The sequence below is a fragment of the Nocardioides albus genome (assembly GCF_014648255.1).
GTDB lineage: Bacteria > Actinomycetota > Actinomycetes > Propionibacteriales > Nocardioidaceae > Nocardioides > Nocardioides albus.
The window spans coordinates 400,682-457,830 of record NZ_BMQT01000004.1 but is presented as its reverse complement, the minus strand read 5'-3'; the positions used below and the strand labels follow the sequence as shown (position 1 = coordinate 457,830).

Below are 57,149 nucleotides of genomic sequence, written 5' to 3'. Positions count from 1 at the left end.
GGTCCCCATAGGTCAGGTTCAGGGTCACGTCGATCCTCTCCGAGTCGTTCGAACCCATCAAGGCTAGTGAGCCTGAACTACGCGTGGTCAGTGCCAGAGGTCCCGGCGTGCCGGTGAAATGCTGTCGCTACGCGATGGTTGCGTACGCAGCGGCCACCCGCTCCACGGCCCGCCGGTCGCCCTCGATACCGATCGTGCCGACCGGCGCACCGGCGAAGACCACGCCGGCCCAGGCCGACGAGTCGGCGGCGACGGTGGTGGTCGCGGGCGCGTCGTCAGCACCCTCGGCCAGCTCGAAAAGGTCCTCGTCCCAGTGCAGCGCGTAGCGGCGTACGCCTGCGGCGGGACGCCGCTCGTCGTGCAGCTCGATCGCCATCCGGACCGGGCCGTCGCCCCACTCGGACATCGTGGCGTAGGGCGCCATGGTGCGCATCGCGACGATCACCCCGTCGGGGGTCATGCTCCCGTCCACCGGGAAGCCGGGCGAGTGCTGCGCCCAGTGGCCGAGCGACCGCATCACGTCTTCCAGCCCCTGCCCCCACTCGGTGAGCCGGTAGACGCGGGTCTGTCCGAGGTCGTCGAGCCGGGCCTGCTCGACGACACCGCTGTTCCGCAGCGCCTTCAGCCTGGAGGTGAGCACGGCAGGCGTGATCCCGACGACGGCCGACGCCAGGTCCGCGAACCGGCGCGGACCGAGCAACAGCTCGCGCGCGATCACCATGCTCCACCGATCCCCGATGACGTCCATGGCGTGCGCGGTCGCGCAGGCGTCACCTAGATCGGCGTAGGTCTGCTTCTTCGGCATCGATCCTCCAAACTCTCTTCACAAGAGTATCAACTATGTTTAACGTAGTCTGTATGACCACCATCTCACTTCCTCCGGTCGTCGACCGGACGACCTATCTGCACGAGCGCGACGCGCTCCTCGACCGCGAGAAGGAGCACACCCGCGCCGGCGACGCTCTCGCCTCGGCGCGTCGACGGCTTCCGATGACCGAGGTCGACGCGGCCGCACCCCTCGTCGGCTCCGCTGGACGGGTCAGCCTGCTGGACGCCTTCGAGGGGCGTACGCAGCTCTTCGCGAGCTACCACATGTGGCACACCGGCCATGCCGCCGCCGACCAGTGCGAGGGGTGCACGTTCTTCAGCGGCGGCGTGAGCGAGCTCGGCTACCTGCACTCGCGCGGGGTGACGTACGCCGTCTTCTGCCAGGGGCCCTATCCGGAGAGCTCGCGCTACCGAGACTTCATGGGATGGGAGATGCCGTGGTACTCCGTGCCCGAGGAGTCGTGGGACGTCCTCGACGTCCGCGGGTTCTTCGGCGGCAAGGTCTGCTACCTGCGCGACGGCGAGCGGGTCTTCGAGACCTACCGCACGACCGGTCGCGGCGTGGAGCCGATGTCGGCGTCGTACGGGATCCTGGACATGACCGTCTACGGACGGCAGGAGACCTGGGAGGACTCACCGGAGGGCTGGCCGCGGCGCACAGGCATCGACGGCAGCCAGTTCCGTAGCGAGGAAGGGGTGACGACCAACCATCGCGCCGGCGTGAGCGGCCGCCCGACAGCGCAGTGGTCGCGGCTCGCCGCCGGGCGCGACGACGATCTCGGATCGACTACCGCCCCGACCGCCGACCACTGCTGTCACTGAGGAGATCCAGATGCGTACGACGATCGCCCTGCCCACCCGGGACCGCGCCCGGTCTCGCGCCTTCCTCCGCGACGGCCTCGGCCTCGAGACTCCCGGCGACCCCGCCGAGGACGGGGTGCCCGAGCCGTTGCGGGCGACGCTGTCGGACTCCTGCGAGGTGATGATGATCCCGACCGGCGGGTTCAAGTGGGTCACCGGCCAGCTCGACGACGAGCCGATGGACGCGGCCGCGCTGCCCCCGGAGGGCCCGAAGCAGTGCCTGGTCACCATCGAGCTCGGCTCGCGCGACGATGTCGAGGCGCGCTATGCGGCCGCTGTGGCTCTCGGCCGCGGCATGATCGAGCCGGAGTCGGCGCCGTGGGGTGAATACCGCGCGGTCGTCGCCGACCCCGACGGACACCTGTGGCAGCTGACGGCGCACTGAGGGCCGGCCCGTGTCGCCCTTAGAATCTCCGTATGGCCGGAGACGACACGCGGATGCTGCTGCTGGGGGCAGTGGCGCTGTTCGAACCCGTCAACGGCTACCAGATCCGGCGTGAGCTGATGTCGTGGCAGGTCGACCAGTGGGCCAACATCAACCCGGGCTCGATCTATCACGCGCTGACGTCGCTGACCGAGAAGGGCCATCTGACCAGGCACGATCTGGTCGACAACGGACGGACGGTCGCGGTCTACGAGATCAGCGCCGGCGGCCGCGCCGAGCTGGAGCGCCTGGTCACCCGCTCGCTGGAGGCGGTCGACGTCTACAACGGGGTCTCCTTCTACGCCGCGTTCTCGCTGGTGCCGCTGCTGGAGCGGGCGGCCGTGGCCGAGCGCCTGAGCATCCGGCTGAAGGCCCTGGAGCGCACGATCAAGGAGCTCGACGCCGCGGTCCGGGTGAACGTCCGCATGGTGCCGCCCCACACCGTCGCCGCGCTGCACCTGCAGATCGACAAGCTCCGCTCGGAGCGCGCCTGGCTGGCGGAGGTCTTGGACGACGTACGCAGCGGCAAGCTGTTCTTCGCCGGCGACGCACCCGACTGGGCCCCTGCCGACGACGACCCGGGATGGCAGATGGACGCCGACCGGAAGCGCTATCGAGAGATGTTGCGCGGCTGAGCCGACCCGGATCGGGCGGTGATGGTTTGACAACTCGGGATCAAAATTGAACACTCACGATATTCAAGTTTGAATATCCAGGTAAATCGGGTGATGTTGTCGGTGGTCCGTGCTTGTCTGGGACTTGCACGCACAAGGGAGTGAAACATGATTCATGCACGCGGCCTGAGGCACACTTTCGCCTCCGGCCATGGCAAGCAGAAGAAAGAAGTCGTCGCGGTCGACGGAGTCGACCTCGACGTCGAAGAGGGCGAGGTGGTCGGCTTCCTGGGCCCGAACGGCGCAGGCAAGACAACCACGCTTCGCATCCTCACCACGCTCCTCAAACCCACAGCCGGCGCGGCCAGCGTTGCCGGCTTCGACGTGGCCACGCAGTCCGTCGAGGTCCGCAGAAGCATCGGCTACTGCTCCCAGGTCGGATCGACCTTCTCAGGGGCCTACGCCGGCGACGAGGTCGTCGACCACGGCATGCTCTACGGGATGTCCAAGAAGGACGCCGTCGCCCACGGGCAGGCGCTCTTCGAGAGGCTTCAGCTCGACGGGTTGTGGCGTCGCAAGCCGCGCAACATGTCGGGCGGGCAGAAGCGCCGCCTCGACATCGCGATGGCGCTGATCCACGCCCCCAAGCTGGTCTTCCTCGACGAGCCCACCACCGGGCTCGACCCGCAGGCACGGGCCAACCTGTGGGAGCACATCGCTTCGCTGCGTACGGACCACGGGGCGACGGTCTTCCTGACCACCCACTACCTCGACGAGGCCGACACGCTCGCCGACCGGCTCGTGGTCATCGACCAGGGCCGGATCGTCGCCAACGACACCCCAGAGAACCTCAAGGCCGCCATCTCCGGCGACCTGGTCTCCTTGGAGGTCGCGACCGACGAGCAGGTCGCGATCGCGCGCGACAAGCTCGGCTCGATCTCGGAGGGCGTCGAGGTCGACGACCGCCTGATCAGCGGCCGGGTGCCCCGGGCCGGCAAGGCCGTCCCCGGGCTGCTGCGCGACCTGGAGTCCAACGGGGTCTCGCTGGAGTCGATCGAGATCGCCCGGCCGACCCTGGACGACGTCTTCCTGACGCTGACCGGACGCAGCCTGCGTGACGCCGAGGCAGGGGCACCCGAGCCCGACGTGGCCGACGACCAGGCACAGGAGGCCACCCGATGAGCGAGCGCAAGCGAGCGACAATGGGCGTCAGGCCGCGTACGTATTCTTCGAACTGCCCTACGGAGGTGGCGGCATGACCGAGTTCCAGCAGCCCGTCCTCAAGTCCGGTTTCTTCCGGGAGTCGATGGTCGTCTTCAACCGGCAGCTGCGGATGAACCTCCGCAACCCGGCGTGGGTGCTCATCGGCGTGATGCAGCCGATCCTCTACCTGGTGCTCTTCGGCCCGCTGCTCGAGCCGCTCATCGAGGAGCTCGGCGGCAACGCCTACAACTGGTTCGTCCCCGGCATGCTCGTCCAGCTCGGCATCTTCGGTGCGATGTTCGCCGGCTTCTCGCTCATCGGCGAGTGGCGCGAGGGCGTCATCGAGGCCGAACGGGTCACCCCGGCCTCGCGCGGCGCACTGCTGTTCGGTCGCCTCTACCGCGACCTGCTGCAGATCCTTGTGCAGGCGATCATCCTGGTCGCCCTGGGCCTGCTGATGGGCATGGACTTCAAGCCCGTCGGGATCGTCGTCGGCATCGCGATCACCGTGATGATCGGTGGAGCCGGAGCCGCCGCGTCCAACGCGTTCGCGCTGCTCGTGAAGAGCGAGGACGTGATGGCGCCGGTGACCAACATGCTGCTGATGCCGATCCTGCTGCTCTCGGGCATCTTCCTGCCGATGAGCTTCGGGGCCCAGTGGCTCCAGGCGCTGGCCGATGTCATCCCGACCAAGCACATCGTCGACGCGGTGCGAGCCTCGTTCTTCGGTGACCTCGGGGTGGGCGACATCGGCTGGGGCGTCGGGTGGACCGCCGCCCTGTTCGCGCTCGCGGTCTGGTGGGGCATCTCCACGTTCCGCAAGGAGAATGCTTAGCGGTCGTGCGGGTCGTTCTCAGTAGCGACTCAGCGAGGGGTGGCAAGGTAGGAAGTGTGAACAGCCCTGCCACCCCCCGTGATGGGTCCAGCGACGGCCCGGGCGACAAGCCGCACGTGCTGGTCGTCGACGACGACAAAGCCGTGCGTGAGTCGCTGCGCCGGTCGCTGGAGTTCAACGGCTACGTGGTCGCCCTCGCCGGTGACGGCGCCGAGGCGCTCGCCGGCATCGCCAACCACGGGCCCGACGTGGTCGTGATGGACGTGATGATGCCCCGGCTCGACGGCATCGAGGCCACCAAGGCGCTGCGGGCAGCGGGCAACGACGTACCCATCCTGGTGCTGACCGCCCGCGACGCCGTCGGTGACCGCGTCGAGGGCCTGGACGCCGGGGCCGACGACTACCTCACCAAGCCGTTCGCGCTCGAGGAGCTGCTGGCTCGGCTGCGCGCGCTGCTGCGCCGTGCCGCCCCGATCGGCGAGGACGACGAGGAGACGCTGACCTTCGCCGATCTCTCCATGAACACCACCACCCGCGAGGTGACCCGGGGCGATCGGGCCATCGAGCTCACCCGCACCGAGTTCACGCTCCTGGAGATGTTCCTGCGCCGGCCCCGCCGCGTACTCGACCGGTCCTTCATCCTCGAAGAGGTCTGGGGCTACGACTTCCCGACGACCGCCAACTCGCTGGAGGTCTACGTCGGCTATCTGCGGCGCAAGACCGAGGCCGAGGGCGAGGCCCGGCTGATCCACACCGTACGCGGCATCGGCTACGTCTTGAAGGAGCCGTGAGCAGCGCCGTGACCACGACGGCCACCAGCTCGCGCTACCGCGGCTCCCTGGCGGGCCGGGTCACACTGCTGACGACCCTCGCCGTCGCCGGCTCGATCGCGCTGATCGCGATCGGGCTCTACTTCGCCGTTCGTGTCCAGCTGCAGGCCAACATGGACGAGTCGCTACTGAAGCGGGCGACGGCGGCGGCGGAGAACCCGTTGCTGATCCGCAACACCCGCACCGGGGAGACTGTCCCGACCTGGGTCCTCAACGCCAGTGACATCCAGGTCGCGGAGGTGAGCGACCACGACTCCTGGTCGCCGACGCAGAAGAGCTTTCCGCGTCCGGGCCCGCCCGAGGTGAAGGTCGCCACGAGGGAGGTGCCGATGATGGCGCGCACCATCGCGACCGGGGACGGCGACTTCCGGGTTGTGACGGTGCCGATCTCCGGCAGCGATACGGCGCTGATGCTGGCGCAGTCCCTGGAGCCGCAGAAGGCGATGTACAAACGGCTCGGCTTCGTCGTGCTCTTCTTCGGCGCGGCCGGGGTCGTCGCGGCGGCGCTCGCCGGGTGGGTCGTGGCTGCGGGCGGGCTGCGTCCGGTCCGACGGCTGACCGCCTCGGTCGACCGGATCGCAACCACCGAGGACCTCACCCCGCTCCCGGTCGAGGGCGACGACGAGATCGCCCGGCTGGCGACCTCGTTCAACCGGATGCTCTCCACCGTCGCCGCGTCCCGCGACCGCCAGCGGCAGCTGGTCGCGGACGCGTCACACGAGCTGCGTACGCCGCTGACCTCGCTGCGCACCAACGTCGAGCTCCTCACTCAGGCCGATGCCTCGATCTCGGGCGAGCAGCGAGCCGACCTGCTCGGCGACATCCGCGCCCAGATCGAGGAGCTCACCAACCTGATCGGCGACCTCGTCGAGCTCGCCCGCGACGCGCCCGCCGAGCCGACGCTCGAGACGGTCGACCTCTCCGAGGTGGTCGACCGGGCACTCTCCCGCGTACGTCTGCGGGCGCCATCGGTCACGTTCACCGAGGAGCTGACGCCGTGGTGGGTCATGGCCGACGCCGGCTCGCTGGAGCGGGCGGTCACCAACCTCCTCGACAACGCCGCCAAGTGGTCGCCCGAGTCGGGGACCGTGCACATCGGCCTGCACGAAGGCGAGCTCACCGTCGACGACGAGGGACCCGGCATCGCCGAGGACGACATCCCCTACATCTTCGACCGGTTCTACCGCTCGACCGAGGCCCGCTCGATGCCCGGGTCCGGGCTCGGGCTCGCGATCGTCCGGCAGATCGCCGAACGCACCGGCGGGTCGGTCTCCGCGGCCCGCTCCCCCCACGGCGGCGCGCGGATGACGCTGCGCCTGCCCGGCTCGGCCTCTCCCCGGCCGGTCGAACCGCACACGGAAGTTCTGAACCGATGAGATACGCCATCCTGGCGCCCGGTCTGCTGGCGCTGCTCTCTCTCACCGCCTGTGGAGCCGAGGAGCCTGCCACACCGTCAGCATCTGCCTCCGCGTCCGCCTCGGGGGATGCTGCCGAGGAGACGTTCAACCCGTGCGACGGGCTCGACATCGCCCCCGTCGAGAAGGCCCTCGGCGCCCAGCTCCGCGTCGAGAAGGGCACCTCGGCGGCACCACGCTGCGCGCTCCTCCCCGTGGATTCGGGCGGCACTGCGTACGAGCTGAACTACCTGCCCTTCAACGGCACGCTCGCGGAAGCGTGGAAGACGATGGACGTGCAGTCCGGGGACGTCAGCGGGCCGAAGGTCGAGGGCGCCGACGACGCCCGGCTGGTCAAGCAGCAGGGCGTCAACTCGTACGCCGTCACCGGATTCGTCCAGAACGGCTCCCTGATCCAGAGCTTCAACTCCGTCGATCTGGAGCCCTACGACGGCGACGCCATCGACCGCGCCGCTGTGGCCCTGCTCGAACAGCTCAGCGCCAACGCCCCGTAAGCGAAGCGTCACGCGCGTCGGCCGAAGCGTCACGCGCGTCGGCCGAGATGGCACCGTGGTGCCATCTCGGCCGACGCCAGTGACGTCTCGGCTACGACTTCTTCGTCTCGCGCCAGGATCGCTCGAAGGGGAGGCGCCAGGCGTGCGGGGCGATCAGCTGGTGGATCGAGTTGGGGCCCCAGGAGCCGGGGGCGTAGAGCCGCACCGGCGGCGGGTTGTCGAGGAGCGGCTGGGAGATCTCCCAGAGCGTCTCGATGCCCTCGGCCGTGGTGAAGAGGGTGTGGTCGCCGCGCATGGCGTCGTGGATGAGCCGCTCGTACGCCTCGAGGACGCCGGTCGAGGAGGTCGTGTCCTGCGTGGAGAATTGCATGGACAGCTTCTCCAGCTTCATCCCCGGACCGGGGCGCTTGCCGTAGAAGGACAGCGACATCTTCGACTGGTCGGCCAGGTCGAAGGTGAGGTGGTCGGGGCCCTGGGTGCCGGCGCCGGAGTTGGCCGGGAACATCGTCAGCGGCGGCTCCTTGAAGGCGATCGAGATGATCCGCGCGCCCTCGGCCAGCTTCTTTCCGGTGCGCAGGAAGAACGGCACGCCGGCCCAGCGCCAGTTGTCGATGATCACCTTCATCGCGATGAAGGTCTCGGTGTCGGAGTCGTCGGCGACCTCGTTCTTGCCGCGGTAGCCGGAGTATTGGCCGCGGACGACGTTCTTGGGCTTCAGCGGCTGGATCGAGCGGAAGACCTTGTTCTTCTCCTCACCGATCGGGTCGGGAGCCAGCGAGGTCGGCGGCTCCATCGCCATGAACGCCAGCACCTGCATCAGGTGGGTCACGACCATGTCGCGGTAGGCGCCGGTGCTCTCGTAGAACGCGGTGCGCCCCTCCAGACCCAGCGTCTCCGGGATGTCGATCTGGACGTGGTCGATGAAGTTGCGATTCCAGATCGGCTCGAAGAGTCCGTTGGCGAAGCGGAAGGCCAGGATGTTCTGCGCAGCCTCCTTGCCGAGGAAGTGGTCGATCCGGAAGATCTGCTCCTCGGAGAAGACCTCGTGGATCTTCGCGTTGAGCTCTTTGGCCGACTCGAGGTCGGTGCCGAAGGGCTTCTCCATGATGATCCGGGCGCGCTCGACGAGGTCGGCCTCCTCGAGCTGTCGGATCACGTCCTGAGCGGCCTTGGGCGGGACACTGAGGTAGTGGAGGCGGCGTACGTCGTTGCCGGCTCCCTGGAGCTTCTTCTCGGCGAGCTTGACCGCGTCGGCCAGCGCGTGCGGGCCTTCCTTGGTCGAGACGTAGGAGAGCATCCCGCCGAAGGCCTTCCAACGCTCGTCGGTGATGTCACCCTTGCCGAACTCCTCGCACGCCTCGCGCGCGAACTCCATGAACTGCTCGTCGGACATCTCCTCGAGCGAGGTGCCGACGATCTGCGCGTCCGTCATCAGCCCGGCCTCGTTGAGTCTGAGCAGGCCAGGAAGGAGCTTGCGGCGCGCCAGATCACCCGTCGCGCCGAAGAGCACGATCACATGTGGCAGGGCTTTGTCGTCGATGGTCGCCATGATGAGTCCACGGTAGTCCTGGTTTTATGAACGATCCAATAGACAACGGCCGCCAGTCCCGACGTGTCGCCGTCTTTTCACCTGTTTGGTCATCTGTCGAGTGAAGCGCGTACTCGATCGGCCTTCAACCTCGCCTCGGCCGCCTCCTCGGCGACATCGGACCTGACCGTGATCCCGCCGCCGGTGCCGATCTGCCAGGTGCGGGTGTCGGGGGTCGTCAGCGTGCGGATGATGACGCCCAGGTCGGCTGGACCGTCACCGGAGATCCAGCCGAATGCACCGGCGTACGCCGCCCTGGGCCCACCCAGCTCTCGCTCGGCGCGCTCGATGATCTCCATCGTGCGCAGCTTGGGCGCACCGGTCATCGACCCGGCGGGGAAAAGTCTCCGCAGCGCCTCGATCGTGGTGATCTCGTCCCGAAGCCGGCCGCGTACGGTGCTGACGAGCTGGTGGACGCTCGGATAGGACTCGACCCGCATCAGGGCAGGAACCTCCACCGTCCCCGGCTCGCAGACCATCGCGAGGTCGTTACGGAGCAGGTCGGTGATCATCAGGTTCTCGCTGCGGAGCTTGGGATCGGTGCGGAGGTGCTCGGCGTTGGCCGCGTCCTCCTGCTCCGTCGCTCCCCGCGGGGTGGTGCCCTTGATCGGCCGGGTCTCGATCACGCGGTCGGCGTCGATCAGGGCGTACCGCTCCGGGCTCGAGCTCAGCAGCCACGCCGCGTGGTCGGCGACGTCGTGCTGGAGGAAACCGGCGTACGGGGCCGGGTTGATGCTGCGCAGCCTCAGATAGGTCTCCATCGGGTCGGCGGAACCGTGGACGGTGGCGCGATAGGTCAGGTTCGCTTCGTACGTGTCACCCGCCCGGAGAGCTTCCTGAACCTGGTGGAAGGCCTCTGCGTAAGCGGCACCTCGGGGTAGTCCGGGAGCAAACTGCCCATTACTGGCGGGTATATGGGCAGTTCGCTCCCGGACTACCCCGAGATGGTCGAACATCCGCACGTGCGACGGCCGCATCCAGACGGCGTCCGGTACGTCCTGCGACGGTGTGGCGGGGAGATCGGGACGGCAGGCGTAGCCGAAGTAGCCGAACCACTGCTCCCCCGGGTCGACCTCGCGTTCGAGGACCTCCCAGATGTCGTCGCCGACCACCTCGGACCGGCCTCCGGCATGGCGCAGCACCTCGCGCCGCGAGGCCGAGTAGGTCAACGAGACGTCGTCGTCCTCCAGCCAGCCGATCAGGGAGCGGCGGCCTGACCACTCGCGCGCGCCGCCGCCGTCGAGCCACACGCAACGAGGATGAGCGGCGGCCACCTCGGCGAAGAGGTCCTCGACCGCGGCCTCAGGCATGTCGGCCCAAGAAGTTCGCGATCATCGCCGAGCCGTGCTGGGAGAGCACCGACTCGGGGTGGAACTGGACGCCCTCGAGCGGCAGGGCCCGGTGACGTACGCCCATCACGACCCCGTCCTCGGAGCGGGCGGTCACCTCCAGGACATCGGGGATCGAGACGGCTGCCAGGGAGTGGTAGCGGACCGCCTCGAGCGGCGAGGGGATGCCCGCGAAGACCCCACGCCCGTCATGCGTCACCCGCGCGACCTCGCCGTGCGCGGGCTCGATCCTGTCGACGACACCGCCGTAGGCGGTCACCAGCCCCTGCATCCCCAGGCAGACGCCGAGGACGGGCCGCCCCGCGTCGAGGAGTACGTCCCGCCCGACCGCGAAGTCTGCCGGCTCGGCGGGGTGGCCGGGCCCGGGCGAGAGGACCACATGGGTGTAGCCAGAGAGGTCCCCGAGCTTCACCTCGTCGTGCTCCACGACCTCCGGAAGAGCCCCGGTGACCTGCGCGATCATGTGGACGAGGCTCCACACGTAGGAGTCGTGGTGGTCGACCACGACCACGCGTGCGCTCATTGGGCCAGCAGATCGCTGACTACGTCGTGGATGAGGTCGTAGCCGCGCTCGGTGAGGACCGACTCCGCATGGAACTGGATGCCAGCGTAGTGCGGCCCGGAGATGGCGTGGATGTCACCCGACTCGGGATCAGCATCCACCGACACCCCCGCGGGCAGCTCCGCGGACCCCACCCGCCCGACGAAGGTGTTGTAGAAGCCGACGCGCTCGCGGCGCGGCCGACCGCCGAACCCGAGGCCGACCCGGGTCTGGGTGCCCTGGAAGACGATGTCCTTGTAGTGCAGCCCGATCCCGAGCTGGTGACACAGCGCCTGGTGGCCGAGGCAGACGGCCAGGAACGGCTGGCCGGTCTCGAGCAGCGAAGCCACCGCGGCCCGCAGCTTGGCCATCTTCGGATCCTCATCGTCACGCGGGTCGCCCGGCCCGGGCCCGACGATGACGAGATCGGCTCCCTCGAACGCACCCTCCGAATAGTCCTCGTGACGCACGACCGACGACGTCATACCGAGCACCCGCAGGACGTGGCGCAGCATGCGTACGAAGTCGTCCTCGCCGTCGAGGATCACCGCGTGCTTGCCGGCGAGGTGGGCCGAGGGCTCCTCGTCGCCCTGGTCGGTGAGCCAGAACGAGGACAGCCGGCGGTTGCGAGCAGCCAGGGTCAGCAGCAGGTCCTCGTCGTTGACCAGCTCGGAGACGTCCTGCGCGAGCGCGGGTGCGGCCGGCACCAGCCCGAAGGCCGACAGGATCCCGCCGGCCTTGGCGTGTGTCTCCGCCACCTCGTAGACAGGGTCGGAGTCGCGCACGAGGGTCGCACCGGCGCTCACCTTGAGCCGGCCGTCGAGAGAGACATCCGCGGTGCGGATCACGATCGGCGAGTCGACCGTCGGAGCCCCGGACTCGTCACGGCCGAGCAGCGCGAGCGCGGCGGCGTAGTAGCCACGGCCCTCCGGCTCGTACTTCTTGATCATCCGGCAGGCGTTCTCGACCGGCGAGCCGGTGACGGTGGCGGCGTACATCGTGTCGCGCAGGATCTCGCGCGGGTCGCGGGCCGAACGACCGGCCAGCAGATACTCGGTGTGGATCAGCCGCGACATCGGCTTCAGGAACGGGCCGAGGACCTGGCCGCCCTGGTCGCAGATGTCGCACATCATCTTGAGCTCCTCGTCGACCACCATGAAGAGCTCGTAGACCTCCTTCTGATCCTTCAGGAAGTCGGTCAGCTGCCCCTTGAGGTCGTGAGCGATCTTCTCGGGCGATCCCTCGAGATCCCGCGGCAGCCGGAACGTGCCGGAGATCGGGTTCATCCGGACATCGCCGCCGTGGACGCTCACGTGGCGCTCGGGCGAGGCGCCGATGAGGTAGCGGTCGCCGGTGAAGAAGCAGTAGGTCCAGTACGCCCCGCGCTCGCGCTCCAGAAGTCGGCGCAGCACGGTGAGCGCGCGCTCGTGGTTCCAGTCGGCGAGCTGTGCCCGGTAGTGGCGGCCGATCACGAAGTTGGCGCCCTCGCCCTGGCCGATCTCGTCCTCGATGACGGTCTTGACCAGGTCGGCGTAGGTGTCGTCGTCGACGTCGAACCCGCCCCGGTCCTCGAACTCCACGGGGACGTCGGGAAGCGCCTCGAGCACCTCGGCGACGGAGAACTCCCACTCGCGCTCCACGTCGACGACCACCAGCGGGGTGCCGTCGTCGTGAGCCTCGAACCCTCGCTCGCTCACCTGCCGGAACGGCACCGCGAGCAGCCGGTCGGCCACCTTCCCCGGCTCCGGGATGCCGTCCTCGAGAGGTACGTCGAGCAGCGACTCGACCACCGACCGCGTGCCCGCCAGCATGCCGACCGTGTCCCGGTCACCGGCTCGCGAGGAGCGTCGGATGATCGCCCACGCCTCGTGACCCGTGATCTCCTCGATCGCGGTTCTGGCGGGGCTGTTGGTCGTCATGGGATGAGCCTAATCCGCGCGCTCGCGCCTGAACCATTCGTTCGGCTGGTGAAATGCCGGCCCCCGTGCAACCCCGCAGTGCACTGGATCCGTTGACACTGCGTGAGACGTTCCCACGACGCCGAGTTCGAGGCCTTCGTACGCAGCCACCGAGGCCAGCTCGTCGGCACTGCCCGACTGCTGACCGCCGGTGACCCACACCTGGCCGAGGACCTGGTCCAGACGACGCTGGTCAAGGTCTATCTGGCCTGGGGACGAGCGTCCCAGCATCCTGCTGCGTACGCTCGCCGCACCCTGGTCAACTGCCTGACCGACCACCGCAGGCGCCCGTTCTTCCGGCGGGAGCACGGCGCGGTCTCGTTGCCCGAGGCGCCCGTCGAGGATCCCGCGATGGTCGATCCCGAGCTGGTCGCGGCGCTGGCCGAGCTGCCGCCCCGCCAGCGCGCGGCCGTCGTTCTCCGCCACGTCCACGACCTCTCGGTCGAGGAGGTCGCCGACGCGCTCAACTGCTCGACCGGAACCGTGAAGTCCCAGACCGCGCGCGGTCTGGACAAGCTCCGGGCGCTGCTCACCCCCACCCAACTGACAGGAGACTCCCGATGAACGACGTGATCGACCGCCTCAGCCGCCTGACCCCCGCGCCGTCCGCGTCGACGGACGATGCCGCGGCCGACCTTCGCCGTGGCCACCGGGCCCTCGCCCGACGCCGGGTCAAGCGCGCCGCCCTCGGCGGCGCGGCGTTCACCCTCGCGGTCGGCGGCGCGTTCGGCGGGATAGCGCTGACCTCCGGCAACGAGGGCGCGCCGAGTGTTCAGGCCGCTGGCAACGTACGTCTGGTCGACTATGACGGCGCCCAGATGCCCGGCTACACCGTGGCGAAGGTGCCCGAGGGGTTCGTGCTGCAGGGCTCCGACCAGTACGTCCTCGCCGTCGCCCGCCCCGACGACAAGTCCTCCATCAGCGACTTCCGGGACAAGATCGTGGTGACCCTCGAGTCGGCTTCGTCGCCTGCTGAGGGCGCCACAGACACCACCGTCAACGGCCGGCCCGCCACCCTCGTCACCACCCCCGACGGCGCGACGATGCTGAAGTACGCCTACCGCGACTTCACCGTCGTCATCCAGATGTGGCCCACCATCCACCTCGCCGACGAACAGCTCGTCGAGTTCGCCGAGGGCATCGAGGTCACCGCCGACGCCAAGCCGTCCTTCGGCTGACGCTGGCCCTCCTCCCGCCGACTCGGCCCCAATGTCCCAGACCTGACCGCCGAGTCGGCGATGGAGGCTAGGCTCCGCCGGTGGGCGTCAACGACTTGAGCAATGAGGATTTCGAGCGGCTCTACGGGCCCTGGGCCTCGCACACGCCGGCCGACGTGGCCGCTCTCTTCGAGGGCTATCCGGGCACCTGGTGGGTCGCCGGTGGATGGGCTATCGAGGCGTTCACCGGCGTACGTCGTGAACACGAGGACATCGATGTCAGCGTGCTCCGAGACGAGCTGCCGAGGCTGAGGAAACATCTAGCCGGACGCTTCGACGTATGGGCAGTCGGAACAACGGCACTTCGCCCGCTGCTGCCCGACGACGACATCGACGACGATCCTGATGCCACGCTCTGGGACACCGAGGGACAGATCTGGACGCGCGTCGACGCACAGAGCCCGTGGGAGTTCGACTTCCTGCTCTCACCGGGATCGGCACGGCTGTGGGAATACCGTCGCGATCCGTCGATCCGGATGCCGATGGGCGATGCGCTCTGGGAGCGCGACGGCGTACGTTATCTAGCCCCCGAGATCCAGTTGCTCTACAAGGCCAAGGGATTGCGTCCGAAAGATCAGGCCGACTTCGACGCCACCGCACCGCTGCTCAACGACCGCGACCGCAGCTGGCTGCGTGGTGCCCTCGAGCAGACCTTGCCCGACCATCCCTGGATCGCGGCCCTCTAGCATCGCCGGGTCGGCGCGTTCTAACGCGCCGACTCGGCGATAGGTGGTCAGGAGACGGTGGTCAGCAGCTGGGTGGCTCGGGTGAGGACGACGTAGAGGGTTGCCCGACCGGTGGCCGACTCGCGCTCGATCTCGTCGGGGCGGACCACGACGATGCCGTCGAACTCGAGGCCCTTGGTGTCCAGGCCGGTGAGGACGACGATGCGGTCCTCGCCGGAGGGCACCGAGGTCGGGTCGGCGGCAGACGCAGCAGCCGACGGAGCGTCGGCCTCGAACTCCGACCACGACGCCAGCCAGGAGTTGACCTCCGAGCGGCGCGCGACGGGGACCACGATGCCGACGGTGCCGCCGACCTGTGACGCGATCTCGCCGACCGCATCCCGGGTCGCCTTCTCCAGATCGACCGCATTCTCGATGACCTGCGGCTCGACGCCGGTGGAGCGGACCGCGGTCGGCAGGTCGGCGTCGAGGCCGACCCGCTCGGCGTACGCCGCTGCGAAGGAGTAGATCTCGGCCGAGTTGCGGTAGTTCGTCGACAGGTGGAAGGCGTGGACGGGCTTGCCCTCCAACGCCTTGGCCCGCTCCGCCTCGGACTCGGCAGGCACCGGCCACGAGGACTGGGCGGGGTCGCCGACGATGGTCCAGGAGGCAGTACGCCCCCGGCGACCGACCATCCGCCACTGCATCGGGGTGAGGTCCTGGGCCTCGTCGATGAGGATGTGGGCGAACGGGTCGTCGTCGATGCGGTAGGTCGGCGGCCGCCAGCCACGACCGGCGTCCATCCGGTCCGATGCGGTCATCAGCTCGGCGATGTCGATGCCGCTCTGGTCCTGGTCGCGCTCGTCGGCGGCCTGCTCCGGGATGTCGCCGATCGCGTAGCGGAGCTCGTCGAGCAGCGGGATGTCCTCGATGGCCAGGTCTGCGTCGGTCAGTCCTCGACCGGACCACGACTTGAGGAGCAGCTGCTGCTCGTCGTAGGTCAGGATCCCCTCCGAGACGCGGGACAGGAACTCCGGTTCGCGCAGCCAGCCGAGCACCTCACGTGCCTCCAGAGCGGGCCACCAGGCGGCGGCGAACTCGAGGAAGGCGGCGTTGTCGAGCATCTCGTCGTTGAAAGGCTCGCGGCCACGCTCGCGGCCACGGTCGCCGCGTACCTGACGCCAGAGGAGATCGAGGAGCAGCTGAGGTACGCGGCGCAGCTGCTGGTTGCGGCGGCCCTGGCTCATCAGCTGACGGCGCAGCTCACCGAGCCGCTTGCCGTCCAGACGCAGCGAGTCGTCGCGGTAGAAGACCTTGAACTCGCGAGGCGATCCCGGCGCCTGCTGGCGCGCGGCGCGCCGGAGCACCTCGGCCATCCGCGAGGACCCCTTGACGTCGGCGACCGCAGGGTCGTTGTGCCAGGTGGCGCGTACGCCGTCGACGACCTCACCCAGCGAGCGCAGCGCCACCGCGGTCTCACCGAGGCTCGGCAGGACGCGTTCGATGTAGCGCATGAACACGCCCGACGGGCCGATGATGAGCACGCCACCGGACTCGTAGCGGCGACGCTCGGTGTAGAGCAGGTAGGCGGCGCGGTGGAGAGCGACGACGGTCTTGCCGACACCCGGACCACCGGAGATCGTGGTCACGCCGCGGCCGGGCGCGCGGATCGCCTTGTCCTGCTCGGCCTGGATGGTCGCGACGATGGAGTGCATCGTGCGGTCACGGGCGCGGCTGAGCTGGGCCATGAGCGCACCCTCGCCGACGATCGGCAGGTCGGCGCCAGAGCGTTCGAGGGCGTCCGCGTCGAGCAGCTCGTCCTCCACACCGACCACGTTCTGGCCCTCGGACCGGAGCACCCGTCGCCGGATCACCGACCGCGGCTCGACCGCGGTGGCCTGGTAGAACACCGCAGCAGCCGGGGCCCGCCAGTCGATCAGCAGCGAGTCGCGATCGGCGTCACGCAGACCGATGCGGCCGACGTAACGCGGCTCCGAGTCGATCTCGGGGTCGATGTCGAGGCGGCCGAAGACCAGGCCCTCGTGGGCAGCATCGAGCTGCGCGATGCGTCGCGCCGCCTGGTAGGCGAACGCGTCGCGCTCGACCAGGCCGCCTTCATGACCCAGACGACCGCGGTCGCGGCCCTCCTTGGCAAGCTCCTGCGCAGCGCGCGCCGACTCTCCCAGCTGGAGGTAGACGCGATCTACGAAGTCCTGCTCCTGAGCGATCTCGCGCTCAGCCAGCTTGTCGTTCAACTGGATGTTCCCCCGTCAAAAGATCCACACCCGCCGTGCGCCCCCCATGGCGCACGGCAAGGAGACAACTCTACCCCCGACGAGGGAATCAGCGGCACACGCGGGTCATCAGCCGATCGGCGCCACGCTGCCTGATCATCAGGGCAAGGTCGCGCGCCGAGCATTGGAAGACGAGGCAACCCCATCGATCGGCGCTAGTCGACTGGGCGATAGACCACCAACGCTCCGTCGAAGGTCTCGTCGTCATCGCCCGCCGCGAGGTCGTCTTTGCTCGTCTCGAGAGCGACGTCGTACGTGTCGTACGCCAACAGCTCGTCACCGACCGTGTAGCCGCACCCGCCGGCGCTGTCCGTCGAGATCGAGCCGTCCGTGCGCCGGCTCGAGCCCTGGGACCTCGCGTAGGCAGTGACGGTACGGCCACACGCCTGGAAGCCGATCAGCGCAGGCCGGTCTCCGGTGGCCACCTCGGTGGAGAACGCGCGGGACTTCGAGATCGGCATGACCCGGTCCACCTGCCAACGCCGGCCGTTGTGCTCGGTGACCTCGTCGATATCCATCGCGCCCAGGTCGACCTGCTCACCCTCCTCGTAGACGGCGATCCCCATGAGAACGCCAACGTCCTCGGGCGGACGGGTCGATCCGTCGCGGCGCGTGGCGACAAGGGTCACCGCGTGACGGCCCGGCGACAGCTCACCCGGCTGCCACAGGTTGCTGATCGCCAGCTCGGGCGTCCGAAGGTCGAGTGACTCCTCGCTGCAGTCACCGCTGCCGACGTCCTCACCATCGAGCTGGTAGCGGACCTCGAAGGTCCCGGTCGGGTCCATGCAGACGGGCGCAACGGTGACCGGACGACCGGTGGCGCGGAACCAGTACCGGACCACCGTGTCGTCCGGATCGCCGAACTCGCCACCGATGAGTCTGGCGCCACCGTAGGTCGCCGGAAACAGCTTGCCCGCGTAGCTGACGGCGTCGCCCGCGACGGCCCCGGTCCTCTCGTAGATGCCCAGCGAGACCTCCCCGCCACCGGCAGCGTCGTCCACCTTCACCGTGACGTGCCCGCCCGCACGGAACGGGATCGGGTAGAGCGCCGAACGCTCATCGCCCTTGATCCGCAGCACGGGCTCGCCGTTGATGAAGACCGTGGCGGCGCCGGTCTCCAGGCCGTTTCCTCGGACGACGACGCCCCAGTTGCCGTCGCCGCCAGGAGTGGGCACCTCGATCTGCTCCTGGCCGGCACCGATCTCGAGCGCCTCGGTGTCGGCGAGCTCGTAGGTGAAGTGCAGTGCCTTCACCTCTTCTGGCAGCCCTGCCACCGGTACGCGCTCGGCGTCGGGCATCAGCACCGCCAGCCCCACAGCCGCGACCGCGACCGCGACCGCGGCAACAGCGGCAACCCGCCGCCGCATACTGACATGCCGGATCCGCACACGAACGGCCCTGGTGCGCGCCACCACCGGAGCGCCGGTCTGGTCGGCGCGAGAAGCCAGCGTCGTACGGAGGTCTTCGATGGTGTTCATCAGTTCTCCTCCTGGGCCGGAGCGAGGGCCGGGTCGATGCGGAGCTTGGCGAGGGCCTTCGAGGTCTGGGACTTGATCGTCCCGACCGCGCAGCCGAGCAGGTCGGCGGTCTGGGCCTCGGTGAGGTCCTCGAAGTAGCGGAGCACGACGACGGCACGCTGCCGCCGCGGCAGCCGGCCGAGCGCGATCCACAGGTCGTGCGCACCCTCCTCGGGATGGTCGACCGAGCTGTCGAGGAGCTCCAGGACGGGCTGCTCGCCGTTCCACTTCCGTCGCCACCACGAGGTGTAGGTGTTGACGAGGATCCTGCGGACGTACGCCTCGTGGTTCTCGATCTTCGCCCAGGCGAACCACGCCTTGGTCAGGGCTGTCTGCAGCAGGTCCTCGGCGAGCCCGTGGTCACGCGTGAGGAGGTAGGCGGTACGCAACAGCGCACCCGATCGCGCCGCCACGAAGTCGTCGAAGTCGACCGTGGCGACACTCACCTCACGCTCGCGCCTGGTCGGCGCGATGGCATCCGTCGTCATGCCCATCCTGACCATGCGAGTGGCCAGGATGGTTGCCTCACGCTGCTCCTATTTCTGCTCGGGCTACTTCTTGCGGGTCAGGAAAGCGGTCATCGCCTCGCGGGCCTCGTCGGAGCCGAAGAGGCGGGCGGAGAGGGCGGCCATCTCCTCGCCGCCGGCATCGATGTGCTCGACCAGGCCGCGGACCATGAGGCGCTTGGTCTCGCGCAGGCCCTGGGGGGAGCCCTGGAGCAGGGAGGAGGTGATGGCGGCGACCTCGTCGTCGAGAGACTCGGCGGGCACGGCGGCGGTCAGGATGCCGATACGGGCGGCCTCGGCGGCGTCGAACTTGTCGCCGGTGAGGAAGTAGCGCGAGGCGGCGCGGGAGTCGATTCGGGGCAGGATCGAGAGGGAGATCGCGGCGGGGGCCAGGCCCAGGCGGACCTCGGTGAGCGCGAAGGAGACGGTGTCGGCGGCGATCGCGATGTCGGCGGCGGCCACGAGCCCGAGACCACCCGCGCGGACCGGCCCCTGGACCTTGGCCACGACGGGCTTGGTCAGGGCGACGATGGTGCGCTGGAGACGTACGATCCCGCGAGTGCCCTCCTCCATCGGCACCGTCGCGGCCTCGGAGAGGTCGGCGCCGGAGCAGAAGACGGTGCCCGTGGCCTGAAGCACGACCGCCTTGACCGAGGAGTCCTTGTCCGCGGCGTGCAGGGCCTCGAACAGCTCGGTGACCAGCTGGCGGGAGAGTGCGTTCCGGTTGGCGGGCGAGTCGAGGGTGATGGTGGCGACTCCATCGGTGACGTCGAGGTGGACGAGCTCAGCGGTGGTTTCGGGCGACTCAGTCATGCGGCAGAGACTACGTGCTTGACTGGACGTGTGGACCCGGTCCTCGACGCGTTCGCCGCCATTCCACGGGAAGGCTTCCTCCCTCCCGTGGAGCGTGGCTACGCGGGCTTCGACGAGCCGCTCTCCATCGGCCACGGGCAGACCAACTCACAGCCGCGGACAGTGGCCGACATGCTCCATCTCCTCCAGGTCGCGCCTGGTCACAAGGTGCTCGACGTCGGCTCCGGTTCGGGCTGGACCACCGCGCTGCTCGCCCATCTGACCGGTCCCGAGGGCAGCGTGGTCGGGGTGGAGCTGGAGCCGTCCCTGGTCCGGTTCGGCCGTCGGAACCTGGCCGCGACAGATCAGCCATGGGCCCGCATCGAGAAGGCGAAGCCGGGCGTGCTCGGGTGGCCTCGGCAGGCTGCGTACGACCGGATCCTGGTCTCCGCCGAGGCCGAGGCCCTGCCGAGCGAGCTGATGGACCAGCTCGCTGCTCCCAGCCGGATGGTGATCCCGGTCGCCGGACGGATGACGCTGGCGGAGCGGTCCGCGACGGGCGAGGCGCGGCTCAGCACCCACGGCTGGTACCGCTTCGTGCCGCTGCGCTGAGACGCGAGTAGGTGGTGAACCCTGCTAGGCGCCTGAGACCCCGTGTTGATCGTCCTCGTCGGGCGGCGGCACCGCCTGCAGCTTGCCCGGCGGCACCTTGGGTGGCGTCTCGGGTGGCGGTTTGGTCGGAGGCAACGGTCGGCTGAACTCGTCACGGCGCCGGATCTGCCGAGCGCTCTTGCGGAGCCAGGACGGGTCCATGACGATCTCGTGGGAGTCGCCGTCCGGCCCGTCGAACGTCACCGCGACCGTCTCGAACCCCTTGTGGCGCTGCATGAGGGCATAGCTCGCGTAGGCGCGACGATCGGCCTCGGTCAGCTCGACGTCGTCAGTGAAGATGGTGAGCAGCGCGCGCGGCCACAGGTGTCGCGAGTACACCACGTTGACCTCGATGGAGATCACCACCATCATCGCGGCGATGTAGAGGAAGGCGACCAGCCCGAGGACCAGCGCGAAAGTCTGGTTCATGCCGCGGGTGGCGGCGATCACGTTCGTGACGAACTCGGCACCGAAGTACTGCAGCACCTGCCACAGCAACGCGAACGTGAACGCGCCCGGGAGGGCGTGAGCGAGGGAATGGTCGCGTGTGGTGGCCATCCGGAAGACGACGCACAGCAAACCGGTGACGATCAGCACGGTGCCGAGGATCACCAGCCAGTAGCCGACGTCGACGGCTTTGAACCCGAAGAAGTCGGTGTGGCTCAGCACCAGCGACAGCGTGGTGACCGAGAGGATGGCCAGCCCACCGACGGCGAGCATGAGCAGCGACCGCACGCGCAGGAAGAGCGGGTTGGGTCGGCTGTTGCGCGGCACCGACCAGGCGGTGTTGACCGCGTTCTGCATCGAGAGGCCGAGGCCCAGAGCACCGTAGAGCGCGGTGATGCCACCGATGATGATCGCGCTGGTGGACCCGGTGAGCTCCTTGCGGCCGAGCTGGTCGCCGATGATCGGGAACTGCGCCAACGCCGTGTCGAGGACCGCCTCCTGCAGGTCCGGGTTGCCCTCCAGCACGAAGCCGAGGATCGAGGAGGCGAGCAGCAGGATCGGGAAGACCGAGACGAAGGCGTAGTAGGTGATGATCGCGGCGAGGTTGTTGCCCTGGTCGTCCCAGAACTTGTAGAGGACAGCCAGCGGGAACGCGACCGGCGGGAACCGGCGCTGAGCCCGATCCATTGACCTCGCCGCTCCAGCCACGACAGCAGGCTAACCCCTGCGGGACCCGATAGATTGGACGTCGGCCAGGTCAGCAGGAGCACATACGAGGAGATGACCCACCACATGTCCAACTTCGGCCCGCCGCCCGGGCCACCCCCAGGCGCGCCGCACGACCCTGCTCGCGGGCCGAGCCCACAGCCCCAGAGCCCACCGTGGGCACAACAGACGTACGTCCCCTCGGGCCCGCCGCTGGCGTCCTGGGGTCGCCGGGTCGCCGGCGCGCTGATCGACATCGCCCTGCTGCTGCCGTTCTACCTGGTCGCCGGCGTGGGAGGCGGGCTCTCCCAGGAGTCAGGCATCTTCGTCACCGTCTTCGGCCTCCTGGTCACCGCAGTCGGCTGGCTCGGTTTCATCGGCTTCGCCGTCTGGAACCATGTGCTGAAGCAGGGCCGCACGGGCTACACCATCGGCAAGGGCGTCATCGGGATCAAGCTGGTCCGCAAGACTCCCTCGACCGCAGACGGGCAGGCCACGATCGGCGTCCCGATGGCACTGGGGCGGCAGCTGCTCCACGTCCTCGACGCATTCTGCTTCATCGGCTACCTGTGGCCGCTGTGGGACGACAAGCGCCAGACCTTCGCCGACAAGCTCGTCGGAACCCTCGTCGTCGTGGAGCCGCGCTCTCAGGCATGACGGAGTCAGGCGTGTACGCAGACATTTGCGCTGCGTTGTGGCCATACTCTGCCCATGTCTAACTACGGCCCGCCCCCTGGCGCCCCGCAGGACCCCTCCGGCCAGCCCACGCCGCCGGTACCGCCGCCCGCCCCGGCGTACGGCCAGCCCAGCGCTCCGCCTCCCCCTCCCGTGCAGGGATACGGTGCGGCTCCCGCCGGCTACGGCGCCGCCCCGGGCGGCTATGGCGCCCCGACCCCGCCGTACGCCTCGTGGGGTGCGCGAGTCGGCGCGTACATCATCGACGGGCTGATCGGGATGGTCGTCGCCATCCCCTTCTACGTCGGCTACGGCATGTTCATCGGCGGCGCAGCCGCGGGCGCCTCCGAATATGACCCGAGCACCGGTATGTACACCAGCGGCGAACCCAATGGTGCACTCATGGCCATCGGCGGGATCGTCGCGTTCCTCGGATTCATCCTCCTCATCGGTTTCGCGTTCTGGAACTACGGCCTGAAGCAGGGCAAGACCGGCTACACGATCGGCAAGGGCGTCCTCGGCATCAAGGTCATCAAGGAGGCCGACGGCCAGGTCCTCGGCACCTGGTTCTCGATCGGCCGTCAGTTCGTGCACATCCTCGACAGCATGGCCTGCTACATCGGCTACCTGTGGCCGCTGTGGGACGACAAGCGTCAGACCTTCGCCGACAAGATCCTCACCACGATCGTGATCGTCGAGCCGAAGCAGAAGTAACCCCGCCGGTCGAGCCGCCGGAGCCGCTAGGCGGAGGCGTGTCGAGACCAACACAGTCCCATCGTGCGCGAGGGCGACCGTGTTGGTCTCGACACGCTCGCTGGCGCTCGCGGCTCGACCGACGAATTTCAGTAGGACTTCGGCAGTCCCAGGGTGTGCATGGCGATGTAGTTGAGGATCATCTCCCGGCTGACCGGGGCGATCCGGCCCAGGCGGGCGGCGACGAGCTGGTTGGCCAGGCCGTACTCCACCGTGAGGCCGTTGCCGCCATGGGTGTGGACCGCGGCGTCGGTGGCGTTGCAGGCGACCTCGCCGGCGGCGTACTTGGCCATGTTGGCGTACTCCCCGGCACCGGCGTCGTCCCCGGCGTCGTAGAGCGCGGCGGCCTTCTGCCACAGCAGGCGGGCCTGCTCCAGCTCGATCTTGACCTTCGCGAGCGGGTGCGCGATGCCCTGGTGGGAGCCGATCGGGGCGTCCTTCCAGACCGACCGGGACCCGGCGTACTCGACCGCCTTTGCGAGTGCGTAGCGGGCCATCCCGCAGGAGAGCGCAGCACCCATGATGCGCTCGGGGTTGAGGCCGGCGAAGAGCTGCCAGATGCCGCCGTCCTCGTCGCCGACGAGGGCATCGGTGGGGAGACGTACGTCATCGATGAAGAGGGTGAACTGCTTCTCCGGCGCCTCCCAGGCCATCGGGATGACCTGCTTGGTGAAGCCCTCGGAGTCGGTCGGGACCACGAAGAGGGCGGGCTTGAGCTTGCCGGTCTTGGCATCTTCCGTCCGAGCCACGATGAGGACCGAATCGGCCTCGTCGACACCGGAGATGAAGGTCTTCTGGCCGCTCAGGATCCACTCGTCACCGTCACGCTTGGCCGTGGTGGTGATCTTGTGGGAGTTGGAGCCGGCGTCGGCCTCGGTGATCCCGAAGGCCATCAGGTGCGAGCCGTCGGCGATCGCCGGCAGCCAGCGCTTCTTCTGCTCGTCGGTGCCGCAGCGGCCGATGATGCTGCCGCAGATCGCCGGGCTGACGACCATCATCAGCAGCGGAGCGCCGGCGGTCGCGGCCTCCTCGAGCACGGCGGCCAGGTCGCTCATGCCACCGCCACCGCCGCCGTACTCCTCGGCGATGTTGACGCCGAGGAACCCGTTGCGGCCCATCTCCAGCCACATCTCGGTCATCTTGCCGCCCTCGCGGGCCTGCTTGGCGACGAAGTCGTGGCCGTACTTGCCGGCCAGCTTCGCCACGGCCTCCCGCAGCGCGGTCCGCTCCTCGGGCTCGCCGAATGGGTTGGTCACAGTCGCGGTCATGATGTCTCCTCCTCTACGACGGCGAGCACCTCGCCGGCGGCGACCTGGGTTCCTGGTTTGACGTTGATCTGAGCGAGTACGCCGTCGGTGGGCGCAGTCACCGTGTGCTGCATCTTCATCGCCTCCAGGACCAGCAGTGGCTGGCCCTCCGTGACGCTGCTGCCGGACTCGGCGAGCACGCTGATGACCGACCCCGGCATCGGCGCCAGCAGGCTTCCGGGCTGGGTCTGGGTCGCGGGGTCGGTGAACCTCGGACGCTTCCGCAGCGCGGTGTGGCCGAACGAGGAGTCGACGTCGATCCGGGCGCCGTCGATCGAGACCTCGTACGTCGTGCGCAGGCCGTCCTTCTCGAGTACAACCCGGTCTTGACCTGCATCGATGACCTCGAAGCCGTCGATCCGGTAGCCGTCGCGAGTTCCGTACCACTCCACGACGAGGCCGTCCTCGGAGTCATCCTCGAAGACCGTCCGCTGAGGCTGGTTGGTGACGTTGCGCCAGGCCACCGGCACCCGCGGGCGACGGGTCGCTTCGGCCAGGGCGACCGCCGCCGCGACAGCGGCACCAGGGTCGTCGACCGTTGAAAGAAGATTTTCTTTCGCGAGCAGAGCGGTGGTGACCTCGCCGCTGCGGAACGCATCGGACCCGAGGATCCCGATCAGCTGCTCCCGGTTGGTCACCAGGCCGTGGATCTTGGCCGTACGCAGCACCGAGACCAGCCGCCGGATCGCCGCGTCGCGCGTGGGCGCGTGCACGATCACCTTCGCCAGCATGGCGTCGTAAAAGGTGCTGACCTCCGAGCCTGACGTGTAGCCGCCGTCGATCCGAGCGGCGCCGGGGAACTCCAACGTCGCCAACGTCCCCGACTGCGGCTGATAGTCCGCGGAAGGATCCTCGGCATACAACCGCACCTCGATCGCCCACCCGTTGGTTGAGCCGCCGGAGCCGCTAGGCGGAGGCGTGTCGAAACCAACACCTTCCGCCACCGCGATCTGCAGCTCCACCAGATCCACCCCATGAACCAGCTCGGTCACCGGATGCTCCACCTGAAGCCGGGTGTTCATCTCCAGGAACCAGAACCGCTCCGAGGCGGCGTCGTAGAGGAACTCGACGGTGCCGGCCCCGCGGTAGTCGATCGCGGCGGCGGCATTCCGGGCCGCGTCATGGAGCGCAGACCGGACGGCGTCCGGCAGCAGGGGCGCCGGGGACTCCTCGACGACCTTCTGGTGGCGACGCTGCACAGAGCAGTCGCGCTCACCGAAGACGGCGACGTTGCCGGCACCGTCGCCGACGACCTGGACCTCGACGTGACGGCCGGCCTCGACGTACGGCTCGACGAAGACGGTGCCGTCTCCGAAGGCAGAGGCGGCCTCGGCCTCGGCCTTGGCGATCTCGGCTCCGAGAGCGTCGAGGGAGCGGACGATCCGCATCCCGCGCCCACCTCCGCCGGCGGAGGCCTTGACCAGCAGCGGCAGATCGGACTCGACCGGCGATGCCGGCGCTTCCAGGACCGGGACCCCGGCGGCGGCCATGATCTTCTTGGCCTCGATCTTGGAGCCCATCTGCTCGATCGACTCGGGCGCGGGCCCGATCCAGACCAGACCGGCCGCCTCGACGGCGCGGGCGAAGTCGGCGTTCTCCGACAGGAACCCGTAGCCCGGGTGGATCGCGTCGGCACCGGCCACCTTCGCCGCCTCGATGACGAGGTCAGCGCGAAGGTAGGTCTCGGCGGGGGCGTTGCCCGGGAGACGTACGGCATGATCCGCCTCCGCCACGAACGGCAGGGCCACGTCGGCGTCGGAGTGCACCGCGACGGTCTCGATCCCGAGCTTCCGGGCGGTGCGGAACACACGCGAGGCGATCTCGGCGCGGTTGGCGACCAGCAATCTGGAGATCATCGTGAGACCTTTCCGTTCATAGAGCCTCGGCCCCCGGTGGTCGAGCTTGTCGAGACCACCCGCGAAGCAACCTTCCGGGTACCGAACACGTCACATCCTGAAGACGCCAAAGTTCATCGCCCCCTCGATCTCCTTGGTTGCGATGGCGGAGAGACACAGACCGAGGACGGTGCGGGTGTCGCGCGGGTCGATGACCCCGTCGTCGTAGCCGAGGCCGCTCAGGAACATCGGCAGCGACTGCTCCTCGACCATCCCCTCGACCATCTCCTTGACGCCCTTGAACCCCTCGGCGTCGAAGATCTCGCCCTTCTTCTCAGCGGACTCGCGGGCGACGATCTCCATCACGCCGGCGAGCTGGGCCGGCCCCATGACTGCGGACTTGGCCGAGGGCCAGGTGAAGAGGAAGCGGGGGTCGTACGCCCGTCCGTTCATGCCGTAGTTGCCGGCGCCGTAGCTCGCGCCCATGATCACGGTCAGGTGCGGGACGGTGGAGTTGGAGACGGCGTTGATCATCAGGGCACCGTGCTTGATGATGCCGCCCTGCTCGTACTCCGTGCCGACCATGTAGCCGGTGGTGTTGTGCAGGAACAGCAGCGGGGTGTCCTTCTGGTTGGCCAGCTGGATGAACTGCGCCGCCTTCTGGGCCTCCTCGCTCATCAGGACACCGCGTGCGTTCGCCAGGATGCCGATCTCGTAGCCGTGCAGCCGCGCCCAGCCGACGCAGAGGCTCGTTCCGTAGAGGGGCTTGAACTCGTCGAAGGGCACCTCGTTGTCCGGGCCGGTCCCGTCGACGATCCGCAGGATCGCCTCGCGCGGGTCGAAGGGCTCCTTGAGATCGGTCGGGATGAGGTCGAGCAGGCCGTCGGGATCGAGGTCGGGCTCGTAGCTCGCCTTGGGGAGCGGGCCACGCTTGCGCCAGTTGAGCCGGGCGACGACCCGTCGTGCCTGCCGGATCGCGTCGTGCTCGTCGACGGCGAGGAAGTCGGAGGAGCCGGAGATGCGCGAGTGCATCTCGGCGCCGCCCAGCGACTCGTCGTCGGTGTCCTCGCCGGTGGCCATCTTCACCAGCGGCGGGCCGGCCAGGAAGACCTTCGCGCCCTCCTTGACCATGATCACGTAGTCGCTCATGCCGGGGACGTACGCACCACCGGCCGTGGAGTTGCCGAAGACCACCGAGATGGTCGGCTGCTTGCGGGCGGAGGCTCTCGTCAGGTCGCGGAACCCCTTGCCGCCGGGGATGAAGATGTCCTTCTGGGTCGGCAGGTCGGCGCCGCCGGACTCGGTCAGGTTGATCGTCGGGAGACCGTTCTTCTCCGCGATCTCGGCCGCCCGGAAGGAGCGCTTGAGGGAGTAGGGGTTGAGCGCGCCGCCCTTCACCGTGGGGTCATTGGCGACGATCATGCACTCGACACCTTCGACCACACCGATGCCGGTGATGATCGAGCCGCCGACCGGGAAGTCGCTGCCCCAGCCGATCAGCGGCTGGGTCTCCAGGAACGGGCTGCCCTCGTCGAGCAGCAGCTCGATCCGCTCGCGGGCGAGGAGCTTGCCGCGGGCCTTGTGGCGGGCGACGTACTTCTCGCCGCCTCCGGCTGCCGCCTTCGCGTGCTCGGCGTCGAGCGCCTCGATCTTCTCGAGGAGGGCCTCTCTGTTGCCGCTCATCGGTTGTATCCCAGCAACTTGGCCGCCAGATCCGTCATCACTTCGGTGGCTCCTCCTCCGATCGGCAGGATCCGAGCGTCGCGGTAGTGCCGCTCGACCTCGGTCCCGTGCATGTATCCCGTCCCGCCGTGAAGCTGGACGGCCTGGTCGACGACCCAGGTGCAAGCCTCGACCGCTGTCTGCTTGGCCAGCGCGGCCTCGGCGATGGTGGCCTGGGTCGACCCTTCGCGGTCATAGCGGGCGACCACGGCGTGGGTGTAGGCCTTGGCCACCTCGACCTGGCGGTGCATCTCGACCAGCTTGTGGCGTACGACCTGACGCTTGATCAGGGGCTCGCCGAACGTCTCGCGCTGGCGGCAGAAGTCGGCGGTGAGCGCGAGGCAGCGGGCGGCGGTGCCGTAACCCTGTACGGCCAGCGCGATCCGCTCGGTCACGAACGCCTCGGCGATGTAGATGAAGCCAGCGTTCTCGTCGCCGACGAGGTTGGCCGCGGGGACGCGTACGTCCTCGAAGGCGAGCTCCGCGGTGTCGGAGCAGTGCCAGCCCATCTTGGCGAGCTTGCGGGTGACCGTGAATCCTGGGGAGTCCTTGTCGATCACCAGCAGGCTGATGCCGCCGGCCCCCGGGCCGCCGGTGCGGACCGCGGTGGTGACGAAGTCGGCGCGGCAGCCAGAGGTGATGAACGTCTTGGCGCCGTTGACGACGAACTCGTCGCCGTCGCGGACCGCCGTGGTGCGCAGGTGGGAGACGTCCGAGCCGCCGTCGGGCTCGGTGATGGCGAGGCTGCCGATCTTCTCACCGGCTAGCGTCGGCCTCACATAGGTGTCGATGAGGTGGGGCGAGCCGTGCTTGGCGATGTGCGGCAGCGCGATCCCGTGGGTGAACAGGCCCGCCAGCAGGCCCGATGAGGCGCCCTCGGACATCATCCCCTCGGTCACCGCGACGGTGTCGGCCAGTCCGCCGCCCTCGCCGCCGACGTCCTCGGGGAACCCGATCCCCAGCAGTCCCTGCTTGGCGGCGGCCCGGTGGACCTCCCGCGGGATCTCCTGGTTGTCCTCCCAATCCTGAAGGTCCGGGAAGACCTCGCGGCGGACGAACTCAGCGCCCAACTGGAAAAGGTCGTTGCTCACTGAAGTCCTTCCGGGACGATTTCGGTCGGCATGTCGACAAATCGGCTTCGGGCCCATTCGCCCAGGCCCTTGGCTTGCGGGTCGAACCGCGTCGAGGCGGCCACGCCGTCTCCGAGCAGGTCGTGGATGACGATGTTCACGCCACGCAGGTGCGGCAGCGCCGTGATGTCGATGGCGAGATCCTCGGTCTCGGGCAGCAGCTCCCGCACCCACTCCGGGGTGACTGCCTCCAGCAGCCACTCGACGGCCGCGTCCGACTTCCCCTGCGGCACCCAGAGCCCCAGGTTGGCATCCCCACCCTTGTCCCCCGACCGCGCGTAGACCACCTCCCCCAACGCCCGCCGAGACGTCAGTTCTTGACCGCGAGACGTCAGTTTCTGAGCGCGAGAGGTCAGTTCCTGGCCGTCTCGATGACCTACCAATCCGGAAACTGACTTCTCGGCACCAGATTTCGACCTTTCGGCGCCAGAAACTGACTTCTCGGCGTAGGCCAAGGGGGGCGGGACCTTGTACGTCTCGCCGGTGGGGAGGTGGACGGTTTCCTCGGCGCGGTCGCGCCGGACGTACGCGGCCCTGTAGATGCCGAACGGAGACGGCCGTCCCGGGGGCGCGGTGACGTGGAAGCCCGGATAGGAGGCGAGCGCCAGCTCGATGGCCGGCGCCGTCAGTGCACGGCCGACGGCGTCGGCGTCCGCGGCCCGCGCGGAGAGTCGCAGGATGCAGCCGGCGCCCTCCTCGGTCGGCGAGTCGGGTGCCGGGATGCGGTAGGTCGACCAGGTGTAGTCCGGTCCGATCGGGAGCTCGGCGTCGAGCTGGTCGCGCAACCAGGTCGCCTTGGCGTCGATGTCAGGACCGGTGAGGACGAACTCGACCGAGTTGCGGTAGCCGCCGAGCGAGTTGACGGCGACCTTGAGCGTGGCCGGCGGCGGGGTGCCCGTCACGCCGGTGATCGCGACCCGGTCGATCCCGACCTCCTGGAGCCGGATCGAGGTGAGGTCGGTGGTGACGTCGGGGCCGAGGTAGAGCGGCCCCTGGATCTCGTAGAGCAGCTGCGCGGTCACCGTGTCGACCGTGACCGTGCCGCCGGTCTCGTCCTGCTTGGTGATGATCGAGGAGCCGTCGACGGCGATCTCCGCGACCGGGAAGCCCAGCGGGCGTGCCCTCGCCTGGGGCGACATGGTCAGGAACCCGGAGAAGTTGCCGCCGGTGGCCTGGGTGCCGCACTCGATCACATGCCCGGCGACCACGGCGCCCGCGAGCTCGTCGTAGGAGTCGCGCTTCCAGCCGTGGTGAGCGATCGCCGGCCCGACGACGACGCTCGCGTCGGTCACCCGACCGGTGACGACGATGTCGGCACCGGCGTCGAGTGCGTGCGCGATCCCGAAGGCACCGAGATAGGCGTTGGCGGTGAGCGCGTCGGGGTGGGAGTCGAGACGACCCCGGAGGTCGTCGCCGTCGACGTACGCCACCTTCGCAGAAGTCCCGAGCGTCTCGATGGCGGCAGCGAGCCCCGCAGGGTTGAGACCGCCGGCGTTGGCGACGACCTTGACGTCTCGCTGCAGGGCGAGGTCGAGGCTGTCGGCCACCTGGCGCAGGAAGGTCTTGGCGTAGCCGGTCGTCGGGTCCTTGAGGGCGTCCTTGCCGAGGATGAGCATGGTCAGCTCGGCGAGGTAGTCGCCGGTGAGTACGTCGAGCCGACCGCCCTCGAGCATGTCGCGCATCGCCGAGAACCGGTCGCCGTAGAACCCGGAGCAGTTGCCGATGGCGATCACTTCTTCGGCCTCCCGTCCCCGGCCGGTCCGGCGAACGCCTGGGCGATGCTCAGCCACTTCTCGGCTTCGTCCCCGGTGGCCTCCAGCGAGGTGTCGTCGCGGTGGATGCGCTGGGTGACGAGCCGAGCGAAGTCGTACGCAGGGCCGCGGACGCTCTGCGCCGCATCCTCCGGCCCCCACTCCCAGATCTCCCCGGACGGCGCCGTGAGCGAGACCCGGAACGGCTCGCTCGGCGGGTTGAGGCCGTGCACACCGTAGGAGAAGTCGCGGGTGCGGGTGCCGAGGTGGCAGACGTGCTTGATCCGGTCGCTGGGCTCGTAGGCCAGCCCGAGCGCCTCCCGCACGTCCAGGCCGTGGGCCCAGGTCTCCATGAAGCGCGCGGTCGCCATCGAGGCGGGCGACATCGGCGGGCCGAACCAGGGCAGCTTCTTCCCCTCGGGGACGTTCGCGAGCGCACCGGCGAGCTCGCCGCGTACGCCGTCCCAGTGCTCCAACAGGTCCGTCGCCGGCATCGTGGCGAGCGCCAGGGCAGCCTCGTCGACGTAGCCCTCGGGGTTCTTGAGCCCGTCGGTGACCAGCTCGTCCCAGCCGGTGGTGTCACCGGCCACCCACTCGGTCGCGGCGAGCGCAGCCTCGTCGGTCCAGGCCAGGTGGGCGATCTGGGCGGCGACGTCCCAGCCCTCGGCCGGCGTCGGCTCGCGCCAGCCGGCCTCGCTCAGGCCGGCCACGACCTGACGCAGCTCGAACCCCTCCAGGGAGAGGTCCTCGAGAAGTTGATCCAGCAAGCTCATGACAGCTCTCTTTCCAGGACTTCGGCCCATCGGTCGAGGATCCGCTCACGGCGAGCGGCATCGTCGGAGATCGTGTCTGCCAGGCCCAGGCCACGCACCATGTCGAGGGTGGCCTGGACGAGTTCGCGTACGCCCGGCTTCCTCTCGTCCACACCGAGCAGCTCGACGGTGAGACGGTGGAGCTCGCGGCCGATGTGCTGTTCGAGCGGGCCGACCGCGGCGCCGAGCTGCTCGTCGGTGCGCGCGGCGACCCACAGCTCGAGGGCGGCGGTGAAGACCGGCGAGGTGACGTGGTCGGCGAGCATGGCGAGCACCTGCCGCGTACGCCGCCCGCCGTCGGGAAGGGTGCGCGCAGCCTCCTTCAGGGCCTGGCCCCGTGCCTCGGTGATGTGCTCGACGGCGGCGACGACGAGGTCGTTCTTGGCCGGGAAGTGATGCAGCTGCGCCCCGCGCGAGACCCCGGCGCGCTGGGAGACGAGCGTGGTCGACGTGCCCGCGAAACCGCGCTCGACCAACAGCTCGACGGTGGCATCGAGGAGGCGGGCCCGCATCGCGCGGGTGCGCTGCTCCTGGGGTACGCGGGTGGCCTGGCTCACAAGCACGCACTCTGCCGCGCCAGAAACAAACAGTCAACCCTGACTGTATATTTCTGAGACGCCGGTCCGACCGGCGGAAGCCGAACGTCCGGAACCCGCCTTAACGTCGATCTCATGGCTATCGCACGCAACCCGAACCTCTGCATCGACTGTCCCGACCCGGTGGCCCTGGCCACCTTCTACGCCGACCTCCTCGGCTGGGAGGTGAAGGTCAACGACTCGGAGTGGGTGGAGGCCCAGGGGAAGGACGGCAACATCGCCTTCCAGGCCGTCGAGAACTACCGAGCCCCCGAGTGGCCCGGGCAGGACATCCCCCAGCAGACCCATCTCGACTTCGATGTCGACGACCTCGATGTCGGCGAGAAGGCGGTCCTGGAGCTGGGCGCCACCAAGGCCGACCACCAGCCCGGCACGACGTTCCGGGTCTTTCTCGACCCCGCCGGCCACCCCTTCTGCCTCTGCCAGGCCTGAGCACACTCGCCGAGACGTCACCCGCGTCGGCCGAAGCGTCACTCCCGCGAATCGAGTTGGCACCAGTGTGCCCACTCGATTCGCGGGAGTGACGTCTCGGCCGACGTACGTGACGCCTCGGCGGGCTATTCGACGCGGGCGACCATGGGCAGGCGGCTGCGGGTGGTGATCGCAACGATCGCCGCGATCAGCAGCGGAAGACCGACCACGACGACCCCGATCAGGGTCCAGGGGATCTCGAGGTAGTGCGCAGCCACGTCGTCGCGCACCGGCCACCCCTCGGCCGTGAGCGGATAGCTGACCGCGATGCCGGGTACGAACCCGATGATCGCGCCTGGGACCGCGCCGAGGAGCGCGACCACGATCGCGTACGCAGCAGCGACTCCCCGCCGCGTACGCGTCCTGGCTCCGACCGCCGACAGCGTCGCCAGGTCGGGCCGGGCGTCGTTGAGCGCCAGGTGGGTCGCAGTCAGCGCGCCACCGATCATCAGCACCCCGCCCAGCGTGACCAGGAGCAGCCACACGATCACTGTGGAGTCCTCCTCCACGAACCCGCGCTCGACCTGGATCATCGTGGAGAGCTGGCCGCTGGCGAGCGCCTCGTTCAGGTCGGTCTCGGCGGCGGCGCTGATCCGGGCGTCCTCGACGTAGAGTCCGTTGACCTGCGGGACGGCACCGATCCGTCTCACCGTCGCCGGCGTCACGATCGCGTACGCAGGCGCGGCCCGGTCGCCGACGTCGACGAAGGTTGCGGGCACGCTGATCGCGACGCGCTCCCGCTCGGTGTCGTCGACCTCGGAGTACTCCTCGACGACCAATCGGGCAGACCGCGCGGACGCCAGCGTGTCGTCGGTGGTGAACACGACGACCCCGGACGAGCGCAGCGTCTTCTCCGCGGCCGCGACGTCGAGCTCGGGAAGAGACCGGGTCGCGAGACCCGGGACAGCACCGTCGGCTTCGGCGACGATCAGCTCGCCGAACCCACCGGTGATCGTGTCGAGCGCGACCTGAGCACCCTTGTCCGTCTCGACGGAGATGTAGCCGTCGTCGCCTTCGAGCCACGCGCCCGTCATCGGGGTGACTGCCGACCCGGGGCTCGCCTTCTCGATCTGCCTGGCCACGTCCTGCCAATGCGCGGTGGTGGGCGCCTGTCCGTCCTCGGTGATGGAGAGCCGCGGCTGCACCACGGCGTCACCGATGGCCACGGTGGGCTGATAGGTCTCCCGGTTCTGCTCCTGGTCGCTGCCGAACGCGATCCCGAGCGTGACGACTCCGACCACCGTCACCGCGATGGCCCCGGCCGCCGGAACGGTCCGGGTGCGGTGCCGGTCGGCGTCTCGCGTCGCGAAGCGGATCGCCAGCGGCATCCCGGCGCTGAGCCGGGCCGCCCAGGACACCAGGACCGGGAGGATGAAGAGCAGGCCCGTGACACAGAGCAGGACACCGAGGGCGATCGGTACGCCGCTGAGCGCTTTCTGGGTCCCGAAGGCGGCCGAGGCGACACCGGCGGCGACCAGCACGATCCCGACGACCGGCGAGCGCCGGGACGGCCGGCTCTCGGAGCGACGTCCGGCAAGGACGCCGACGACGTTCTGCCGCGACGCGATCCAGGCCGGTACGACGGCCGCGCAGATCGCGGCCATGAACCCGATCGCAGCAACCCCCAGGATCTGCAGCCACGGCACCTCGAACGGCCCGAACCAGTCCGACACCTGCGCTTGGGCGAGCGGCTGGAGCAGACGACCGAGCCCGATCCCGAGGACCGCTCCGACGATGGCCGCCACCGCGCCGAGGACGATCGCCATCCCGAGCAGCACACGCCGGGACTGACGAGCCGTACCGCCGGACGCCGCGATCAGCGCGAGGTCACGGGCCTGCCGCCTGGCCGCCACCGCGAACGCCGGACCGGCCAGCAGCACGACCTCGAGCAGCACCATGACCACGATGAGGACCACGATCACGGCCTCGGCCGGATCCGGCGCCTCCATCCGCGGACGAAGGTCCCGATCGGCGGCCAGGGCGGCCTCCGACGGGTTCTCAGCGACCGAGCGCGAGAGCACGAAGGCGCCCTCGGCGTTCAGTTTCTCGACGTCGTCCCAGGTCATCGGTCCGCCGCCGACGAGCCAGGACGGGACGTCGAACGATGCCGCCATCGGCAGGTCCAGCCCGGCGACGAAGGGCTCGTTGCGTACGGCCGTCGACTCGACGATCCCCACGATCTCGCGGACCTCCTCGGAGCCCGTACCCGGCATCTGCAGCTCCTCGCCGAGCCCCGGTCCACGCTCGGCGAGAGCCTCGTTGACCACGACCTCGCCGGTGCCCTGCGGGAGACGGCCCTCGGTCAGTTCGGTCAGCCCTGCCGCGAGCGGATCGCTCAGATCGATCCGGAGACCGCTTGCCCAGGTGACACCCTTGTCGGTGCGTACGTCCAGGCCGTAGTCGTTCACCGCGAGCACCGGCCGGTCCCCGACGACCGCCCGCAGACCGGCCTCGTCCAGCGGCCCGTCCCCGGTCTCTTCGACCCACTCGGCCGCGTTGTCGGGGTCGATGCCCTGCCGGACCTGACCCGCGCTCTGCGCCTCCACCTGCGCTGCCGCCTCGGTGCCGAGCCGGCGGTCGAGACCCTCGACGGTATCGACGTCGTAGGTCTGGTACGTCACCGCGACCGCGGTCACCCCCGCGACCGGCAACGCGATCATCAGCACGACCAGCAGGCTGCGCCACTTCGCACGCCGAGCCTCTCGCTGTCCGATCCGCAGAGCGAGGCGCCAGCCGGCGAGCCGCCCGCTCATCCCTCGACCTCGACCGCGAAGACCGTGCTCGGCGTCTCGCCGGCCTCGTCGACGACGAGGCCGTCACGGACATAGATCACCCGGTCTGCCCAGCTGGCGTAGCGCGGCTCGTGGGTGACGAGCACCCCGGCCGCGCCCGCGTCGCAGCGCGCCCGGATCAGCTTGAGGATGTCCTCGCCGGTCTCGGTGTCGAGGGCGCCGGTCGGCTCGTCGGCCAGGATCAGCCGGCGCTCACCGACGATCGCACGGGCGATCGCGATTCGCTGTCGCTGACCGCCGGACATCTCGTCGGGGAACCGGTCGGCGAAGCCGTCGAGCCCGACCTCCTCGAGCGCGACCCGCGCCGCATCCCGAGCCGAGCGCCGCCCGGCGCCGTCGAGCTCCAACGGCAGCGCGACGTTCTCGGCAGCGGTCAGCGCCGGGATGAGGTTGAAGTCCTGGAAGACGTAGCCGACCGACGTACGCCGCAGCTTCGCGCGCCCGCTGATCCCGGCCTCGCCGAGATCCTGGCCGTCGACGGTCACCGACCCGGAGGTCGGCGAGTCGAGGCCACCGGCGATGGTCAGCAGCGAGGACTTCCCGGAGCCGCTTGGCCCCATGATGGCGACCAGCTCACCGGCGTACGCCTCGAGGCTGACGCCCCGCAGGGCGTGCACCTCGGCAGCGCCGGTGCCGTGAACGCGGCTCACGTCGGTGAGCCGGAGAACTGGATCACTCATCGGTGGACTCCTCGGTAGTGGGACCCGCTTTGGCGGGGGTTGCATGGACGCGGCGGCTGAGCCGCTCGCGGGCGTCGGCGAGCCAGCGATCGCTGTCGTGGCTGAGGCGGCGCAGGTCGTGGGCGAGGGCGGCGTTCATCGCGGCCCTCCTTCGGTGGGCTCGGCGGGTTCCGGCGCGGTGCTCGTCGCCGCCCGGCGAAGCCGGGATTCACAGTGGTCGAGCCAGCGGATCTCGGCCTCGGCCGCGAAGACGAGCCGGTCGAGGACGAGCCCCCCGGCGAGGTCGTCGCCGGCGCCGGAGCGCGCTTGGCGGCGATACCCCTGGAGCGCCTGCATCGTCGCGTTGCGCTGCTGCTGGACGACCTTGCCGACGTCCACGCTCGGCACGGCGACCGCGACCGCGAGCTTGATCGCGAGCTCGTCGCGCTGTGGCTGCGTACGCTCCACCGGGGTGTCGAACCAGCCCTTCACCTCGACCCGCCCGGCCTCGGTCAGCTGGTAGAGGGACCGCCCCTCCGCGTCGGTCCCTCCGGCCTCGACGAGGCCGTCCCGCTCGAGTCGCGACAGGGTCGTATAGACCTGCCCGACGTTCAGCGGCCAGCTCGCGCCGGTGCGCTGCTCGAACTCGGCGCGCAGCTCATAGCCGTAGCGCGGCTTCTCGAGCAGCGCCAGCAGTGCGTGCTTCACAGACATTCGCTCACCTCCCTAGTTACTGAGTATGTATATACCGAGTATGCAACGCGTCGCAAGCCGAGGTCGCCAGGACCAACGGCCGAGGTTCCGGATATTCCGCTGCCGACGCGCTCTGCACATGGAAGACTTCCGCCGCCGGTTCGGGTCGGCACCCACCAGCCACCTGAACAGGGGACAAGAAGTGCCACGTCATGGACGTGTCGTCGCGTTGGCCGCGGCGTCACTCGCTCTCGGCGGGATGAGCGTCATCCCGATGACCTCCTACGCCGCCGAACCCGACCCGATCGCGACCTACACGGAGCGCGCCGGTGTGCCCCTGACTGTCCACCGGACCGCCAGCGGAGAGGCCGACTTCATCGGCGCCAAGCGTGCCGCTGCCGAGCCGCTGGGCGCATCGGTCGCTCCCGCCAAGGCCGCCCAGACCCACCTCGGGCGCGCCGGCGAGGCCCTCGGCACCGATGACCTCGACCTCCGCGAGCAGGACACGACCGCGGCCGTGGGCGGCGGGTCGGTGACCAGGTTCGGCCAGTACGTCGACGGCCTCCCCGTTCTCGGCGGCGAAGTCGTCCTCGGCCTCGACGAGGAGCGTGGCCTCACCTCGGCGTCCACCAACCTCTCCGACGCCACCTCGGCCGAGGCCGCCAGCGCGGACCGTGCCGACGCAGCGGATGCGGCCCGGACCGTCGTCAGCAAGGCCCACGACGCAGCCACCGGGCTCCGGGTCGCCGCACAGGGCACCTGGCTCTACGACGACGATCTGATCCACGGCCCCCAGATCGGCGAGACGAGCGTCTATCGCTTCACGGTGACCAACGGCTCCACCATCCGCGAGACGGTCCTGGTCCACGCCGGCACCGGTCGCGTCCTCATGCACGTCAACGAGATCGCCCACGCGAATCGCCGTATCTGCGACGATGCCAACGTACGCAGCGACGCGATCGGCTGCGCGGACACCAGCTCGACGGTCAAGCGCCGCGAGGGCGACGCCGCCACCGGGCTCGCAGAGGTGGACAGGGCCTACGACCTGATCGGCGCCACCTCCGACCTCTACGCATCGCTCGGCCTGGATCTGACCGAGGAGATCGGCTGGTCCGAGGGCTCCGCGGGCAACGCGGTCACCGCGACGACCCGCTACTGCGAGCCTCTGGAGCCGGACTACACGCCGTCGTGCCCGATGAAGAACGCCTTCTGGAATGGGCAGCAGATCTACCTCGGCCAGGGCCTCGCAGTCGACGACATCGTCGCCCACGAGCTGACCCACGGCGTGATCGAGCACAGCTCGAACCTCTTCTACTGGTACGAGTCGGGCGCCATCAACGAGTCGCTGGCCGACGTGATGGGCGAGATCGTCGACCACCGCTACGCCACACCCGGCGACTCCCCGACCGACTGGCGGGTCGGCGAGGACTCCTCCCTGGGCGCAATCCGCTCGATGGCCAGCCCCACCGCCTACGGCCAGCCGGACCGGATGACCAGCTCGCTGTGGGACGCCGACGACCTCACCTACTACGCAGACGGTGGCGGCGTGCACACCAACAGCGGCGTCGGCAACAAGACGGCCCACCTCATCTCCCAGGGAGGCACCTTCAACGGCCGCACGATCACCGGGATCGACGCTGACGACGCCACCCTGCAGAAGACGGCGGCCCTCTACCTCTACACGATCCAGCACCTCGTCTCCGGGAGCCAGTACGCAGATCTCGGCCGTACGCTGGCCACCGGCTGTGACGCCCTGGCCACCGCCGGCACGGCCGGCTTCACCACCGCCGACTGCACCCAGGTCCGTCTGGCCACCGAGGCGACCGAGCTCGCGAAGTCGCCCACCAAGGCGGGCGCGACCCGTCCCGCCGAGGCGCCGAACACCTGCCCCGCCGGCAGCGTCGACAAGGTCGCGTCACCGACTCCGACCACGAGCCTCGGGGTCCTGTGGAACCGGGCGCCCGACGCAGCCGACGGCGTACCCGCCAACGACCGCGACGGCAACGGCTCCGACTTCGGCTGGAACCCCGACCCGAAGGCGTACGGCGATCCGACGGCCAGCGGCCTGACCACGTCCGGCATCAAGGTGCCGACCGGCAAGCGGACCTACCTGCGGTTCAGCCACTGGTATCTCTTCGAGTGGTACCCCGGCGGCGATCCTGCCCATCCCGCGCCGCAGTACTACGACGGCGGCGAGGCCCGCCTGCTGGTCAACGGAGTCGCGACCGCCATCCCGTCCTCGGCCTGGGTTAACGGCCCGAGACAGAAGCTGCTGCTCAACAGCCCCAGCAAGCCGATGACCGGCTTCGGTGGCGACTCCAACGGGTGGATCAGCTCCCGTGTCGACCTGTCATCGTTCGCCGGGAAGACGGTCCAGCTCCAGTGGGTCGTCCGCGGCGACAGCGAGGGCTCGCTCCTCGGTTGGTACGTCGATGGTCTGGAGCTCTACACCTGCACCCCGAAGACGATCGCGAACACTGCCGCCCCGCGGATCAGCGGCAGCCAGCGGGTCGGCTACACGCTGACGTCGTCGAAGGGTTCGTGGAGTCCGAGCGCGACCACGGTCAAGTACCAGTGGATGCGCAACGGAGCGCCCATCAGCGGGGCCACCGGGTCGACCTACAAGCTGACCGGTTCCGACCACGCCAAGACGATCCACGTCAAGGTCACGGCCTACTCCTCGACGTGGCCGGCGGCCAACCCGGGCAGCAAGTGGAGCTCGGGCACCGGCAAGATCCTGGCCGGCTACCTGACGTCGGTCACGCCGTCGATCAGCGGCACCCGCAAGGTGGGCTACCTGCTCACCGCCAACCGGGGCACATGGCAGCCGGGCACGATCTCGTACTCCTACCAGTGGTTGCGCAACGGCAAGGCCATCTCGGGAGCCACGGGGAAGACGTACCGGCTGAGGTCCATCGACCGCGGCGACCGCATCCGGGTCCGGGTGACCGGTCGCAAGACCGGCTACTACACCAAGACCGCCACCTCGGCGGCCACCAGCACCATCCGCTGATCTGACCTGGCCCGACCTGATCCGGCTCGATCCGACGACGACGGCGCGCTCAGTCGTCGTCGGGTCGACCGGGATGCAGCAGCAGGTCGACCTCGTCGATGACCACATCCGTCACCACACCACCGGCGAGACCGTCGATCCGGAGGCCGACGGTGGCGGCCCGGAGGCCGGTCTGCTCGTCGGCCAGCCACGCCGCTGGGCGGGCGCGGACCGCGTCGGCGACCCGGCGCTCGAGCGCCGTGTGCAGCACGGCGCGCGGGTCGATGTACGCCGCACCCGCCCGTGGCGGGTCGACGTCGACGGAGAAGGTGGCGAGGACGCGTACGTCTTGGCCGTCCTTGCTCCGGGATCGGACCACGATCGCGATCTCGATCTGATCGGTCGGCCACTCGAGCACCTCGTGGAAGCCCGGGATCGCCAGCGTCGTCGAGCCCGAGGCGATCCGGACGATCCGCCGGTGCCGGGTCACCACCAAGCACTCACCGCGGTGAGCCCGCCGCAGCAGCGAGGCCACGACGAGGACGACCGCGACCACCGCGATCGCCGAGACCGTCGCCATCTCCCCCATGGCCTCGAGTCTTCTCTGCCAGGACCCGATCCCGAATGGGCTCTGCCACCCATTCCTCCTGGCTCGTACGTCAGTGGGCGGTCCCCTGCGCCCAGGGGCTGATCCGCACCTCGGCCCCGTCGAGGATGTCGAGGTCGCTCGGCCCGCCGGGCACGCCGACACCGAGCGTGACCGCAGGGCCGCCGGGTATCGCCACCACCCGGAGCTCGGTGGTGACGTCGGGGTCGTTCGCGGTGGACATCGCCTGCCAGTCGAGCGCCGCCATCACCGACTCGCCTGCCGGGACGACCACGCGCGCAGGCACCATCGACGGCTCATAGGGCTCGACGCTCACACCGGCCTGTGCGGCACCGTCCGCGTTCAGGAACTCGACCGCGGGCACGCTCTCGATCGCGCACGCGCCGCCGCTGGTGTTCCGAGCCCGGAGCCATGCCTGCCGCGAACCCGCGGCGGCGTCCTGGCCGCCGAAGGTGACCTCGAGATCCTCCATCCGGCACGACGGCGCCCCCGGGTCGGCGGGCCAGGGGTCGCCGCTCCCGAACGGTGTCATCGTCGTCTGCGGCGGGGTCACGCCGCCGACCCAGCCTTCGGCCTTGCCACCGCGGGTCCCCTCGACGGAGAACGCGAGCGGCTTCCCCGAAGCACCGGGATAGGCGTCGTACGCAGCGAGCCAACGGCTGACGTCCGCGATCACCCGGTCGCCCTCGGCCGCCTCGACCAGGACGATCAGCGGGTCGAACGGTGCGGACAGCTGCGCGGAGGTCACCGACGGACGCTCGGAGGCAGCTGCCACCAGACCGACCTCGACCGGATCGGGGAGCTCGTTCGACCGATACCAGGCCTCGCCGCCCAGGAGGTCGACCGGGCGCCGAGAGGTGCGGGCGACCGTGGCGACCGCGACCAGCGCGTCCTTCGTGGCACGCACGTCGGCCTTGGCAGGGCGGTCTGACCGCTCTTCGGAGACGCTCAACGACACCGACGTGGCGCCGGCATCACGCAGCGCGACGGCATCGGCTAGCGCGTCCCCGACCGCGTCGAGCGGGACCAACCCGCCCGAGCCGACCTGGATGCCGGTGGAGCTGACAATGAACGATGCGCGGCTCCGGTCAGCAGCGGCCTCGGGTGCTTTCAGGGCGATCTCGGGTGTCAGCAACCCCAGCACCTCGGTGCCGGCTTCGGCTGCCTCGGGCCCCGTCAGATCGTCCTCCAGCGTCACCTCGATACGGACGGAGTGCTCCCAACGGTCCTGCTCACCGAAGTCCTCCCCCGGGATGCGAAGCGACTCCTCGACTGCCACCACGTCGCGTACTCCGGCGACGGACCGCCACTCGTCGGACAGCTCGAGACTCGCCGACTCCGTCTCGTCATCCCGATCCAGGACCACCGCGATCACGCACCCGATCGCGACCAGCAGGAGGATCCCGACGATCACGATCCCCACAACGAGCTCACGCCTTCGGCTGCTGCCTCGCATCGCCACGTACATCCTCCTCGACCTCTGCGGAAGGCAAAGAGTCGCACAGGCCGATCCGCATCGGCCCCGCAAATGCGGAACCGGCACGGTTCCTTCACAGGATCCGTGCCGGTTCACCACAATGCCGTGGTTGGGTTCAGGCAGAGCTGATCAGGCGGGGAAGCCTTCACCCTTCGCCGCCAGGTCGCGAAGATACTGCGTCGGACGGAACCGCTCGCCGTACGTCTCCGCCAGCTCGTCGGCACGAGCCAGGAACGCCTCGATGCCGATCGAGCCGTCAGCGGCCTCGTAGCCGGTGATGAACTGGGCCGCACCACCGGTCTGCGGCGGGAAGCCGATGCCGAAGATGGAGCCGATGTTGGCGTGGGCGGCCGAAGTGATGACCCCCTCCTCGAAGCACTTCGCCGTCTCCAGGGCCTCGATGAAGAGCATCCGCTCCTCGGCGTCCTTGATCGGGATCTGCTTCTCGGCGACCGGGAACACGCTGCCGAGGTCGGCCCAGATCGAGCCGCGCTTGCCGTCGGTGTAGTCGTAGAACCCGGCACCCTTGAGCTTGCCGGAGCGACCCGCCTCGATGAGCGGGGTGAGCACCTTCTCGGTGGTGGTCAGCTCCTCGACACCGGCAGCCTCGCGGGTCGTACGAGCGATCTTGACCATGAGCTCGTGGTTGAGCTCGTCGGCGATCTGCAGCGGCCCGACCGGGAACCCGGCCTGGGTCGCGGCACGCTCGAGCGAGTAGGGCGCGAAGCCCTCGGCGAGCAGCTCCAGACCTTCCTGGATCTGGGTGCCGATCACGCGCGAGGTGTAGAAGCCGCGGCTGTCGTTGACGACGATCGGGGTCTTCTTGATCTGCTGGACGACGTCGTACGCCTTGGCCAGCGCGACGTCGTTCGTCTCGGCGCCCTTGATGATCTCGACCAGCGGCATCTTGTCGACGGGGCTGAAGAAGTGCAGGCCGATGAAGTCGGCCGGGCGGTCGATCCCCTTGGCGAGCTCGGTGATCGGCAGGGTCGAGGTGTTGGAGCAGAGCACCGCGTCCTCGTTGACGAACGGGGCGATCTCGCTGAAGACCTTCTGCTTCAGGGCGACGTCCTCGAAGACCGCCTCGACGACGACGTCGACGCCCGCGAAGTCCTCCGGCGCGACGGTCGCGGTGATCCGGTTGAGGATCTCGTCGGCCTTCTCCTGGGTGAGCTTGCCGCGCGAGACCGCCTTCTCGTTGAGCTTGGCGGTGTAGGCCTTGCCCTTCTCGGCCGACTCGATGGCGACGTCCTTGAGGACGACCTCGGCACCAGCCCGGGCGAAGGAGTACGCGATGCCCGCACCCATCATCCCGGCACCGAGCACGCCCACCTTCTTCGCGGTGAACTTCTCGACGCCGTCAGGGCGCAGCGTGCCGGCGCCGATGGCACCGAGGTCGAAGAAGAACGCCTGGATCATGTTCTTCGACTGCTGGCCGGTGACCAGCGTGGTGAAGTAGCGCGACTCGATCCGGGTGGCAGTGTCGAAGTCGACCATCGCACCCTCGACCGCGGCCGACAGGATCGCCTTCGGCGCGCGCATGTCGGACTGCTTGAGCTGCTTGCGCAGGATCGGCGGGAACGCCGGCAGGAAGCCCGCGAGCGCCGGCGACGTCGGCTTGCCACCGGGCATCTTGTAGCCGGGCTTGTCCCACGGCTGGGCGATCTCGTCGGGGTTGGCCTTGATCCACGCCTTGGCGGCGGGGACGAGCTCGTCGGGGGAGGAGACGAGCTCGTCGACCAGTCCCTTCTCCTTCGCGGCGGCGGGCTTGAACTTGGTGCCCTGGCCGAGCACGTCCATCAGACCGGTCATGATGCCCAGGAGGCGTACGACGCGGGTGACCCCACCGCCGCCCGGGAGCAGACCGAGGGAGACCTCGGGCAGGCCGATGTCGTAGCGGGCGTCCAGCGCGATCCGGTGCTGCGCGGTCAGCGCGATCTCCAGACCGCCACCGAGGGCGGCGCCGTTGATCGCCGCGACGACCGGCTTCGGGAAGGTCTCCAGCTTGCGGAGGGTCGCCTTGATGGCCTCGACCTCCTCGAAGACCTGGGCGCCGTTCTCCGGTCGCACCTGGATCATGTTCTTGAGGTCGCCGCCGGCGAAGAAGGTCTTCTTCGCGGAGGCGATCACGACGCCGGTCACGTCGTCTGCTTCGGCGTACAGCTTCTCGACGGCCGCCGCCATCGAGGTCTTGTACAGCTCGTTCATCGTGTTGGCCGACTGGTTCGGGTCGTCCAAGGTGAGGACGACGATCCCGTCGCCGTCCTTGTCATAGCGGACTGCGGTCTCGCTCATGTGTCTTCCTTCAAGTCTGTGCCGGGGCGCGGCCCGGGATGTTCACCGAGGTACCTCGGTCAGTTGTCGCTTCCTTCGCGGAGTTCCACGAGGGAGGTGGGCGCTCACCGAGTTACCTCGGTGAACATTCGCGGTACGTCCGTGGGCGCTCACCGAGTTACCTCGGTGAACATTCGCGGTACGTCCGTGGGCGCTCACCGAGTTACCTCGGTGAGCATTCGCGGACCCGTCAGACCAGCTCGACGATCGTCGCGATACCCATGCCGCCACCGACGCACAGCGTGGCGAGGCCGCGCCGCTTGCCCTGACGCTCGAGCTCGTCGACCAGGGTGCCGAGGATGATGGCACCGGTCGCGCCCAGCGGGTGACCCATGGCGATCGCGCCGCCATTGACGTTGGTGACCGACTCGTCGATGCCCATGTCCTTCATGAACCGCATCGCGACCGCGGCGAAAGCCTCGTTGATCTCGAACAGGTCGATGTCGTCGACGGTGAGGCCGGCCTTGGCCAGCGCCTTGCGCGAGGCCGGGGCGGGGCCGGTGAGCATGATCGTCGGGTCGGCGCCGGAGACGGCAGCCGAGATGATCCGGGCCCGCGGGGTGAGCCCGTTGGCCTTGCCCGCCTCCTCGGAGCCGATCAGCATCAGCGCGGAGCCGTCGACGATGCCGGAGGAGTTTCCGGCGTGGTGGACGTGGTCGATCTTCTCGACCCAGTGGTACTTGGCCAGCGCGACGTCGTCGAAACCGGCCTCCTGACCCTGCTGGAGGAAGGACGGCTTGAGGCCGGCCAGCGTCTCGGCGGTGGTGCCGGGGCGGATCAGCTCGTCGTGGTCGAGCACGGTCAGACCGGTCTGGTCGACGACCGGGATGACGGCGTCCTTGAAGTAGCCGTTCTCCCAGGCGGCGGCCGCCCGAGCGTGCGACTGGGCGGCGTAGCGGTCGACGTCCGCGCGGCTGAAGCCCTCCAGCGTCGCGATCAGGTCGGCGCCGATGCCCTGCGGTACGAACCCGGTCTTGAGGGCGGTGTCGGGGTCCTGCGCCCAGGCGCCGCCGTCGCTGCCCATCGGGGCCTTGCTCATCGACTCGACGCCGCCGGCGAGGATGAGGTCCTCGAACCCGCCGCGTACGCGGGAGGCGGCCTGGTTCACGGCCTCGAGGCCGGAGGCGCAGAAGCGGTTGAGCTGCACCCCGGCCGTCGTCTCGGGGAGACCGGCCTTGATGGCGGCGGTCTTGGCGATGTCACCGCCCTGCTCGCCGACAGGGGTGACGACACCGAGGACGACGTCGTCGATCAGCGCCGGGTCGAGGTTGGGATTCCGCTTGCGCGCCTCGTCGATCAGGCCGACCACCAGGTCGATCGGCTTGACCTCGTGGAGCGCTCCGGTCTTCTTACCCTTCCCGCGCGGCGTGCGCAGGTGGTCATAGATGAATGCTTCAGCCATGCGCCGATTGTGACACTAAAACTGTCACAGTCAACCCCATCCGGTGGTCAAGCCTGTCGAGACCTCACGACAGATTGCGAGAAATCGTGCGGTTCACCGCGTCCTGGAAGCTCACCACGATCGCCTCGGTGGTCAGCTGACGCAGCCGCGGGAGGACCTCCTCGAGACGCGCAGCCTCCTCCGCGGTGTGGTGGGTCCTCTTGAACGGGTCGACGACCTGATCGCGCAGGATCGTGTTGAGCTCGTCGGCGAGGTCCGCCATGAGGCGGGAGGTCGCTGCGTACGCGGCGGCGAGCGCGTCCCGGGGAAGACCCAGCGCGATCAGCTCACGGCCGATGCGGGCCTGGATGTCATCGGTCGGCTCGGTGGCCCAGGACGTGATCATGGCGCGCTGCATCGCGAGATCCTCCCGGGTGGTCTCGGCGGGAAGCCGGGCGAGATAGCGCTCGATCGCCTGCAGGGTGAACCCGTGCTCCTGGAGCGCTGTGACCATGTCCAGGCGAGCGCGGTGCTCGGGCCCGTAGTAGGCGACCCGACCGCGCCTGATCGCCGGCGGGATCAGCCCGAGGCTCGCGTAGTAGCGCGTGGTGCGCACCGACACCCCGGTGACGGTCGACAGCTCGTCGATCGTCATCAGCTCATCGGTCGTCTCGGTCATATCCAGGGACCGTAGACCAAAGTGTTGCTACTTCGCCAGTGTTACTGTCACAGTTGCTCCGTCGGTGGCTTGCGTCACAGTCGCGAGCCCGATGCGATCGACCGTCGACCAAGGAGTGTCATGCCCGAGAAGCCCACCATCTACGAGGCGGAGCACGAGGACTTCCGCGCCACCGCGAAGGCGTTCTTCGAGAAGGAGGTCGCGCCGTTCCACGACCAGTGGGAGAAGGACGGCATCGTCCCGCGCGAGCTGTGGAAGAAGGCCGGCGACACCGGGCTGCTCTGCTTCGACGTCGAGGAGGAGTTCGGCGGCCCCGGCATCAAGGACTTCCGGTTCAATGCTGTCCTCCACGAGGAGATGGCGAAGATCGGCGCCAGCGGACCGGGCTTCTTCGTCCACACCGACATCATCGTCCCCTACATCTCCCACCTCGGCACCGCCGAGCAGAAGGCCCGTTGGCTGCCCGGTTGCGTGTCCGGCGACATCATCACCGCCATCGCGATGACCGAGCCGGGCGCGGGCTCGGACCTCCAGGGCGTACGCACCACCGCGGTCGACAAGGGCGACCACTACCTCCTCAACGGCTCGAAGACGTTCATCTCCAACGGCATCAACGCCGACCTCGTCATCGTCGTCGCCAAGACCAACCCCGACGCCGGCGCCCACGGCATCTCGCTGCTCGTCGTCGAGCGCGGCATGGAGGGCTTCGAGCGCGGCCGCAACCTCGACAAGGTCGGCATGAAGGCGCAGGACACCGCCGAGCTCTCCTTCACCGACGTGGTCGTACCGAAGGAGAACCTCCTCGGCGAGGAGGGCTCCGGCTTCGTCTCGCTGATGACCCTGCTGCCGCAGGAGCGGATCTCGGTCGCCTCGATCGCGGTCGCCGCGGTCGAGCAGGTCCTCGAGCTCTCCCTCGACTACGCCCGCACCCGCGAGGCCTTCGGCCGCCCGATCGGCCGCTTCCAGAACACCGCGTTCACGCTGGCCGAGATGGCCACCGAGGCCTACCTCGCCCGGCTGTTCCTCAACGACGCCATCACCCAGCTCAACGCCGGCACCGCCGACACCGTCCTGGCCAGCATGGCGAAGTGGTGGACCACCGAACTGCAGAAGAAGTTCGTCGACCAGGGCGTCCAGATCCACGGCGGCTACGGCTACATGATGGAATACCCGATCGCCAAGGCGTTCATCGACAGCCGCATCCAGACCATCTACGGCGGCACCACCGAGGTCCAGAAGCTGATCATCAGCCGCCACCTCGGCCTGTAACCCCGGCCCCGCTGGTCGAGCCCGCGAGCGCCAGCGAGCGGTGTCGAGACCAACACAATCCCCTCCGCGCTCGATGGGAACCGTGTTGGTCTCGACACGCTCGGCCGCAGGGGGCCTCGCGGCTCGACCGACGGGGCGGGGGCTAGGACAGCTCCTTGGAGCGTACGTAGGCGGCGCGGGTGGCCTCGAGGAAGGACGCGCGCAGGCCGTTCTGCTCCAGCGCACCGAGGGCGGCGGCCGTCGTGCCACCGGGGCTGGTGACCTGCTCGCGGAGGATCGCCGGGTGGGTGCCGCTCTTGAGTAGCTCGGCTGATCCGGCCAGCGTCTGGATGACGAGGGTGGTCGCATCGTCCCGAGTAAGCCCCAGGTGGACGCCGGCCTCGATCCAGGCCTCGGCGATCATGAAGACGTACGCCGGGCCGGAGCCGCTGATCGCGGTGACAGCATCGATCTGGGACTCGGGCACGGTGACGACCTTGCCGACAGCGCCCATCAGGTCGGCGGCCGCGGCGACCGCATCCGGCGTCGCCTTCGCGCCACCGGCCACCGCGGACATGCCCTCGCCGACCAGAGCAGGGGTGTTGGGCATGACCCGCACGACCGAGACACCGTCAGGGACGGCGGGCTCCATCGCCGAGGTCGGGACGCCGGCGGCCAGCGAGACCACCGTGGTCCCCTGCCGTAGCGAGGAGGCGATCGACTCCAGCACCGGCACCACGCCGTAGGGCTTCACGCCCAGCACCACGATGTCGGCCTCGGCCACGGCTTCGGGCGCGGGCAGCGTACGGACGCCGTGCTTCTCCCGCAGCGCGGCCGCCTGCTCCTCGCGAGCCTCGACGACGATCACGCTCTCCGGGGCGTGCCCCGCCTCGAGAAGTCCGGCGAGCACAGCCCCGCCCATGTTGCCTGCACCGATGATCGCGATCGTCATGGCCGCCAGTCTGTCAGAGCCGATGACCTGCGCGAATACGTCCCCAAAGGCCCCAAGCAACTGCTAGGTTGCGATTCCCACACTATGACGCCGCTGGTCACCGGGAGGCCACATGCGCATCCGTCGTACGTCTCTGCTTGCTGTGATCGCCCTCGCGGTGACCGTCGCGATGGTGGGGCCACCAGCGTCCGGCGATGATGCGGAAAGGCAGCTGCCATCGCCGGAGTCCGAGATCAACGTGACCGGCGAGCCGTTCACCGGCACCGCTCCGGACGGCACGGTGCAAGGGCTGATCGATGCCCACAGCCACATGTTCATGCAGGACGGCATCGGTGGCGCGGCGGTCTGCGGGAAGGCCTTCTCCGAGGCCGGGATCGCGGACGCGCTCAAGGACTGCCCTTCCCACGGGATCGCCGGCGAGACCGCGCTGCTGGAGAACCTGACCCGATCCGGCAGCCCGCTCGGGTTCCACGACACCGTCGGCTGGCCCTCGTTCAAGGACTGGCCGACGTACGACTCGCTGACCCACCAGCAGATGTACTACCGCTGGGTCGAGCGGGCCTGGCGCGCTGGCCAGCGGACTCTGGTGGTGCAGCTGACCAGCAACAAGGCGCTGTGCGCGATCAACCCCGGCACCCACCAGTCGTGCGACGAGATGACCGCGGTGCGGAGACAGGCCCGGGATGCGTACGACACCCAGGCGTTCATCGACGCGCAGTACGGCGGCGAGGGGCGCGGGTGGTACCGGATCGTCACCGACGCCGAGCAGGCGCGCGAGGTGATCGAGGAAGGCAAGCTGGCCGTCGTGCTCGGCGTGGAGACCTCCGAGCCGTTCGGCTGTTCCCAAAAACTGCGGTTGCCCTCGTGCACCCGCGCCAACATCGACAAGGGGCTCGACGAGCTGAAGTCGCTCGGCGTCTCCTCGATGTTCCTCTGCCACAAGTTCGACAACGCGCTCTGCGGCGTCCGCTACGACAAGGGCACCACCGGGCTGCTGATCAACGCCGGGCAGTTCCTCACGACCGGCACCTTCTGGACTCCGAAGGCCTGCGACCCCGACCAGCCGCACGACAACAACCCGCGCCTCGTCGACCGGCCCGCCGAGCTCGACTGGCTGCCGCAGCCCCCGATCTATCCATCGGGCACGGTCTGCAACCCCTACGGCCTGTCGGCGCTGGGCGAGTACGCCCTCCGCGGACTCATCAAGCGCGGCATGATGGTCGAGGTCGACCACATGAGCGCCAAGGCCGCCGATCGCGCCCTCGACATCCTCGAGGAGAGCGACTACCCCGGGGTCCTCGCCAGCCACTCCTGGATGGACGAGCGCTACCTCGACCGGCTCTACGCTCTCGGCGGGTTCTCGACGATCTACGGCCACAGCACCGACCAGTTCCTGGCCGAGTACGTCCGCACCGCACCCGTCCGGGACCGCTACGGCGCGGGCATCGGGTTCGGCTTCGACATGAACGGCTTCGGTGGCACCCCTGGCCCCGCCAAGACTCGGGTCGGCTACCCGTTCCCCGGCATCCTCGGTGACTCCGTGGTCGACCGCCAGGTCACCGGCAAGCGGATCTGGGACTACAACACCGACGGTGTCGCCCACTACGGGATGATCCCCGACTACCTCGAGGACCTCCGCCTCACCGGCGGCCAGGACGTCATCGACGACATCGTCCGCGGCTCGGAGTCCTATCTGCGTACGTGGGCGGGGGCTCAGGACGCCGCTCGAGTCGGCTCGTCCTGACACACATCAGCGCCGAGTCGGCTCGTCCTGACGAGCCGACTCGGCGCGGACTCGCAGCCAGCCGCCGCCGAACAGAGCCCAGACCACGAGCACGGGTTGGAAGAACAGCCGGATCAACCGTTTGCGGTCGGTGTCGAGGCCGAACGCGTCGATCCCTTCCACATACTGCGCGATGTTGCCCGGGAAGATCGCGACGAAGAAGGCGGCCAGCAGCGCCCCGATGAGTCGTTGCTTGCCTGGCAGCGCGATGAAGGCGAGTCCGAGCCCGATCTCGACGACGCCGGATCCGACAACGGTCAGATCCTCGTCGATGGGGAACCAGTCGGGCACCTGCGCCCGGAACTCCTGTCGCTGGGTGCTCAGATGAGCCACCCCGGCACCCACCATCACGGCACCCAGCAGGAGACGCGCGGTCGTTCGCGCGGTCGTGGTCATACCACCACTGTAGGAGTACGCCGCTCGGCCGAGTCGGCTCGCCATGACGAGCCGACTCGGCCGTGCTGTCAGAAGAGGTTCTCCACCAGCGGCGTCGGCGAGCCGAAGCGGTGCGCGGTGACGGAGACGGCCTGCTCGTGCAGGAAGGTGAGCAGCTCGACGCGGCCGGCCTCGACGACGGGCTGGGCGTAGAGGGCGATGTCGACCCTGCCCTGGCTCGCTTCGGCGAAGGCCTCACGCGACCCACCCAGGAGACGTACGCGGCTGGGCGCATACGGTCCGGAGAGGATCGACGTCCACGCGGCCATGTCCTCGACGACGTAGGTCGCACCGGTCGCCCGCACCAGCGCGGCGGTGTCCTCGTCCAGGGTGGTGGCGACGGACACGGTCACCGGCGCCTCGGCCGCAACACCGGCAGCGAGGACCCGCAGCAGGTGAGCGATCGGACCGCCCTCGTACCGGATGGTGACCGGCACCGGCGAGTAGCGCAGCACGTTGACCTCGGCGGTCAGGCGCGACACGTCCCGGGCGGCACCGAACTCACGCTCCCAGGCGACCGCGTCCGAACCGGCTCCGCGGCGGAGCATGTCGATCTCGTCCAGCTGCAGCCTTCCGGCCCAGTCGACCAGCGACCGGACGGCCGGCGCCGGCGTCGCGAGCTCGGTGGCCGGAGCCGGCACCCAGTCGCTGAGTCCGACGAGGTAGTTCGGCCCACCGGCCTTCGTACCGGCACCGACTGCCGACTTCTTCCAGCCACCGAACGGCTGGCGACGCACGATGGCGCCGGTGATGCCGCGGTTGACGTAGACGTTCCCGGCCTCGACGGCGTCGAGCCACTGCTCGATCTCGGCCCGGTCCAGGCTGTGGATGCCCGCGGTGAGGCCGTAATCGACCTCGTTCTGGATCTCGAGAGCCTCGTCCAGCGAGCCGGCCGAGATCAGCCCGAGGACAGGGCCGAAGTATTCGGTCAGGTGGAACTCGGAGCCGCGCTTGACGCCGGTCTTGACGCCAGGCGACCAGAGCCGGCCGGTGTCGTCGAGCTGGCGCGGCTTCACGAGCCATGACTCACCCGGCGCAAGCGTCGTCAGCGCCTTGAGCAGCTTGCCGGAGGCGGGCTCGATGACCGGGCCCACCTGCACCGTCGGGTCGGTCGGGTAACCCACGCGAAGCGAGGTCACCGCGTCGACCAGCTGGTCGCGGAAGCGACGCGAGGTCGCGACCGAGCCGACGAGGATGCCCAGCGACGCCGCCGAGCACTTCTGTCCGGCGTGACCGAAGGCGGAGTAGACGAGGTCCTTGACCGCCAGGTCGAGGTCGGCGTCGGGGGTGACCACGAGCGAGTTCTTGCCGGAGGTCTCGGCCAGCAGCGGCAGGTCCGAGCGGAACGAGCGGAACAGCTCGGCGGTGTCGAACGCACCGGTCAGGATCAGCCGGTCCACCAGCGGCGAGGCGATCAGCGCGCGGCCGACCTCGTTCTCCGGAACGTGAACGAGCCGGAGGATCTCCTTCGGCACCCCTGCGGCCCACAGCGTCTCCACCAGGACCGAGCCGCAACGCCGCGCCTGCGGCGCCGGCTTGATCACCACGGCCGAGCCGGCCGCGAGCGCGGCGGCGACGCCACCGGTCGGGATGGCGAGCGGGAAGTTCCACGGCGGGGTGACCAGCGTGAGCCGGACGGGCACCTGGCGCGCACCGTCGACCGTGTCGAGCTGCTCGGCCAGGCTCGCGTAGTAGTTGAGGAAGTCGATCGCCTCGGAGACCTCCGGGTCACCCTGGTCGAGCGTCTTGCCACACTCCGAGGCACCGACCTCGAGCCACTCGGCGCGACGCCGCTCGACCTCGACCGCGGCGGCCCGCAGCACGGCGGCCCGCTCGGCGCCGGTCTTCCGAGCCCAGTCGGCCTGGGCGCCGACGGCACCCTCGAGCACCGACTCGACGGCCTCGACCGAGGTCACCATGTGGTCGGCAACCAGCTGGTCACCGAGGGTCGAGGAGCCGACCCGGCCGATGATCGACTTGCCCCACTCGCGGTTGCCCGGCAGGTGCGGGTCGGTGTCGGGGACATTGTCGAACTGGGTCTGGACGTCGTCCGCGACCGGCAGACGCCGGTCCTGGGTCCGGTTGGGCGCCGGCACGGACTCGTCGACAGCCTCCAGGGAGCGTACGAACCGCTCCTTCTCACGCTTGTAGAGGGCCTCAGAGGAGTTGAGGTCGAAGACGGCCGACATGAAGTTCTCGGTGCTCGCGCCTTCCTCGAGGCGCCGGACGAGATAGGCGATCGCGACGTCGAAGTCCTTCGGGTGCACGACCGGCACGTAGAGCAGCAGGCCGCCAACGGTCTCCTGGACCGCTTCGGCCTGGCCCTCGGCCATCCCCAGCAGCATCTCGAACTCGACCGAGTCACGAACACCGCGCTGACCAGCCAGGATCCACGCGTACGCCACGTCGAACAGGTTGTGGCCGGCAACGCCGAGACGCACGTTGGCCATCCGCTCGGGGGTCAGGGACCAGGACAGCACCCGCTTGTAGTTGGTGTCGGAGTCCTGCTTGGTCGTCCAGGTCGCGACGGGCCAGCCGTGCAGCGACGCCTCGACGTGCTCCATCGGCAGGTTGGCGCCCTTGACCAGGCGCACCTTGATCGCCGCGCCCCCACGCGCACGGCGAGCAGCCGACCACTCCTGCAGCCGGATCATCGCGGCCATCGCGTCGGGCAGGTAGGCCTGAAGGACGATCCCCGCCTCCAGGTCGACCAGCTCGGGCCGGTCGAGGAGCCGCGTGAAGACATCGATGGTCATGTCGAGGTCGCGGTACTCCTCCATGTCCAGGTTGATGAACTTCTTCGTCCCGGCAGCAGAGGACTTGGCTGCGTAGGTGTAGAGCGGGAGCAGTCGCTCGACGACGTGCTCGACCGCCTCGTCGTAGGCCCAGACCGCGTGCGGCGCGACCGGCGAGGAGACCTTCACCGAGACGTAGTCGACGTCGTCGCGGGACAGCAGCTTGCGAATCCCGGCCAGACGACGGTCGGCCTCCTTCTGCCCGAGGACGGCCTCACCGAGGAGGTTGATGTTCAGCGAGACGCCGCGCTCACGGATCCGCTCGATCTGCTTGCCGAGCCGCGCGTCGGAGGCGTCGATCAGGAGGTGACCCACCATCTGCCGCAGCGCACGGCGAGCGACCGGGATGACGAACCACGGCGCGACCAGCGACATCAGCGCGCCGAGCTTCACGCCCAGCTTCAGGTGCCAGGGCAGGAACGAAGGTACGTTGCCGGCCAGCTCACGAAGGCTGGCCGCCGCCACGCGTACGTCCTCGGGCCGGATCACCCGGTCGACGAAGCCGACGGTGAAGTCGAGCCCCGCAGGGTCCTTGAGGACGTCGGCGAGGCGCTGCGCGGCAGCGGCGGTCGGCTTGGTCGAAGCCTTCGTCAGCCAGCCGCGGACGAGGTCGTCGACCTCGGCGATGAGCGCGTCATTGGTGGTCATAGTAGCGAGTATGCGACCAGATTCACGTAAGATAAAGCGATGTTTCTTGGGGATTATTCGTAAGAAAACCTGAAGGGAAGTGACATGCTCGACGTCCGCCGTCTCCGCCTCCTCGCCGAGCTCTCCGCGCGCGGGACCCTTGCGGAGGTCGCCGAGGCGCTCCACCAGAGCCCGTCCTCGGTCTCCCAGCAGCTCGGGCAGCTCGAGCGAGAGGTCGGCGTACCCCTTCTCACTAAGGCGGGAAGGCGGGTCCAGCTCACCGCCGCGGCCGAGGTGCTTGTCGAGCACACCATCGAGATCCTGGCCCGGCTGGAGGCGGCTGAGGCCGCGGTCACCGCGCTCGGCGACGAGACCGCCGGCACCGTCCGGGTCGCAGTCTTCCAGTCCGTCGCCCTCGCCTACATGCCGCAGGCCCTCGCCGACCTGACCCGGCGTCATCCCCGGCTGCGCGTCATGCTGTCCCAGCGCGCTCCCGAGCAGGCGCTCAACGACCTCGCCCTGCGCGAGCTAGACCTGGTCGTCGCCGAGCACTACCCCGACCACGGCGCACCCCACTTCGACGGCCTGGACCGGCAGCCGCTCACCACCGACCGGCTCCGCCTCGCCCTCCCGCCTCGCGGCTCTGGTGCGATCTGGGACAACATCGCCTCGCTCGCCGACGCCGGATGTGTGCCGTGGGCGATGGAGCCGCCGGGCACCGCCTCCCGGCATTGGATCGAGGAGCAGTGCCGCCGGGCCGGCTTCGAGCCCGAGGTCCGCTACGAGACCGACGACGTCGAGGCCCACGTCGCGCTGGTGGAGTCCGGCAACGCCGTCGCCCTGCTCTCCGACCTCATGCGCGTCCGCCACCGGACAGCGGTCCGGCTCATCGATCTGCCCGGGTCGCCGCGGCGTACGGTCTTCACCGCCACCCGCACCGCGATCGCCGACTCCCCGGGGATCATCGCGTGCCGTTCCGCGCTGGCTCGCGTGGTGCCGCCGGACCTGACGCTGCCCGGCTGATCTCACCGGATCAGCCGAAGAGCTCCTCGAGCGGCTGGTCGTGGTCGATCGAGAGTCCGTACGCCACGGTGCGGGTGTCGATCATGGCCAGAACGGCCTCGGTGACGACCGAGGTCAGGTGCTCGGCGTCGGGGATGCCCTCGCCGAGGTGGACCCAGCGGCGTACGGCGCCGAAGACCATCCCGATCAGGCCGTAGATCAGCGGGTCGACGGCCTTCTTGTCGACCTCGGAGACCTCGACCCCGGCCAGCTCGAACGCGGCCAGGATCAGCTCCTTGATCCGCTCCGCGATCCGGTCGAGGCCCTGCTGCAGCGGGCCGGTGCCGTTCGGCGCGGTGTCGACGTCGGCCACCTGGTGCAGGAGCGGGTGCTCGAGCGCCCAGTTGACGTAGGCCCCGACGGTGCGGGAGATGATCTGCCGGATCGATCCGGTCAGCTCCATCGCCGGGAAGAGCTTGGCCCACAGGCCATCGAGGATGTCGGCCTGGATGGCGAGGTCGAGCTCACGCCGGTCAGCGAAATGACGGTAGACCACGGACCGGGAGAGACCGGCGGCCTGGCCGATCGCCTGCAGGCTGACGTTGACGCCTTCGGTCTCGATCAGACCGATCGCGGCATCGACGATGCGCTTTCGTCGGTCATCGTTGTGACGCTTCCAGCGAACTGCCCTGCCATCCATGGTGGGGCCATCGTAGTCGTACGCACGTCACGTCGGGCCAGGAACGCCTGTCACGGCGGCCACAGGCCCGGCGCGAGCAGGCATCAGGCGAACCGGATCACCCCGTCGGCGACCGGCGAGCCGAGCGCCTTCATGTCGACGAGATAGTTCTGCTTCGCCGCCCACGGCGCCCGGTCGCCCGCCTTCGGCATGAGGTCCAGCGAGCGTTGGATGTAGCCGGAGGCGAGGTCCATGAAAGGCCGCTCCTCGACACTCGGGTCCCGGGAGACGGAGGCGACGTCGTAGCCGTTCTCCCCCATGAAGTCGAGCAACCGGATCACGTAGTCGGTGACCAGGTCGGCCTTGAGCGTCCACGAGGCGTTGGTGTAGCCGATCGTGTAGGCGAAGTTGGGCATCCCGGTGATCATCAGGCCCTTGTAGGCCATCTGGTCGGGCAGGCTGACCGGCTCGCCGTCGACGGTGTAGTCGAGCCCACCGAAGAGCCGCAGGTTGAGCCCGGTCGCGGAGATGACGATGTCGGCCTCGAGGGTCTCGCCCGACTCGAGCTCGATCCCCTTCGGCACGAACGTCTTGATCCGGTCGGTGACCACCGCGGCATACCCCTCCCGGATCGACTTCATCATGTCGCCGTCGGGGACGAAGCAGATGCGCTGGTCCCAGGGGTCGTAGGGCGGGTTGAAGTGCTTGTCGACGTACGCGATCGCCTCGGTCTTGCTCATGCCAGGACGGCCGCCGCGGGCGGTGAGGCCGTTGATCCACTGGTCGCGGATCACCTTCTTGACGACGCCAGGAGCCCGACGCGCGAGCTGATAGGTGCCGACGGTGAGGGCGATGTTCTCCCAGCGAACGGTCTCGTGGCCGATCTTCTCGCGCACGCGCTTGAAGGGGAGCCTGCCGAGCAGCTTGAACGGCGCGGTGTTCAGCAGCGAGGCGATCGCGTCCTGTCCCGGACGGGAGAGGATGTACGTCGGTGTCCGCTGCAGCATCGTCACCTTCTCGGCTCGGTCGCTGCCCTCGCCCGCCAGGTTGGGCAGCAACGTGACCGCGGTCGCGCCGGAGCCGATGATGACGACCTTCTTGCCCGCGTAGTCGAGCTCCTCGGGCCAGTGCTGCGGGTGGACGAAGGTGCCTTCGTAGTCGTCGAGGCCGGCGAACTCCGGCTGGTAGCCGTTGGCGTAGTCGTAGTAGCCGGAGCAGTTCCACAGGA

At 69.1% G+C, this 57,149-nt stretch carries 51 protein-coding genes (2 of these 51 running past the window's edge); 19 read left to right on the top strand and 32 right to left on the bottom strand.

Annotated features, from left to right (window positions below):
* Both IEY84_RS11000 and IEY84_RS10995 read right to left on the bottom strand, forming a co-directional pair.
* Positions 1-28 carry the beginning of a winged helix-turn-helix transcriptional regulator gene (locus IEY84_RS11000; RefSeq protein ID WP_183542978.1) on the bottom strand. It extends 674 nt beyond the left edge of the window, so 28 of the gene's 702 nt are visible here — the first part of the coding sequence; the start codon lies at positions 26-28; its stop codon lies beyond the left edge, outside the window.
* A gap of 99 nt (positions 29-127) precedes the next feature.
* Positions 128-805, bottom strand: a complete 678-nt coding sequence (locus IEY84_RS10995) for a winged helix-turn-helix transcriptional regulator (RefSeq protein WP_183542976.1) — start codon at positions 803-805, stop codon at positions 128-130.
* Between the two features lie 53 nt (positions 806-858).
* Between IEY84_RS10995 and IEY84_RS10990 the strand changes: the two genes are divergently transcribed.
* The 8 genes from IEY84_RS10990 to IEY84_RS10955 all read left to right on the top strand — a co-directional run bounded on the left by IEY84_RS10990 (position 859) and on the right by IEY84_RS10955 (position 7,504).
* A complete protein-coding gene (locus tag IEY84_RS10990) occupies positions 859-1,650 on the top strand; it encodes a DUF899 family protein (protein WP_183542974.1) in 792 nt (263 codons plus the stop codon).
* Positions 1,651-1,660: 10 nt separating this feature from the next.
* Complete coding sequence (locus tag IEY84_RS10985; protein WP_183542972.1) at positions 1,661-2,074, top strand: VOC family protein; 414 nt, start codon at positions 1,661-1,663, stop codon at positions 2,072-2,074.
* A 32-nt stretch (positions 2,075-2,106) separates the two neighbouring features.
* On the top strand, positions 2,107-2,748 hold the full coding sequence (locus IEY84_RS10980; RefSeq protein ID WP_229788585.1) for a PadR family transcriptional regulator: 642 nt from the start codon (positions 2,107-2,109) through the stop codon (positions 2,746-2,748).
* 147 nt (positions 2,749-2,895) lie between these two features.
* Positions 2,896-3,909 carry an ATP-binding cassette domain-containing protein gene (locus IEY84_RS10975; protein ID WP_183542970.1) on the top strand — a complete coding sequence of 338 codons (1,014 nt, stop codon included), beginning with the start codon at positions 2,896-2,898 and terminating at the stop codon, positions 3,907-3,909.
* 73 nt (positions 3,910-3,982) lie between these two features.
* Complete coding sequence (locus IEY84_RS10970; RefSeq protein WP_183542967.1) at positions 3,983-4,765, top strand: ABC transporter permease; 783 nt, start codon at positions 3,983-3,985, stop codon at positions 4,763-4,765.
* A gap of 56 nt (positions 4,766-4,821) precedes the next feature.
* Positions 4,822-5,556, top strand: a complete 735-nt coding sequence (locus IEY84_RS10965; RefSeq protein WP_444544192.1) for a response regulator transcription factor — start codon at positions 4,822-4,824, stop codon at positions 5,554-5,556.
* Positions 5,553-6,971, top strand: coding sequence for a HAMP domain-containing sensor histidine kinase (locus tag IEY84_RS10960; RefSeq protein ID WP_229788583.1), 1,419 nt, complete (start codon positions 5,553-5,555; stop codon positions 6,969-6,971). The genes IEY84_RS10965 and IEY84_RS10960 overlap by 4 nt, the downstream gene beginning before the upstream one ends.
* Positions 6,968-7,504: a hypothetical protein gene (locus IEY84_RS10955; protein ID WP_183542965.1), complete on the top strand. Its 537-nt coding sequence runs from the start codon at positions 6,968-6,970 to the stop codon at positions 7,502-7,504. Before IEY84_RS10960 ends, IEY84_RS10955 begins: the two co-directional genes overlap by 4 nt.
* Before the next feature lie 91 nt (positions 7,505-7,595).
* Here IEY84_RS10955 and zwf read toward each other — a convergent pair whose 3' ends face one another.
* From zwf to IEY84_RS10935, 4 genes are all read right to left on the bottom strand, one after another.
* Positions 7,596-9,053, bottom strand: coding sequence for a glucose-6-phosphate dehydrogenase (gene zwf / locus IEY84_RS10950; protein ID WP_183542963.1), 1,458 nt, complete (start codon positions 9,051-9,053; stop codon positions 7,596-7,598).
* Positions 9,054-9,142: 89 nt separating this feature from the next.
* Complete coding sequence (locus IEY84_RS10945) at positions 9,143-10,402, bottom strand: anthranilate synthase component I family protein (RefSeq protein WP_183542961.1); 1,260 nt, start codon at positions 10,400-10,402, stop codon at positions 9,143-9,145.
* A complete protein-coding gene (locus IEY84_RS10940; RefSeq protein ID WP_183542959.1) occupies positions 10,395-10,964 on the bottom strand; it encodes an anthranilate synthase component II in 570 nt (189 codons plus the stop codon). Before IEY84_RS10940 ends, IEY84_RS10945 begins: the two co-directional genes overlap by 8 nt.
* Positions 10,961-12,901: an anthranilate synthase family protein gene (locus tag IEY84_RS10935; protein WP_183542958.1), complete on the bottom strand. Its 1,941-nt coding sequence runs from the start codon at positions 12,899-12,901 to the stop codon at positions 10,961-10,963. The genes IEY84_RS10940 and IEY84_RS10935 overlap by 4 nt, the downstream gene beginning before the upstream one ends.
* Before the next feature lie 102 nt (positions 12,902-13,003).
* On the opposite strand from IEY84_RS10935, the gene IEY84_RS10930 reads away from it, so the two are divergent.
* The 3 genes from IEY84_RS10930 to IEY84_RS10920 all read left to right on the top strand — a co-directional run bounded on the left by IEY84_RS10930 (position 13,004) and on the right by IEY84_RS10920 (position 14,843).
* Positions 13,004-13,504 (top strand): SigE family RNA polymerase sigma factor, encoded by a 501-nt coding sequence (locus IEY84_RS10930; protein ID WP_183542957.1) that lies wholly within the window; start codon positions 13,004-13,006, stop codon positions 13,502-13,504.
* The gene (locus tag IEY84_RS10925) at positions 13,501-14,118 is read left to right on the top strand and encodes a hypothetical protein (protein WP_183542956.1); all 618 of its coding nucleotides are present in this window, start codon (positions 13,501-13,503) and stop codon (positions 14,116-14,118) included. Before IEY84_RS10930 ends, IEY84_RS10925 begins: the two co-directional genes overlap by 4 nt.
* A 95-nt stretch (positions 14,119-14,213) precedes the next feature.
* A complete protein-coding gene (locus IEY84_RS10920) occupies positions 14,214-14,843 on the top strand; it encodes a nucleotidyltransferase domain-containing protein (protein ID WP_221208550.1) in 630 nt (209 codons plus the stop codon).
* 47 nt (positions 14,844-14,890) lie between these two features.
* Here the strand turns inward: IEY84_RS10920 and IEY84_RS10915 are convergent, their stop codons facing one another.
* The 4 genes from IEY84_RS10915 to IEY84_RS10900 all read right to left on the bottom strand — a co-directional run bounded on the left by IEY84_RS10915 (position 14,891) and on the right by IEY84_RS10900 (position 19,952).
* Positions 14,891-17,077, bottom strand: a complete 2,187-nt coding sequence (locus tag IEY84_RS10915) for a HelD family protein (RefSeq protein ID WP_183542953.1) — start codon at positions 17,075-17,077, stop codon at positions 14,891-14,893.
* 194 nt (positions 17,078-17,271) lie between these two features.
* Positions 17,272-18,594: a hypothetical protein gene (locus IEY84_RS10910; RefSeq protein ID WP_183542951.1), complete on the bottom strand. Its 1,323-nt coding sequence runs from the start codon at positions 18,592-18,594 to the stop codon at positions 17,272-17,274.
* On the bottom strand, positions 18,594-19,121 hold the full coding sequence (locus IEY84_RS10905) for a SigE family RNA polymerase sigma factor (protein ID WP_183542949.1): 528 nt from the start codon (positions 19,119-19,121) through the stop codon (positions 18,594-18,596). Before IEY84_RS10905 ends, IEY84_RS10910 begins: the two co-directional genes overlap by 1 nt.
* A 63-nt stretch (positions 19,122-19,184) precedes the next feature.
* Positions 19,185-19,952: an enoyl-CoA hydratase family protein gene (locus tag IEY84_RS10900; protein ID WP_183542947.1), complete on the bottom strand. Its 768-nt coding sequence runs from the start codon at positions 19,950-19,952 to the stop codon at positions 19,185-19,187.
* A gap of 18 nt (positions 19,953-19,970) precedes the next feature.
* Here IEY84_RS10900 and IEY84_RS10895 point away from each other — a divergent pair, with 18 nt between their 5' ends.
* A complete protein-coding gene (locus IEY84_RS10895; protein WP_221208548.1) occupies positions 19,971-20,543 on the top strand; it encodes a protein-L-isoaspartate O-methyltransferase family protein in 573 nt (190 codons plus the stop codon).
* Between the two features lie 24 nt (positions 20,544-20,567).
* Here IEY84_RS10895 and IEY84_RS10890 read toward each other — a convergent pair whose 3' ends face one another.
* On the bottom strand, positions 20,568-21,716 hold the full coding sequence (locus IEY84_RS10890; RefSeq protein ID WP_183542945.1) for a YihY/virulence factor BrkB family protein: 1,149 nt from the start codon (positions 21,714-21,716) through the stop codon (positions 20,568-20,570).
* 93 nt (positions 21,717-21,809) lie between these two features.
* Here IEY84_RS10890 and IEY84_RS10885 point away from each other — a divergent pair, with 93 nt between their 5' ends.
* Both IEY84_RS10885 and IEY84_RS10880 read left to right on the top strand, forming a co-directional pair.
* A complete protein-coding gene (locus IEY84_RS10885) occupies positions 21,810-22,391 on the top strand; it encodes an RDD family protein (RefSeq protein ID WP_189129300.1) in 582 nt (193 codons plus the stop codon).
* Positions 22,392-22,445: 54 nt separating this feature from the next.
* Positions 22,446-23,123: an RDD family protein gene (locus tag IEY84_RS10880; RefSeq protein ID WP_183542940.1), complete on the top strand. Its 678-nt coding sequence runs from the start codon at positions 22,446-22,448 to the stop codon at positions 23,121-23,123.
* A gap of 128 nt (positions 23,124-23,251) precedes the next feature.
* Here the strand turns inward: IEY84_RS10880 and IEY84_RS10875 are convergent, their stop codons facing one another.
* From IEY84_RS10875 to IEY84_RS10845, 7 genes are all read right to left on the bottom strand, one after another.
* Positions 23,252-24,430 (bottom strand): acyl-CoA dehydrogenase family protein, encoded by a 1,179-nt coding sequence (locus IEY84_RS10875; RefSeq protein WP_183542938.1) that lies wholly within the window; start codon positions 24,428-24,430, stop codon positions 23,252-23,254.
* A complete protein-coding gene (locus IEY84_RS10870) occupies positions 24,427-26,325 on the bottom strand; it encodes an acetyl/propionyl/methylcrotonyl-CoA carboxylase subunit alpha (RefSeq protein WP_183542937.1) in 1,899 nt (632 codons plus the stop codon). The genes IEY84_RS10875 and IEY84_RS10870 overlap by 4 nt, the downstream gene beginning before the upstream one ends.
* Before the next feature lie 90 nt (positions 26,326-26,415).
* Positions 26,416-27,987: an acyl-CoA carboxylase subunit beta gene (locus tag IEY84_RS10865; RefSeq protein ID WP_183542936.1), complete on the bottom strand. Its 1,572-nt coding sequence runs from the start codon at positions 27,985-27,987 to the stop codon at positions 26,416-26,418.
* Positions 27,984-29,117: an acyl-CoA dehydrogenase family protein gene (locus IEY84_RS10860; RefSeq protein ID WP_183542935.1), complete on the bottom strand. Its 1,134-nt coding sequence runs from the start codon at positions 29,115-29,117 to the stop codon at positions 27,984-27,986. The genes IEY84_RS10865 and IEY84_RS10860 overlap by 4 nt, the downstream gene beginning before the upstream one ends.
* Positions 29,114-30,889, bottom strand: coding sequence for an acyclic terpene utilization AtuA family protein (locus IEY84_RS10855; protein ID WP_183542934.1), 1,776 nt, complete (start codon positions 30,887-30,889; stop codon positions 29,114-29,116). Before IEY84_RS10855 ends, IEY84_RS10860 begins: the two co-directional genes overlap by 4 nt.
* On the bottom strand, positions 30,886-31,680 hold the full coding sequence (locus IEY84_RS10850; protein ID WP_183542933.1) for a TIGR03084 family metal-binding protein: 795 nt from the start codon (positions 31,678-31,680) through the stop codon (positions 30,886-30,888). Before IEY84_RS10850 ends, IEY84_RS10855 begins: the two co-directional genes overlap by 4 nt.
* Complete coding sequence (locus IEY84_RS10845; protein ID WP_229788582.1) at positions 31,677-32,276, bottom strand: TetR/AcrR family transcriptional regulator; 600 nt, start codon at positions 32,274-32,276, stop codon at positions 31,677-31,679. Before IEY84_RS10845 ends, IEY84_RS10850 begins: the two co-directional genes overlap by 4 nt.
* A 114-nt stretch (positions 32,277-32,390) precedes the next feature.
* On the opposite strand from IEY84_RS10845, the gene IEY84_RS10840 reads away from it, so the two are divergent.
* Positions 32,391-32,747, top strand: a complete 357-nt coding sequence (locus tag IEY84_RS10840; RefSeq protein ID WP_183542932.1) for a VOC family protein — start codon at positions 32,391-32,393, stop codon at positions 32,745-32,747.
* A 125-nt stretch (positions 32,748-32,872) separates the two neighbouring features.
* On the opposite strand, the gene IEY84_RS10835 is transcribed toward IEY84_RS10840, so the two are convergent.
* Genes IEY84_RS10835 through IEY84_RS10820 form a run of 4 tightly spaced genes read right to left on the bottom strand, consistent with a single transcriptional unit; the run spans position 32,873 to position 36,951 of the window.
* Positions 32,873-35,539 (bottom strand): FtsX-like permease family protein, encoded by a 2,667-nt coding sequence (locus tag IEY84_RS10835; protein ID WP_183542930.1) that lies wholly within the window; start codon positions 35,537-35,539, stop codon positions 32,873-32,875.
* A complete protein-coding gene (locus IEY84_RS10830; RefSeq protein WP_373292292.1) occupies positions 35,536-36,303 on the bottom strand; it encodes an ABC transporter ATP-binding protein in 768 nt (255 codons plus the stop codon). The genes IEY84_RS10835 and IEY84_RS10830 overlap by 4 nt, the downstream gene beginning before the upstream one ends.
* Positions 36,251-36,397: a hypothetical protein gene (locus IEY84_RS10825; protein WP_183542926.1), complete on the bottom strand. Its 147-nt coding sequence runs from the start codon at positions 36,395-36,397 to the stop codon at positions 36,251-36,253. Before IEY84_RS10825 ends, IEY84_RS10830 begins: the two co-directional genes overlap by 53 nt.
* Positions 36,394-36,951 (bottom strand): PadR family transcriptional regulator, encoded by a 558-nt coding sequence (locus tag IEY84_RS10820; RefSeq protein WP_183542924.1) that lies wholly within the window; start codon positions 36,949-36,951, stop codon positions 36,394-36,396. The genes IEY84_RS10825 and IEY84_RS10820 overlap by 4 nt, the downstream gene beginning before the upstream one ends.
* Before the next feature lie 181 nt (positions 36,952-37,132).
* Between IEY84_RS10820 and IEY84_RS10815 the strand changes: the two genes are divergently transcribed.
* Positions 37,133-39,943: a M4 family metallopeptidase gene (locus IEY84_RS10815; RefSeq protein WP_183542922.1), complete on the top strand. Its 2,811-nt coding sequence runs from the start codon at positions 37,133-37,135 to the stop codon at positions 39,941-39,943.
* A gap of 49 nt (positions 39,944-39,992) precedes the next feature.
* Here IEY84_RS10815 and IEY84_RS10810 read toward each other — a convergent pair whose 3' ends face one another.
* The 5 genes from IEY84_RS10810 to IEY84_RS10790 form a co-directional block, all read right to left on the bottom strand.
* Positions 39,993-40,511 carry an SPFH domain-containing protein gene (locus IEY84_RS10810; protein ID WP_183542921.1) on the bottom strand — a complete coding sequence of 173 codons (519 nt, stop codon included), beginning with the start codon at positions 40,509-40,511 and terminating at the stop codon, positions 39,993-39,995.
* Positions 40,512-40,581: 70 nt separating this feature from the next.
* Positions 40,582-41,952, bottom strand: a complete 1,371-nt coding sequence (locus IEY84_RS10805) for a DUF4232 domain-containing protein (protein ID WP_189129299.1) — start codon at positions 41,950-41,952, stop codon at positions 40,582-40,584.
* Between the two features lie 183 nt (positions 41,953-42,135).
* Positions 42,136-44,301 (bottom strand): 3-hydroxyacyl-CoA dehydrogenase NAD-binding domain-containing protein, encoded by a 2,166-nt coding sequence (locus IEY84_RS10800; protein WP_183542919.1) that lies wholly within the window; start codon positions 44,299-44,301, stop codon positions 42,136-42,138.
* A gap of 229 nt (positions 44,302-44,530) precedes the next feature.
* A complete protein-coding gene (locus tag IEY84_RS10795; protein WP_183542918.1) occupies positions 44,531-45,742 on the bottom strand; it encodes an acetyl-CoA C-acetyltransferase in 1,212 nt (403 codons plus the stop codon).
* A 64-nt stretch (positions 45,743-45,806) separates the two neighbouring features.
* The gene (locus IEY84_RS10790) at positions 45,807-46,400 is read right to left on the bottom strand and encodes a MerR family transcriptional regulator (RefSeq protein WP_183542917.1); all 594 of its coding nucleotides are present in this window, start codon (positions 46,398-46,400) and stop codon (positions 45,807-45,809) included.
* A 120-nt stretch (positions 46,401-46,520) separates the two neighbouring features.
* Between IEY84_RS10790 and IEY84_RS10785 the strand changes: the two genes are divergently transcribed.
* Positions 46,521-47,669 (top strand): acyl-CoA dehydrogenase family protein, encoded by a 1,149-nt coding sequence (locus IEY84_RS10785; protein ID WP_183542915.1) that lies wholly within the window; start codon positions 46,521-46,523, stop codon positions 47,667-47,669.
* Between the two features lie 142 nt (positions 47,670-47,811).
* On the opposite strand, the gene proC is transcribed toward IEY84_RS10785, so the two are convergent.
* Positions 47,812-48,600, bottom strand: a complete 789-nt coding sequence (gene proC / locus IEY84_RS10780) for a pyrroline-5-carboxylate reductase (protein ID WP_183542913.1) — start codon at positions 48,598-48,600, stop codon at positions 47,812-47,814.
* A 112-nt stretch (positions 48,601-48,712) separates the two neighbouring features.
* Between proC and IEY84_RS10775 the strand changes: the two genes are divergently transcribed.
* Positions 48,713-50,344: an amidohydrolase family protein gene (locus tag IEY84_RS10775; protein ID WP_183542911.1), complete on the top strand. Its 1,632-nt coding sequence runs from the start codon at positions 48,713-48,715 to the stop codon at positions 50,342-50,344.
* A gap of 6 nt (positions 50,345-50,350) precedes the next feature.
* Here IEY84_RS10775 and IEY84_RS10770 read toward each other — a convergent pair whose 3' ends face one another.
* Positions 50,351-50,779 (bottom strand): DoxX family protein, encoded by a 429-nt coding sequence (locus IEY84_RS10770; protein ID WP_183542909.1) that lies wholly within the window; start codon positions 50,777-50,779, stop codon positions 50,351-50,353.
* Between the two features lie 68 nt (positions 50,780-50,847).
* Positions 50,848-54,261 (bottom strand): bifunctional proline dehydrogenase/L-glutamate gamma-semialdehyde dehydrogenase, encoded by a 3,414-nt coding sequence (locus IEY84_RS10765; protein ID WP_183542907.1) that lies wholly within the window; start codon positions 54,259-54,261, stop codon positions 50,848-50,850.
* A gap of 84 nt (positions 54,262-54,345) precedes the next feature.
* Between IEY84_RS10765 and IEY84_RS10760 the strand changes: the two genes are divergently transcribed.
* Entirely contained in the window at positions 54,346-55,263 is a 918-nt protein-coding gene (locus IEY84_RS10760; RefSeq protein WP_183542905.1) for a LysR family transcriptional regulator, read from the top strand.
* Between the two features lie 10 nt (positions 55,264-55,273).
* On the opposite strand, the gene IEY84_RS10755 is transcribed toward IEY84_RS10760, so the two are convergent.
* Positions 55,274-55,942 (bottom strand): TetR/AcrR family transcriptional regulator, encoded by a 669-nt coding sequence (locus tag IEY84_RS10755; RefSeq protein ID WP_183542903.1) that lies wholly within the window; start codon positions 55,940-55,942, stop codon positions 55,274-55,276.
* 83 nt (positions 55,943-56,025) lie between these two features.
* Positions 56,026-57,149 carry the 3' portion of a flavin-containing monooxygenase gene (locus IEY84_RS10750; protein WP_229788581.1) on the bottom strand. Its footprint extends 391 nt past the window's final position, so only the last 1,124 of its 1,515 coding nucleotides appear in the window; its start codon lies beyond the right edge, outside the window — the gene reads right to left on this strand; it ends in the stop codon at positions 56,026-56,028.

Bases quoted from the DNA above. Each gene is read 5' to 3' on its own strand.
- IEY84_RS10995 (WP_183542976.1), bottom strand. From the start codon at position 805: ATGCCGAAGAAGCAGACCTACGCCGATCTAGGTGACGCCTGCGCGACC.
- IEY84_RS10985 (WP_183542972.1), top strand. From the start codon at position 1,661: ATGCGTACGACGATCGCCCTGCCCACCCGGGACCGCGCCCGGTCTCGC.
- IEY84_RS10800 (WP_183542919.1), bottom strand. From the start codon at position 44,301: ATGAGCGAGACCGCAGTCCGCTATGACAAGGACGGCGACGGGATCGTC.
- IEY84_RS10975 (WP_183542970.1), top strand. From the start codon at position 2,896: ATGATTCATGCACGCGGCCTGAGGCACACTTTCGCCTCCGGCCATGGC.
- proC (WP_183542913.1), bottom strand. From the start codon at position 48,600: ATGACGATCGCGATCATCGGTGCAGGCAACATGGGCGGGGCTGTGCTC.
- IEY84_RS10825 (WP_183542926.1), bottom strand. From the start codon at position 36,397: ATGAACGCCGCCCTCGCCCACGACCTGCGCCGCCTCAGCCACGACAGC.
- IEY84_RS10820 (WP_183542924.1), bottom strand. From the start codon at position 36,951: ATGTCTGTGAAGCACGCACTGCTGGCGCTGCTCGAGAAGCCGCGCTAC.
- IEY84_RS10940 (WP_183542959.1), bottom strand. From the start codon at position 10,964: ATGAGCGCACGCGTGGTCGTGGTCGACCACCACGACTCCTACGTGTGG.
- IEY84_RS10795 (WP_183542918.1), bottom strand. From the start codon at position 45,742: ATGGCTGAAGCATTCATCTATGACCACCTGCGCACGCCGCGCGGGAAG.
- IEY84_RS10910 (WP_183542951.1), bottom strand. From the start codon at position 18,594: ATGAACACCATCGAAGACCTCCGTACGACGCTGGCTTCTCGCGCCGAC.
- IEY84_RS10945 (WP_183542961.1), bottom strand. From the start codon at position 10,402: ATGCCTGAGGCCGCGGTCGAGGACCTCTTCGCCGAGGTGGCCGCCGCT.
- IEY84_RS10865 (WP_183542936.1), bottom strand. From the start codon at position 27,987: ATGAGCGGCAACAGAGAGGCCCTCCTCGAGAAGATCGAGGCGCTCGAC.
- IEY84_RS10900 (WP_183542947.1), bottom strand. From the start codon at position 19,952: ATGACTGAGTCGCCCGAAACCACCGCTGAGCTCGTCCACCTCGACGTC.
- IEY84_RS10980 (WP_229788585.1), top strand. From the start codon at position 2,107: ATGGCCGGAGACGACACGCGGATGCTGCTGCTGGGGGCAGTGGCGCTG.
- IEY84_RS10935 (WP_183542958.1), bottom strand. From the start codon at position 12,901: ATGACGACCAACAGCCCCGCCAGAACCGCGATCGAGGAGATCACGGGT.
- IEY84_RS10775 (WP_183542911.1), top strand. From the start codon at position 48,713: ATGCGCATCCGTCGTACGTCTCTGCTTGCTGTGATCGCCCTCGCGGTG.
- IEY84_RS10890 (WP_183542945.1), bottom strand. From the start codon at position 21,716: ATGGATCGGGCTCAGCGCCGGTTCCCGCCGGTCGCGTTCCCGCTGGCT.
- IEY84_RS10770 (WP_183542909.1), bottom strand. From the start codon at position 50,779: ATGACCACGACCGCGCGAACGACCGCGCGTCTCCTGCTGGGTGCCGTG.
- IEY84_RS10835 (WP_183542930.1), bottom strand. From the start codon at position 35,539: ATGAGCGGGCGGCTCGCCGGCTGGCGCCTCGCTCTGCGGATCGGACAG.
- IEY84_RS10840 (WP_183542932.1), top strand. From the start codon at position 32,391: ATGGCTATCGCACGCAACCCGAACCTCTGCATCGACTGTCCCGACCCG.
- IEY84_RS10830 (WP_373292292.1), bottom strand. From the start codon at position 36,303: ATGCAACCCCCGCCAAAGCGGGTCCCACTACCGAGGAGTCCACCGATG.
- IEY84_RS10870 (WP_183542937.1), bottom strand. From the start codon at position 26,325: ATGATCTCCAGATTGCTGGTCGCCAACCGCGCCGAGATCGCCTCGCGT.
- IEY84_RS10955 (WP_183542965.1), top strand. From the start codon at position 6,968: ATGAGATACGCCATCCTGGCGCCCGGTCTGCTGGCGCTGCTCTCTCTC.
- IEY84_RS10850 (WP_183542933.1), bottom strand. From the start codon at position 31,680: ATGAGCTTGCTGGATCAACTTCTCGAGGACCTCTCCCTGGAGGGGTTC.
- IEY84_RS10785 (WP_183542915.1), top strand. From the start codon at position 46,521: ATGCCCGAGAAGCCCACCATCTACGAGGCGGAGCACGAGGACTTCCGC.
- IEY84_RS10885 (WP_189129300.1), top strand. From the start codon at position 21,810: ATGACCCACCACATGTCCAACTTCGGCCCGCCGCCCGGGCCACCCCCA.
- IEY84_RS10760 (WP_183542905.1), top strand. From the start codon at position 54,346: ATGCTCGACGTCCGCCGTCTCCGCCTCCTCGCCGAGCTCTCCGCGCGC.
- IEY84_RS10880 (WP_183542940.1), top strand. From the start codon at position 22,446: ATGTCTAACTACGGCCCGCCCCCTGGCGCCCCGCAGGACCCCTCCGGC.
- IEY84_RS10755 (WP_183542903.1), bottom strand. From the start codon at position 55,942: ATGGATGGCAGGGCAGTTCGCTGGAAGCGTCACAACGATGACCGACGA.
- IEY84_RS10905 (WP_183542949.1), bottom strand. From the start codon at position 19,121: ATGACGACGGATGCCATCGCGCCGACCAGGCGCGAGCGTGAGGTGAGT.
- IEY84_RS10875 (WP_183542938.1), bottom strand. From the start codon at position 24,430: ATGACCGCGACTGTGACCAACCCATTCGGCGAGCCCGAGGAGCGGACC.
- IEY84_RS10810 (WP_183542921.1), bottom strand. From the start codon at position 40,511: ATGGGGGAGATGGCGACGGTCTCGGCGATCGCGGTGGTCGCGGTCGTC.
- IEY84_RS10790 (WP_183542917.1), bottom strand. From the start codon at position 46,400: ATGACCGAGACGACCGATGAGCTGATGACGATCGACGAGCTGTCGACC.
- IEY84_RS10970 (WP_183542967.1), top strand. From the start codon at position 3,983: ATGACCGAGTTCCAGCAGCCCGTCCTCAAGTCCGGTTTCTTCCGGGAG.
- IEY84_RS10925 (WP_183542956.1), top strand. From the start codon at position 13,501: ATGAACGACGTGATCGACCGCCTCAGCCGCCTGACCCCCGCGCCGTCC.
- IEY84_RS10765 (WP_183542907.1), bottom strand. From the start codon at position 54,261: ATGACCACCAATGACGCGCTCATCGCCGAGGTCGACGACCTCGTCCGC.
- zwf (WP_183542963.1), bottom strand. From the start codon at position 9,053: ATGGCGACCATCGACGACAAAGCCCTGCCACATGTGATCGTGCTCTTC.
- IEY84_RS10990 (WP_183542974.1), top strand. From the start codon at position 859: ATGACCACCATCTCACTTCCTCCGGTCGTCGACCGGACGACCTATCTG.